The organism is Microbacterium tenebrionis (assembly GCF_020682665.1).
Classification (GTDB): Bacteria; Actinomycetota; Actinomycetes; order Actinomycetales; family Microbacteriaceae; genus Microbacterium; species Microbacterium tenebrionis.
This window is the reverse complement of the sequence record NZ_JAGTTM010000002.1, coordinates 675,226-732,896: the sequence shown is the minus strand read 5'-3', so window position 1 is coordinate 732,896 and position 57,671 is coordinate 675,226. Positions and strand designations below refer to the sequence as shown.

Genomic DNA, 57,671 nt, shown 5'->3' with positions numbered 1-57,671 from the left:
CGCGCGACAGCGCCGGCGAACAACCAGGACGTCAAGTCGCTGAACCGCACCGATGGCGTCGACACCGACGACAACTCCGCCGACTTCTCGCTCTCGGCCACGATCACGCCCGAGGGCACCGGTGACACCGAGCCGGAGGAGCCCGAAGAGCCCGAAGAGCCGACCACGGCGACCATCGCCGAGGTGCAGGGCACCGTTGATGTGTCGCCCCTGAACGGCCAGACCGTCACCGTCGAAGGCATCGTCACGGCGGACTATCGCACCGGCGGCTACAACGGCATCGTCATCCAGACCCAGGGCTCCGGCGGCGACAGCGACGCCACCCCCGGCGCCTCCGACGGCCTGTTCGTCTTCCTGAACGGCAAGACGGTCCCCGGCGCCATCGGCGACCTCGTCTCGGTCACCGGCTCCGTCTCGGAGTACTTCGGTCAGACGCAGATCGCGCCCGCCGCGGCCGGCGACGTCACCGTCGTCACCGCTGGCGTCGGCGTTCCCGCGGTGACCCCGCTCCCCGGCGACGTCGTCGGAGCAGACCGCGAGGCGTACGAGAACGTGCTCGTCGCCCCCACCGGCGACTACCTCGTGGCATCCAGCCACCAGCTCTACAACTTCGGCACCCTCTGGCTGAACCCGGGCGAGCTCAACGTCAAGAGCACCGAGACGACCCGACCCGGTGCAGACGCGAACGCGATCGCGGCATCCAACCGCGCCGACCGCATCCTGCTCGACGACGGATACAACGTCCAGATCTCGAGCAGCGCGCACCCCGGCGACCAGCCCTACTTCACGAAGGGCACGGTCGTCCGCAACGGCGACGTCGTCGACTTCGCGGATGCCGGCTATGTGCTGCAGTACGGCTTCGACGACTGGCGACTGCAGCCGGTCACGCCGATCAACAGCGACACGGCGGGCGCCGACAAGGCGGGCTTCACCACCGCCAACGCCCGCCCTGCCACGGCCCCCGAGGTCGGCGGCGACGTGCAGGTCGCGGCGTTCAACGTCTTCAACTACTTCACGACCTTCTCAGAGGATGACTCCGACGCGCGGGGTGCGAAGAACCAGGCGTTCTTCGACGTCCAGCGCTCGAAGATCATCACCGCGATCAATGGTCTGGATGCCGACGTCGTGGCGCTGATGGAGATCGAGAACTCGGTCCACTTCGGCGACGGCACCCCCGATGTCGCGCTTCAGAACCTCGTCAACGGCTTGAACGCCGACGCGGGCACGGACGTGTGGGACTACGTCGAGACCCCGGACGCGCTGCTGAACACCACCACCGACGTCATCACGAACGCGATCATCTACAAGAAGGCCGAGGTCACCCCGGTGGGCGACCCGATGGCAGGGATCGACGAGTCGGTGTGGGGCAACGCCCGCGAGCCGATCGCGCAGGCCTTCGACATGGACGGACGCACGGTCTCGGTCGTCGCCAACCACTTCAAGTCGAAGTCGGGCGACGGCGCGGAGCCCGCTGACGGCCAGGGCCACTTCAACGCGGACCGCACCGCACAGGCGCAGTCGCTGCTGGAGTTCACCGGCGAGATCGCGGACGCCTCGGGCAGCGAGGACGTGCTGCTCCTGGGCGACTTCAATGCCTACGCGAAGGAGGACCCGATCAACGTGTTCTCCGAGGCGGGCTGGAGCGACCTCGTTCCCGCGAACGCGGCAGGCCAGTACACCTACACGTTCGACGGCGAGCTCGGCTCGCTCGACCACGCCATCGCCTCGCCGTCGCTCTCCGCGTCGATCACCGGCACAGGCGTCTGGACGATCAACTCGTCCGAGTGGAGCGACCGCGGCTACGCGTTCGGCGCCACCGAGGCGGGCACCCCGTACCGCTCCAGCGACCACGACCCGGTGATCGTCGGCATCTCCAGCGAGATCCCGCCGGTGGACATCGACATCGTCACGATCAACGACTTCCACGGCCGGATCGAGGCCGACGGCGCAGCCGCCGGTGCCGCTGTGCTCGCAGGCGCCGTGAAGTCGGTGCGCGACGCGAACCCGAACACGGTGTTCGCGGCTGCGGGCGACCTCATCGGAGCATCCACGTTCACGTCGTTCATCAACGACGACAACCCGACGATCGACGCGCTCAACGCGGCCGGTCTCGAGGTGAGCGCTGCGGGCAACCACGAGTTCGACCAGGGCTGGGAGGACCTTCGCGACCGCGTGCAGGACCGCGCGGACTGGGAGTACATCTCCTCGAACGTGTTCCTCACCGAGACCGGTGAGACAGCTCTTGCGCCCGCGTGGGTCAAGGAGATGGACGGCGTACGCGTCGGCTTCATCGGCGCCGTGACCGAGGAGCTCGACTCGCTCGTCTCGCCCGAGGGCATCGCCGATCTCGAGGTGCGCAGCATCGTCGACTCCGTCAACGACGTCGCCGATGACCTGACCGACGGCGACACCGCCAACGGAGAGGCCGACGTTCTGATCCTGCTCGTGCATGAGGGGGCGACGTCCACCGATGTCGCCAGCATTACGCCCGAGTCGGCTCTCGGTCAGATCGTCGACGGCGTCGACGACAGCGTGAGCGCGATCGTCTCGGCGCACACCCACCTCGCGTACAACCACGTCATCGACGGCCGCCCGGTCGTCTCGGCGGGGCAGTACGGCGAGAACTTCGGTCTGATGAACCTGCAGGTCGACCCGGAGTCGAAGGAGCTGCTCTCGATCACCAACGAGATCAAGCCTCTGACCAAGGGCGGCACGCCGCTCTACGAGCCCGTCGCCGCGGTGCAGTCGATCGTCGACACGGCCAAGGCCGAGGCCGACGTGCTGGGTGCCGAGAAGGTCGGCGAGATCACCGGCGACTTCAACCGCGCACGTCAGACCAACGGGTCCGAGAACCGCGGTGGCGAGTCCACGATCGGCAACTTCGTCGCTGACGTCCACCAGTGGGCGACCGGCGCGGACCTCGCCATCATGAACCCGGGCGGCATCCGCGCGAACCTGACGTACGCGTCGGCGAACGCGAACGACCCCGACGGCAACGTGACCTTCCGTGAGGCGGCGACGGTGCAGCCGTTCGCCAACACGCTGGTCACGCTGAACCTCACGGGTGCGCAGATCAAGAGCGTGCTCGAGGAGCAGTGGCAGCCGGCCGGCTCGAGCCGGCCATTCCTCAAGCTCGGCGTCTCGGAGGGTCTGCAGTACACCTACGACCCGACGGCGGCAGCAGGGGAGCGGATCACGCGTATCACGCTGAACGGCGAGCCGATCGACCCCGAGGCGTCGTACGTCGTCGCGGCCAACTCGTTCCTCGCGGCCGGTGGAGACAACTTCTTCACCTTCGCCGAGGGCACGATCAAGGCCGACACTGGCAAGATCGACCTGCAGTCCATGGTCGACTGGTTCGACGCCAACGGCACCGCGACGCCCGACCTCGCGCAGCGCGCGGTCGGCGTGACGCTGAGCGCACCGGATGCCGACGGCTACAGCGCAGGCGACGAGGTCACGATCGACCTCTCCTCGCTCGCGTTCAGCGCCGGGGAAGCCGCTCCGGGCGAGGCGACCGTGTCGCTCGGCGACCAGGTGCTCGCCAGCGGTGCTGTGGATGCCGCGATCGTCGACACCACCGACGAGGTCGGCCGTGCGAGCCTCGCGTTCACCGTCCCCGAGGGGGCGACCGGCGAGCAGCAGCTCACCGTCGTCGCAGGCGAGACAACCGTGCAGGTTCCGATCACGTTCGCGGATGCCGGCGAGGAGGAGTTCGCAGGGACCATCGAGGTCCAGGGCAACACCGTCAGCGCAGGCAAGAAGCTCACCGTCACCGGTGCTGACTTCACGCCGGGCGAGACGGTGACCGTCACCCTCGAGTCGAAGAAGGGCAAGCTCGTCGAGCTCGGCACTGTCGTGGCCGATGAGGACGGCTCGTTCTCCGCATCGCTCACGGTTCCGAAGAAGACGGATGCCGGTCGCTACACGGTCATCGTCGCCCAGGCGGACGGCGACCAGGCGACCGACCAGGTCACCGTCAACAAGGGCGGCGGGAACGGCGGCGGCATCGTCAAGGCGATCGTCGACTGGCTGATCGATCTGATCCGCGGCTGGTTCTGAACCATCGGGTAGTCACGCGAGGGCCGTCGGGAGCGATCCCGGCGGCCTTCGCCGTCCCGTCCGCGCTAGTAGACTGGACGCCATGCCCGAACCGAAAGCCGCCTCGTTCCCGAAGATCCGCGGGGCGTTGAGGTTCTATCAGATCGCCTCGGTCATCACCGGTGTCATGCTCCTCCTGCTGCTGGCCGAGATGATCCTCAAGTACAGCCCCACGCACATCGAGCTGTTCGCGGGCGGCGACGGCGGATTCCTCTGGTTCGCGCCGGTCATCGTCGGCGACGGATGCCAGTGGTACTCCCTGTTCGTCCCGGGCGGCATGGGATGCGATCTGGAATCGACCGGGCAGACCGCGGGCGGCGCGAACATCTCGCTGCTGATCCTCGTCGCGCACGGCTGGTTCTACGTCGTGTACCTGTTCGCGGTCTTCCGTCTGTGGAGCCTGATGCGCTGGCCGTTCGGCCGTTTCATCATGCTCGCGCTCGGCGGCGTCATCCCGGCCCTCTCGTTCATCATGGAGGTCCGGGTCTCCCGCGAGGTCAAGGCGTACCTCGCATCCCGTGAGGCGGCACTCGCCGTAGAACCCCAGACCCAGGAGGCAGCGCGATGAGCGCCGACACCGCACAGCGCCCCGTTCTCGTCGTCGATTTCGGCGCCCAGTACGCGCAGCTCATCGCCCGCCGCGTCCGCGAGGCCGGCGTCTACAGCGAGATCGTGCCGCACACCGTCAGTGCTGCCGAGATCGCCGAGCGCAATCCGGTCGCCCTCGTCCTCTCGGGTGGCCCGTCGTCGGTCTACGAGGAGGGCGCGCCGTCGCTGGATGCCGCGATCTTCGACCTCGGCGTCCCGACCCTCGGCATCTGCTACGGCTTCCAGGTCATGGCCCGCGCTCTCGGCGGCGAGGTCGCCAACACGGGGCTGCGCGAGTACGGCGCGACCGACGCGGTCGTCGCGAACGACGGCGGCGTGCTGCTGGGCGGCCAGCCCGCCACGCAGAACGTCTGGATGAGCCACGGCGACCAGGTCTCGCGCGCGCCCGAGGGCTTCGAGGTCCTGGCATCCACCGCCGACACCCCTGTGGCAGCATTCGGCAGCGACGAGAAGTGCTTCTACGGCGTGCAGTGGCACCCCGAGGTCAAGCACTCCGACCACGGCCAGGAGGTCCTCGAGAACTTCCTGCACAAGGCGGCGGGCCTCGCCGCAGACTGGAACAGCGGCAACGTCATCGAGGAGCAGGTCGCGCGCATCCGCGAGCAGGTCGGCTCGGCCCGCGTCATCTCGGCCCTCTCCGGCGGCGTCGACTCGGCTGTCTCGACCGCGCTCGTCCACAAGGCCATCGGCGACCAGCTCACGGCCGTCTTCGTCGACCACGGGCTCCTCCGCAAGGGCGAGCGCGAGCAGGTCGAGCAGGACTACGTCGCCTCCACGGGCGTACGCCTGATCACCGTGGATGCCGCGGACACGTTCCTCGGGCACCTGCAGGGCGTCAGCGACCCCGAGGAGAAGCGCAAGATCATCGGCCGCGAGTTCATCCGCGCGTTCGAGAAGGTGCAGCGCGAGCTCGTCGACGAGGCGAAGGCCGAAGGCGAGCCCATCAAGTTCCTCGTGCAGGGAACCCTGTACCCCGACGTCGTCGAGTCCGGCGGCGGCACGGGGACGGCGAACATCAAGTCGCACCACAACGTCGGCGGCCTCCCCGACGACCTCGACTTCGAACTCATCGAGCCGCTGCGGACCCTCTTCAAGGACGAGGTCCGCGCGATCGGCCGTGAGCTGGGGCTGCCCGAGGCCATCGTCGGCCGGCAGCCGTTTCCGGGCCCCGGCCTCGGCATCCGCATCGTGGGCGAGGTCACTGCTGACCGTCTCGAGATTCTGCGCGAGGCCGACGCCATCGCCCGCGAGGAGCTGACGAAGGCCGGCCTCGACAGTGAGATCTGGCAGTGCCCCGTCGTTCTGCTCGCCGACGTGCGCTCGGTGGGCGTTCAGGGCGACGGCCGCACGTACGGCCACCCGATCGTGCTGCGCCCTGTCTCGAGCGAGGACGCCATGACCGCCGACTGGACGCGTCTGCCTTACGATGTGCTCTCGAAGATCTCGAACCGCATCACCAACGGCGTCCGCGACGTCAACCGCGTGGTGCTGGATGTGACCTCGAAGCCCCCGGGGACCATCGAGTGGGAGTGACGCAGTCACGAGCACTCGACGATGAGTGCTGTGTGGTACTCGGCCGCGCCAGCGGTCGAGTGGGAGTGAGATTCGGGGTCGTCTGAGATTTTTCTCCGACGATGTCCCGCTCGCGTCGACGCGGACGGCGATAGGATGCTGCGCGCCGACCAGGACCGCGGGCGCATCTCACGTGGTCGCGCGGCCCTGGAACGAACGGATGCCGTCGGCACCGGCCGCGGCGCGTACGGACTCCAGGCCGCGATCGCAGAGTGCCACGCCGTCGACGAGACTGACGCACGAGGTCCCCGGGTGAATCCACCCGGGGACCTCGTGGCGCATCAGCGCGGGAGCAGCTAGTTGTTGGCCTTGCTGCCACGGCCGACGATGAGGCCGTAGATCAGCAGCACGATAATCGAGCCGCCGATGGCGAGGAGCCAGGACGTGATGTCGAAGAATCCATCGATCTTCGCACCGAACAGGAGTCCGCCGAGCCATCCCCCGAGGATTGCGCCTACGACGCCCAGGAGCAGAGTGACGAACCATCCGCCGCCCTGCTTGCCGGGAAGGATGAGCTTGGCGATCGCGCCGGCGATCAGTCCGAGAAGAAGAAATGCAAGGAAACCCATTATGTAATCCCCTTTCTGTTAGCGGTCATCTCACTATGCCGGTATTTGTGTGCGACGCGCCAGATCTTCGCGGCGTGGCGAAAACTGAAGGAAGCCCCTTCTCAGGAGACGGGGCTTCCTTCAGAGGCTGTCGGTCAGTTGTTGCCGCGGGCGATCGCGATGATGCGCAGGATCTCGACGTACAGCCAGACGACCGTGACCATGATGCCGAAGGCGCCCATCCAGCCGTACTTGCGGGGAGCGCCGTTGCGCACGCCCTGCTGGATCTGGTCGAAGTCGAGCACCAGCGAGTACGCGGCCATGATGACGACGAGCACACCGATGATCAGACCCAGCGGAATGCCAGCGATCTCGGCGCTGAACAGGCCGAAGGCGTTCTGGTTGATGCCGGTCCACATGAGGACGAGGTTCAGGAGCGAGAAGACCAGGTAGCCGACCATCGCGATCATGAAGATCTTGGTTGCCTTCTTGGAAGCGCGGATCTTGCCGCTCGCGAAGAGCGCGAGGGTGACGCCGACGACGGAGACCGTCGCGAGCGTCGCCTGGGTCACGATGCCGGGGTAGATCACCTCGAAGAACGCCGAGATGCCGCCGACGAACAGGCCCTCGAACACCGCGTACGCGAAGATCAGCGCCGGGCGCACCTTCTTGCGGGCAGTGAAGGTGATGACCATCGCCAGGACGAAGCCGCCGAGTGCGCCGACGATCCACGGCAGCATGTTCGGCGAGAAGTCGGAGTACGGGTTGTACTCGGGGGCGGCGAGCCCGCCGAGCGTCCACACCCAGCCGATCGCCGCGGTGACGAGGAGGATGCCGAAGAGCCCTGCGGTCTTCCATACGGTGTCCTCGACCGACATGCGGTCGGTCTCGATGGCACCGGCGGAGGGAGAGGCGTACATGCCCTCGAGCTGCGCATTGGCCGCGGCATCCATGCTCGCGTGCTGGAAGGACGCAGTCTGCGCTCCCTGCATGCCGGGCTGAGCACCCGGAGCACCCGGATACGTTGCCACGTTGCGCGGATCCTGCTTCTGGAACGCCGGGTTGTTGAAGGCGAAATTGCTCATGGTGGGCCTCACTCCGAAAGTGGTTGAAGGTCGCTTTCCTCCACGATACCGGCGGATTCCTATGCATGGGGTGTTCTACCCTGAATCCATGCCCAGGAAGTCGCCCCTCGTGATCGGACACCGGGGCGCACCCGGATACCGGCCGGAGCACAGCCGGTCGTCGTACGAGCTCGCGCTCGCGATGGGGGTGGATGCCGTCGAACCGGACGTCGTGGCCAGCAAGGACGGCGTGCTCGTCATCCGGCACGAGAACGAGATCTCCGGCACCACGGACGTCGCCGACCGTCCGGAGTTCGCCGGACGCAGGACGACCAAGCGGATCGACGGGCAGCCGCTGACCGGCTGGTTCACCGAGGACTTCACCTGGCAGGAGCTCTCCACGCTCCGTGTGCGCGAACGCCTGCCCGAGGTGCGCGCGACGAGCGCCTCCTTCGACGATGCTCAGCCGATCCTGCGTCTGACCGACCTGCTCGATCTCGTGCGTGCGGGCTCCGTCGAACACGGCAGGGAGATCGGGATCGTGCTCGAGGTCAAGCACGCCACGTACTTCGCGGGCATCGGGCTCGACCTCGCGCCGCTCATCGCGCGGGATCTGCGCGCGGCCGGGTGGGCGGACGGCGAGCTGCCCCTCGTTATCGAGGCGTTCGAGTCCACGGTGCTCGGGCAACTGCGTGCCGAGGGGATCGCGGCGTCGTACATCTACCTGATCGAGGCATCCGGCCAGCCGTACGACCAGGTCGCAGCCCTCGGCGCGCACGCGAAGTCGTACAAGTCGGTCGTGCGGCCCAAAGGGCTGGACGCTCTGGTCGGGTCCGTGGACGGCATCAGCGTCAACAAGCGGATGCTTCTCGCGCCGGGCAACACGATCGTCGACGACGCGCACGCGCGCGGGCTGAAGGTCTTCACCTGGACGGCGCGACCGGAGAACGCCTTCCTCGCGGCCGAGTTCCGCGGCGACGGCCCCCGCAGCGCGTTCGGGGACTACGAGGGCGAATGGTCCGTGATCGCCGGGACCGGAGTCGACGGCGTGTTCGTGGATCATCCGGATCTCGGCGTGGCGTTCTTCCGGAACTGATTCCCTGCCAGACTGACCGCATGACCGGAATCGTCGCCGAGGGCGTCAGCAGATCGTTCGGGACGGTTCATGCCGTCCGTGGTGCGAGTTTTCGCGCCGAGCCTGGCCGGGTGACAGGCTTGGTCGGGCCCAACGGCGCGGGCAAGACGACCCTGCTGCTCATGCTGGCATCCCTGCTCGCGCCCGACGCCGGATCGATCCGCATCGGCGAGATCGACCCGATGGAGGACCCGCTCAGCGCCCGGCGGCTCCTCGGTTGGATGCCCGACGCCCTCGGCGCCTGGCCCTCGCTCACCGCTCGCGAGACGATCGTCACGACCGCGCGGCTCTACGACATCGACCGTGACGCGGCCCACAGGCGGGCCGGCGAGCTGCTCGCCCTGGTCGGCCTCGACGACCTGGCGGATGCTCCGGCGAAGGTGCTCTCGCGCGGGCAGAAGCAGAAGCTCGGGCTCGCCAGGGCTCTCGTGCACGACCCGCAGGTGCTGCTGCTCGACGAGCCGGCATCCGGCCTGGATCCGGCCGCGCGCGTCCAGCTGCGCGTCCTGCTGCGCCGGCTCGCCGCCGAAGGGCGCACGATCCTCATCTCCAGTCACATCCTCTCCGAGCTCGAAGAGGTCATCGACGACGCGGTGTTCCTCGTCGCGGGAACCGTCGTCGACGCGGCGCCGACGCTGGGGACGACCCGCGGGTGGCGCATCCGTCTCGCCGGAGCGGACCCGGCGCAGGCCGGTGCCGACGCGCAGCGGATCGCCGGTGCCCTGGGCATCGACATCGGGGCGCTCGGACTCGACCGGGGCGCGGCGATCGCGGGCTTCGAGACCGAGGATGCCGCGGCCGCAGGGCTCCGGCGGATCGTCGAGGCCGGTCTCGCCGTCGCCGAGTTCTCTCCGGCGCAGAGCGCGCTCGAACACGCCTTCCTCAACCTGCCGGGATCGGAGCCGAACGCATGAACCTCACGCACATCGGCATCATCGCCCGGCTCGAGCTGACCCAGCGGTTGCGCAGCGTCGGCTGGTACATCCTGCTCGGGGTCTACGCGCTGATCCTGCTCGGCGTCACCGGGCTCTCATTCGCGGTCTACTCGTTCACCGGCATGGCCGGCGCCGGCGTCTACTCGATCGTCGTCAACATCGTGCTGCTGCTCGTGATGCTCGTCTCGCCGACGCTCAGCGGCAACGCCATCAACGGCGACCGCGACTCCGCGACGCTCGCAGCCGTGCAGGTGACCGCCGCTTCCACCGGTGACATCATGCTCGGCAAGCTCCTCGCAGCCGTCGCCACCGGCGGGGTGTTCCTGCTCGTCGCCGTGCCGTTCCTCGCGATCTCGCTCATCGGCGGGGGAGCGCACCCGGCGACCCTCGCCGTCTCGCTGCTGGTCCTCGCCGCCGAGATCGTGATCATCGCGGCCATCGGCGTCGGCTTCAGCGGACTCGTCGCGCGCCCGCTCTTCTCTGTCGCCGCGACCTATCTCGTCGTCGCGGCGCTCGCCGTCGGAACCCTGATCGCGTTCGGACTCGGCGGCACGGCTCTGCGCACCGAGACGGTGAGTTACAGCCGGCCCTACGACAGCATGGGCAATGTCGACTGCGAGCGCTGGGAGACCTACACGTACGAGGAGCCGCGCTTCGACCGGGTGTGGTGGGTGCTGACGGCGAACCCGTTCGTCGTGCTCGCCGACGCCACGCCCACCGTCTATACCGCCGATGGCTGGCCCGCCGACATGTTCGGGCAGATCAAGTACGGGGTGCGCATCTCGCAGCTGCCGCCGCAGGAATCGCGGTGGGACGAATGCGACCCTGATCAGTCGCAGGCGGACCAGCGCACGCCTGAGCAGATCATGAGCAGCACGGTGCCGAGCTGGTTCATCGGCCTCGGCATCCAGATCGTGATCGCCGGCGGGCTCTTCGCGGGCGCATGGGCGCGGACCGGGACGCCGGCACGGATGCTGCCGCCGGGCACCCGCATCGCCTGAACCCGTCACGACACGGTCCGTTCACCTCCCGGACGGATGCCGGACCCCTCGCGGATAGCGGATATCGGTCGACTGGGCGAGACCGCCTCCCACCCGACCACCTGGAGTCCCATGTCACGCCTGTCCCGAGGGCTGGCCGCATCGATGGTGTGCGCGCTCGGCGCCGCCGCCCTGCTCGCCGCGCCGACCGCAGCCCTCGCCGACGCGGAGCCGCTCGGCGTCCGCATCAACGAAGTCGTCTCCAGCGGCGGAAGCCCCGACGACTGGGTCGAGTTCTACAACTACTCCGAGGCATCCGTCGACCTCAGCGGATACGTCCTGCAGGACGACAGCAGCAATAACCCGTACACGATCCCGGAGGGGACCGTCGTGGAGGCGGGCGGCTTCTTCGTCTTCGATACCCTGAAGGACGGCGAGGGCGACTTCGACTTCGGGCTGGGCAAGGGCGACAGCGTGCGCCTCTTCGCCCCGGGCGATGCGAACGGCGAGAGTCCGCTGCTGCAGGCGACGTGGCCGGCCGACACTCGCGCCGCGCCCAGCTGGGGCGCGAACGGCGACGGAGCCGCGGTCGCGTACGAGATGACCGCCGAGGCCACGAAGGGCGCGGCGAACGTCTTCCCGGTCGCCGGCGAACCCGGTGAGGGCGAGCCCGGCGAAGGGGAGCCCGGCGAAGGGGAGACCGGTGCCGGCGAGCCCGGTTCCGTCGTGCTGAACGAGGTCGACTCGGGCCCTGCGGACTGGGTCGAGCTGTACAACCCCGGCGACGAGTCGTTCGACCTGTCGGGATACGAGATCCGCGACAACTCCGACGACCACCGGTGGGCGTTCCTGCCCGGCACCTCGATGGCGGGCGGCGAGTTCCTCGTCGTCGAGGCCACCACGATCGGTCTCGTCGGCGTCGCGGAGGCCCGCTTCGACGCGCCGATCGGCATCGGCAGTGCCGACGAGATCCGCCTGTTCGATGCGAACGGCTCACTGGTCGACCGCACCGGAGCCTGGGAAGGCCACGCGAACATCGACGGCGACGAGATCGCTGCCACCCTCGCGCGCTGCCCCGACGGCACGGGCGACTTCGTGCTCGCCTACGCGACGCCGGGCGCAGCCAACGAGTGCGTACCTCCGACGATCGCGATCAACGAGATCGACTCGAACGGCGCACCCGACTGGGCCGAGATCGTCAACACCGGCACCGAGCCGGTCGACATCTCGGGCTGGACGCTGATGGACAACGACCCGACCGGTCACGCAGCCGACGTGATGCCGCTGGCGGAGGGCACGATCCTCGAGCCCGGCGCCTACTTCGTGTTCAACGGCACCGATCACTTCACGTTCGGTTTGGGAGGCGGCGACACCGTCACGATCCGCGACGCGAACGGGCGCACCGTCGCCGAGCACGCGTACGCGGCGCACGCAGAGGGCTTCTGGGCCCGCTGCGCGGACGGAACCGGCGACTTCGTCGACGTCGCGGTGAGCACCCCGGGCAGCCGCAACGCATGCGGCAACCCGGTGCGCATCAACGAGGTGGAATCGGACGACGAGCCCGACTGGGTCGAGCTCGTGAACCCCACCGCCGAGGTGCTCGACGTCGCCGGCATCGTCGTGAAGGACGATGACGACGCCCACGCGTACACGATCGCCGCCGGCACGAGCATCCCCGCGAACGGCTACCTCGTCATCGACGATCTCGACTTCGGGATCGGCAAGGACGACACGGTCCGCGTGTTCGACGGCGAACAGCTCGTCGACTCCACCTCGTGGGGCGCCGCGCACGCGACACCCACCTGGGGCCGCTGCCCCGACACGACCGGCACGTTCGCGGCGACCGCCGAGTCCACCCCCGGCGCCGCCAATGTCTGCGCCGGTGAGATCGCGGTCTCGTCGTGGCCGGGTTCGCAGGACGTCCGCGTGGTCGACACCGCACCGACGTTGCTCGAGGACAGCTCGGGACTCGACGTCCAGGTGACAGACGAGGGCGCGTTCCTCTGGGCGGTCGACAACGGCACCGGCACGATCTGGAAGCTGGCCGCATCCGCTGACGGGTCCGTCGAGTTCGCCGAGGGCTGGACCGAGGGCAAGCGCGTCCGATTCCAGAAGGACGCGGACAATCCGTCGGCCGCGGGTCCCGACACCGAGGGCATCACGGTCGACGGCGCAGGGCTGGTCTACGTGGCATCCGAGCGCGACAACAGCGCCAAGGGCGTCAACCAGAACACGATCCTGCAGGTCGACCCGAACGCCGCCGGCCCCGACCTCGTCGCGCTGACCGAGTGGGACCTCACCGCGCAGCTGCCCGCTGTCGGCGCGAACCTCGGCATCGAGGCCGTCGAGTGGATTCCGGATGCCGCACTCGCCGGCAAGCTGTACGACGACAACACCAAGGCGCCCTACGAGGCGGCGAGCTACGCCGGTGACGGACTGTTCTTCGTCGCGGTCGAGGACGGCGGCGGCGTGTACGCGTTCGCGCTCGCGGCCGGTGGCTTCGCGACGCTCGTGTCGACCATCGACCCCGGCCTCGCCGGCGTCATGAGCCTCGACTACGACAGCGTGCTCGGCGTGCTGTGGGCGGTGTGCGACGACGGATGCGGCGGGAAGTCCGCTCAGCTCTCCTTCAACGGCACCGACAAGCCCGGCGTCGCGCACTTCGCGCGTCCGGCCGGCATGCCCGACATCAACAACGAGGGCTTCGCCACGGCGCCGGCCTCGCTGTCGCAGGACGGTCAGCGTCCGGTCTGGTGGTTCGCCGACGGGTACACCTCCGAGGCGCTGCGCACGGGCACTCTGCCCGGTGGCGACGCGGGCGGGGAGAACCCTGGTGGGAACCCGGGTGAGAGCGCCGGTGAGACTCCTGGCACGCCGGCGGACGGCGGCAGCCAGCCGGGACCGTCGGTCGAGCCGCTCCCCGGCACCGCGCTCGTCGACGGCAACCGCGGTGGGGCGACCGTCTCGCAGAGCGTCGTCGCACCCGGTGACGACGTCACGATCACAGTCGGGGCGCAGCACGCGGGTGTCGAAGCAGAGGTCTTCATGTACTCCGACCCGGTGTTCCTCGCCGCCGGCGCGCTGAACGCCGCCGGTGCTATCACGGTGACGATCCCGGCAGATGCCCCGGCCGGGAAGCACCGTCTGGCGGTCTACTCAGCGGACGGCGAGCTGCTCGGCTGGGCCGACATCGAGGTGCGCTCCGGCGCCGCGCTCGCGACGACCGGGGCCGAGATCTCGATCGGGAGCCTCGTACTGGGCCTTGGGCTCGTGCTCGCCGGCGCGCTGGCGCTGACGCTGCGCCGCCGCGCGCAGCAGGCGTAACCGGACCGCGCACGAAGACGCGTGGGGCTCTGCGCCCCACGCGTCTTCGGCGTTCCCGGCCAGCCGTGGCGGGCTCGCTGGCGCTGACCTACTTCGGATCGAACGGACCTCGCCGCGTGGAGACGATGTCCTTGGCGAGAGGCATCAGCGAGATCGGCACCATCTTGAAGTCGGCGATCGCCATCGGAATACCGATGATGGTTATGCACAGTGCGAGACCGGACAGGATGTGGCCGATCGCCAGCCACCAGCCCGCGAGCACGACCCAGATGATGTTGCCGAGGAGGGCGCCGACGCCCGAGGTGGGCTTGTCGACCACGCGCCGCCCGAACGGCCAGAAGGCGTATCCGGCCAGACGGAACGAGGCGATCGCCCATGGAATGGTCACGATCGGGATGCACAGCAGGATGCCGGCGACGACGTAGCCGAGGAACAGGACCCACCCGGCGAAGATGACCCAGATGATATTGAGGATGGTGCGCATCGATGCTTCCTTCGATCAGTGCCGCTCGCGGCGGACTCGGCGACCGGTGATGCTGTCGATCGTGAACCGCAACGGGGTCTCGCGATCGGGGCCGGCCCAGGGGGACGGAGGGGTCTGCGTCTCGGGAGGCTCCTCCTCCGAGACGATCCGGAGCGTTCCGTGCATCAGCACGCTCCATCCGGTTCCGCCGAGGTCGTCGTGGAAGTCCACCTCGAACGAGACCGCGGAGTCGTCACCCGCGAGTCGGCGCAGGACGCCGCTCGAGGAGGTGCGCAGGAGAAGTCCTCGATCTGTCATCCGATAGTTCATGGGCAGGATGTGGACCTGTCCGTCCCGGACGAAGCCGATTCTTCCCACCGTTGTGCTGCTCAGGAGTTCGTAGCACTCGTGCTCCTGCAGATCGCTGATCATCTCGTCCTCCTCGATGCTGATCGCAACCGGGTGTCTGTCGTCCAGCCTAGACTCGTAGGGCCATGACCGAAGCCCCTCTCATCGTTCCCTCATCCGTCGGTCCCGGGTCCTCGGGATCGCGCGGCGAGGACGAGCTTCTCGCCGGACTCAACCCGCAGCAGCTCGCCGCAGTCACCTACCGCGGCCCCGCGCTGCTCATCGTCGCGGGTGCCGGATCCGGCAAGACCAGCGTGCTCACCCGCCGTATCGCCTCGCTGCTGCGAGGACGCGAGGCGTGGCCCAGTCAGATCCTCGCGATCACGTTCACCAACAAGGCCGCCGGCGAGATGCGCGAGCGCGTGGAGCAACTGGTCGGCGAGGCATCCCGCGGCATGTGGATCTCGACCTTCCACTCCGCGTGCGTGCGGATCCTGCGCCGCGAGGCCGAGCAGTTCGGATTCACGAAGTCGTTCACGATCTACGACTCCGGCGACTCGCGGGCGCTCATCAAGCGGCTCGTCAAGGAGCACGAGGCGGACGCGTACGGTCTGACCCCGGCGTCCGTGCAGAGCCGCATCTCCAAGCTCAAGAACGAGCTGCAGGATTCGGACTCGTACGCGCGGGACGCGAACATGAGCGACCCCGCCGAGCAGAAGTTCGTCGAGATCTTCGCCGACTATCAGCGGCAGCTGCGCAAGGCCAACGCGTTCGACTTCGACGACCTCATCGGTCAGACCGTGTACCTCTTCCGGGCGTTCCCGAAGGTCGCAGACACGTATCGCCGCCGGTTCCGACACATCCTCGTCGACGAGTACCAGGACACGAACCACGCGCAGTACGCCCTCATCCACGAGCTCACCAGGCCCGTTTCGGCCGACGACCCTTCGACAGGTTCAGGGAGCGGATTCGAAGCGTCGAACGGCATGATGATCTTCGAACCCGAGACGACTCCCGAACTCGAGGGCGCATCGCTCACCGTCGTCGGCGACTCCGACCAGTCGATCTACGCGTTCCGCGGTGCTGATATCCGCAACATCAGCGAGTTCGAGCGCGACTTCCCGGGGGCTAAGGTCGTGCTCCTCGAGCAGAACTACCGGTCGACCCAGAACATCCTCTCGGCCGCGAACGCCGTGATCGGCAACAACTTCGACCGCAAGGACAAGAAGCTCTGGAGCGACAAGGGCGACGGCGACAAGATCGTCGGGTTCACGGGCTACTCGCAGCACGACGAGGCGCAGTTCGTCGCCGACGAGGTCGAGGCGCTGCGGCGGGCCGGCATGCCGTACTCCGAGATGGCCGTCTTCTACCGCACGAACTCGCAGTCGCGTGCGCTGGAGGAGATCTTCATCCGCTCCGCCGTGCCGTACAAGATCATGGGCGGCACGAAGTTCTACGAGCGGGCTGAGATCAAGGACGCGCTCGCCTACCTCATCGCCGTCGCGAACCCCGCGGACGAGATGTCGGTGCGGCGCATCCTGAACAAGCCCCGCCGCGGCATCGGCGGCGTGACCGAGGCGAGCATCGCGCAGTTCGCCGAGACGCACGGCATCACGTTCCGCGACGCGCTGTCCGTGCCGGCAGAGCTCGGCGTCGGGCCCAAGATCCAGGCGGCGATCGGCCACCTGGATGCCGTGCTGAAAGAGGCGACCGCGCTCATGCTGCCGGCATCGGGCGAGGTGCCGCCGCCCACCGTCGTCGCCGACGGGCTGAGCCTGCTGCTCGCGAAGAGCGGCTACCTCGACGCGCTGCGCGCCAGCCGCGACCCGCAGGACGAGGCTCGTGTCGAGAACCTCGACGAGTTCGTCGCCGTCGCCCGCGACTTCGCCCGCAACAACCCGGAGGGCACGATCGCCGACTTCCTCACCGAGGTCGCGCTGGTCTCCGACGCCGATGACCTGGACGACGAGTCCGGTTCGGTGTCCATGATGACCATGCACACCGCCAAGGGGCTCGAGTACGACGCGGTGTTCGTCACCGGCGTCGAGGAGGACCTCATCCCGCACCGCATCTCGGCGGGGGAGCCCGGTGGCCCGCAGGAGGAGCGCCGGTTGTTCTACGTCGGCATCACGCGCGCCCGCAAGCGCCTGCACCTGTCGCTCGCCATGACGCGGGCGCAGTTCGGCGAGGTGTCCGTGGCGATGCCGAGCCGGTTCCTGCAGGAGATCCCGGCCGCCCTCGTCGACTGGCGGCAGTCGCCGGGCGACGTCAACTCCCGCGGCGGCACGCAGTCGCGTGCCCTCAATGCGCGGCGCGGCGGGTTCGGGTCCGGCGGGCGCGGTGACGACCGGTTCGGCGTCAAGAAGCTGCCGCCGAGGGACTCGCTCAAGCCTCTGGCGACCGCGATGGACAGGTTCCCCAACAAGGTCACCGGCAAGGTGCGCGACAACGGCGATCTCGAGCTCGCCGCGGGCGACCGCATCCGCCACGACGACTTCGGCGAGGGCCGGGTGGATGCCGTGACCGGCGAAGGCGCCAAGCGCATCGCCCATGTACGCTTCGACTCCGCGGGGCTCAAGAAGCTCCTGATCAAGATCGCTCCGATCGAGAAGCTGTAGCGTCAGCCGGCCGGGGGAGCACCGACCCTCGCCGCGGCATCCCGCATGGCGTCGTCGAAGCCGGCGGACTGCGAGAACCCGGCGACGCCGAGGCTGCGTCCCTGCGGGTCGCTGGCGATCACCTTCATGCCGCGCGCGCGGCACCAGGTGGCGAGGGCTGCGAGCATCCACACGGCCACCGACTGCAGCTGCGTGACCTCGGTCAGATCGAGGACGATCACAGCAGGGCTTTCGCGGTCGGCGGGGCGGGCCTCGATCCACGCGTCGAGGTCGAGCAGCAGCCGCTCGGCGCCGTCGAAGTCGATGTAGCCGCGCAGGCGCCAGACGGCCAGGTCGTCGGCGTTCTCTTGCAGGATCTGCGCTGCGGCGGCATCCTGCTCCGCCCCGAGCCCTGCGGCGAGCTCATCGCCGGCCGACATCACCTCCGAGGCCGACAGCGTCAACGGCCGGTGCAGCACGTGCAGACCGAAGCGGTTCGCGAGCTGCTGGGCGGCCGCGACGCCGCGCACGCTCGCACCGCTCGCGTCGAGCCTCGGGCTGAACAGGCCGAGTCCGAACTCGCCGGGCGAACTCGCCACGAGCCCGCCCGCGACACCCGATTTCGCCGGGAGTCCTGCACGCAGCAGCCATTCCCCGGCGTAGTCGTACATGCCGCAGGTCGCCATGATCGTCATGACGTGCTGGCAGGTCTCGGCGCTCGTCACGCGCTCGCCCGTCATCGGGTTCACGCCCCCGTTCGCGAGAGTCGCGCCCATCACCGCGATGTCGCGGGCCGTGACGAGCACCGAGCACTGGCGGAAGTAGGTGTCGAGCGTCTCCAGCACCGGCGCGGTGAGGGAGCCGGCGCCGTGCATGAGGTACGCCAGAGCCCGGTTGCGGTCGGCGGACTCCTGTTCGGAGGCGAGCACGGCCTCGTCGACGGTCAGCTCGCGTCCGGCGAACGCGCTCAGGCGCGCCAGGATGCGTGCGAAGCGATCCTCGGCGGAGCCGCCAGCCACGAGCGAGGTCGTCACGATCGCCCCCGCGTTGACCATGGGATTCGGCGGACGCCCGGTCGAGGCCTCGAGCTTGACCGAGTTGAACGCCTCACCGCTCGGTTCCGCACCGACCTGGGCGTGCACGGTGTCAAGGCCGCAGTCGTCGAGGGCGAGCGAGTACGCGAACGGCTTCGAGACCGACTGGATCGTGAACTCCGCCGCGGTGTCGCCGCTCTCGTACACGCGGCCGTTGAGACCGCACAGCGCGATCCCGAACAGCTCGGGGTCTGCTTCAGCGAGCTGCGGGATGTAGTCGGCCACGGCTCCGCGCCGGTCGCCGATGAGCCGGTCGTGCACGACGTCGAGGAACGACGTCACGATGTCAGAGAGCTTCTCCGGGGCTGCCATGGCCCCCATGCTACGGCCTGGCGGATGCGCCGGAGCGGGTGCGGGCCGGATGCCGCGCGGGTGCTCGCGCCCGGGGTCGCGGGTTAGGCTGAGCGATATGGCCTTGTTCTCCCGCCGCAAGCAGACCGACGACGCAGCTTCCGAAACCCCGACGTCGATCGAGGCGGATGCCCCGGGGGAGAGTCCCTCGGTCGACGAGGCTCGCAGCGAGCCGGTTCCGCAGATCGGTATCTCCGTCCAGGCGTTCCGCGGCGTCGGCGCCGCGGCCGGCCCGGAGGTCGCGCTGCCGGACCCGAGCACCCGGGCCCCTGGATCCCAGACGCCGAACGCCGAGGGCGCCGCTTCGCCGGTCGCGGGCGCGCAGGGCACCTCGGCATCCGCTCCGCACACGCAGGCCGCGCCTCAGAAGCGGGTTCTGCCCCTGGCCCCGGTGCTGCCGCCGGAGCCGGTCGAATCCGTCCCCGGTATGAAGGACAACACGCTGCTGCGCGCGGCTCTCGCGGAACTCGAGGAGGGTCCGAGCAACGAGCAGCTCGTCGGGGTGCTGCGCCAGATGATGCAGAACCACCTTTACCTGCGCGTTCACGGCGACGCCCGCGAACAGCTCGCCGAGGGAAAACCGCTGTCGATCGCGGTCGTGCGCGACGGCGACCGCAGCTACATGCTGGCCTTCAGCTCCGCCGAGGCCGTGCGCGAGTCCGTGCAGCGCGAGACCGACCCCACGGCGACCTCGGCGATCGCTCAGCCGGTGACCGCCGTGCTGCACCAGGTCGTCACGGGCAACTTCGCCGGACTCATCCTCGACAACGCCTCCGGAGTGCACCGCGCGGTCTTCCCCGTCGAGGTGCTCACCAAGGCGCTCGACCAGGCCGACGTGAACATGACGGTCAAGACGCTCCTGGCGGCGCCCCGCGACGCCGACTCGGCGCAGAAGGTCGGCGACGCCCTGGCGAAGACGAAGATGTGGGTCGCCGTCAACGACGGCAGCGGCAATGGGCAGGTCGGGATCGCCGAGGCGCACACCCCGGACGGCCGCCGCTTCCTGCAGCTGTTTTCGCACCCGCTCGAGATCGTCGCGCTCGGCCGCGGCGACCGGCAGATGCCGTTTGAGCCCGACCAGCTCGCCAAGGTGCTCTCCAGTCATGATTCGCTCGCCGGCGTCATCGTCGACTCGGCGGGTCCGTCGATAGTGGTCGAGCGAGCGGCACTCGGTGCCGTGCTGGTGCGCGCGGTCGACCTGGGCGACTGACCCCTACCGTCCGGTGCGCCGCGCCCCTAGGGTCGGAGCATGGCCTCTGAACGCGTGACGCTGACGGTCTCCGATCCCGAGGGGGAGCGCGAGGTAGACCTCTCCAGCCCGAACAAGATGATCTGGCCGGAGGCCGGGATCACCAAGGCCGAGCTCGCCGAATACGTCCAGACGGTATCGGCGCCGTTCCTCAACGCGAACGGACGCCGGCCGGTATCGCTGGAGCGGTTCCGCGACGGAGTGACGAAGGACTCCGAGAGCTTCTTCTCGAAGAATCCGCCGAAGGGCACCCCCGACTACGTCGACGCCGTGACCGTTACCTACAACAGCGGGCGACGGCATCCGCAGATCGTCCTGAACCGCACGAGCGCCATCGTCTGGGCGGTGCAGATGAACACGATCGTGTTCCATCCCTGGGCGTCGCTGGCATCCGACACGGACGACCCCGTCGAACTGCGAATCGATCTCGACCCCCAGCCGGGGACGGACTTCGCGGATGCCGTCACCGCCGCCCACGGGCTCCGCGAGGTCCTGCGGGAGGCAGAGCTCGATCCGTTCATCAAGACCAGCGGCAACCGCGGCCTGCACGTGTTCTGCCCGATCGAGCCGACCCACGAGTTCCTCGACGTCCGTCACGCCGTGATCGCGGCCGGGCGGGAGCTCGAGCGGCGGATGCCCGACCGGGTCACCATGAACTGGTGGAAGGAGGAGCGCGGCGAGCGCGTCTTCATCGACTTCAACCAGGCGAACCGCGATCGCACCATGGCCGGTGCCTACAGTCCGCGTGCCCTGCCGTCGGCGACCGTGTCGACACCGGTCGAGTGGGATGAGCTCGACGACGTCGATCCGAAGACGTTCACCGTGCGGAGCATCCCGCAGCGCCTGGCCGACGTCGGCGACCCCTGGGCGCGGATGCAGGAGAGCCCGGGCCGCATCGATACGCTGCTCGGCTGGTGGGAGCGCGACGTCGAGAACGGGCTGGGGGAGCTGTCGTTCCCGCCGGAGTTCCCGAAGATGCCCGGCGAGCCGCCCCGAGTGCAGCCGAGCAAGCGGGTCGCCGAGAACTGGGACGACACGGGCAACCGGGTCGGCGACTGAGCTCCCACGGCTGACGCCCGGTGGGCGGCCCGGGGCGCCTTCCGATCTCGAACAACTCGCGAGTCAACGATTGACAACGCTGTCATATCTCTGGCAGGCTCGGCGTGCGGCACACGGAAGTGCCCGTCTCGCCGTCATGACGCCAAGGAAGTCCATGTCGCAGCTCACGTTCGAACACCGCTCCAGCACCCGCCGGCGCGGCATCCTGAAGACTTCGCTGGCCGCTCTCGCAGCCGTCGCCATCGGCATTCCGGCTGCGGCGGCGACGCCCGCAGCTGCAGCCGATGACCCCGCGGCGGAGCCGCTCACGTCGTTCGTGAATCCGTTCATCGGAACGCAGGACGACGGGAACACCTACCCCGGAGCGAGCGTGCCCTTCGGCATGGTGCAGTTCTCGCCGGACAACGGTCACAACGTCGGCTACGACTACGGCAACACCCGTATCCGCGGCTTTTCGCTGGTGCATCTCTCCGGCGTCGGCTGCGGGCTCGGCGGTCTGCTGCCGGTCCTTCCCACCACCGGCATCCCGACCTCGACGCGGTACGAGGACTACGGGCTGGAGTACAGCCACGACGACGAAGAGGCCGCCCCCGGCTACTACCGCGTGGGCCTGCAGGCTCCGGGCGGCACGATCGAGGCGGAGCTGACGGCGACCGAGCACACCGCGATCCAGCGCTACACCTTCCCCGAGACGGCCGAGGCGACGGTCATCATCAACGCCGGGCAGGCACTGAACTCGGTCACCGCCTCGTCCGTGAACATCATCGACGCGCGCACGGTCGAGACGACGATCACCTCGCGCGGATTCTGCCAGGACACCCAGCCGTTCACCGTGCACACCCGCACGACCTTCGACCGCGATATCGTCTCGGCAGGCGTGTGGAGCGGCGACACGCTCTCCGCGGATACGGCATCCGAGGGCGAGCGCACCGGCGCTTATGTCACGTTCGACGCGACCGCCGACCGCGACGTCGAGGCCGTCACGGCCCTCAGCTACGTCGATGCTGCAGGCGCACGGGCGAACCACGGTGCCGAGGCGACGAGCTTCGACCAGGCGCGCAGCGCCGCGGACGCGCAGTGGGAGCAGCGCCTGGAATCGGTGCGGATCCCGACTTCGGACGTCGAGTCGGCGCGGGTGTTCTACTCGGCGCTCTACCGCAGCTTCCTCGCCCCCAACACCGGTACCGACGTCGACGGTCGCTACCGCGGCTGGGACCGTGCCGTGCACACGGCCGACGGGTTCACGTACTATCAGAACCTCTCGCTGTGGGACACCTACCGCACCCAGCAGCAGCTGCTGTACCTGCTGGCACCGGGGGAGTCGCGGGACATGGCGATCTCGGTGATCACGGCCGGCGAGCAACTGGGGTGGCTGCCGAGATGGGGCTACGGGCCCGTCGAGACGAACATCATGACCGGCGATCCCGGCACCGCATTCCTCGTCAGCGCCTGGAACCAGGGCCTGCTGGACGGCTACGAGGAGCGCGCCTACGCCGTGCTCGCGCACAACGCCGACAACACGCCCGATGCGTCATCGCCCGCTAACGGGCGGGCGGGGAACCCCGTCTATCTCGAAGACGGCTTCGTTCCGCACGAGCCGGGTGAGAACGGCCGCCCCGGCGACTACGACCTGCACCACGGCGGATCCGCGACCCTCGAGTATGCGCTCTCGGATGCCCTGCTCTCCACGATGGCAGCCGGCCTCGGCCACGATGACGATGCCGCACGTTACGCCGTACGCGGCGAGAACTACCGCGCGGTCTTCGACGAGACCACCGGCAGCTTCCGCGCGCGCGACCGGTCCGGCTTCTTCGTCGGCGACCCCGATCCCGCGCACACCACCGGATTCCATGAGGGAACCGCGGTGCAGTACCAGTGGCTCGTCCCGCAGGACGTGCCCGGGCTGATCGAGCTGCTCGGAGGGACCGATGCCGTCGAGCAGCGTCTCGATGACTTCTTCGCCTACGACGCGTTGCAGGACGACCCCGAGGGCACCGCCCGCGACGTCTGGGTGAACGGCACCTACTCGTACTACGGGCAGCACACCTACAACCCCAACAACGAACCCGACCTGCACGCGCCCTACCTGTACCAGTGGACCGGGCAGCCGTGGAAGACGACCGACGTGGTTCGTGCGGCGCTGACGCTGTTCACCGACGGGCCCACCGGCGTCACCGGAAACGACGATCTCGGCACGATGTCGGCCTGGTACGTGCTCTCGTCGATCGGGGCGTACCCGATCGTGCCCGGAACCGACATCTGGGGGCTGTCGACCCCGGCGTTCGAGAGCGTGGACATCGCCCTCGACCCGGAGTGGTTCGGTACCGACGCACTCGCGATCCGCGCCCCCGGCCTCACCGACGAGAACCGGTACACGCGGTCGGTCACCGCATCGAGCGACCTCGGCGCCGTGACCGCCAGTCACCTCGCCGGTGCGGAGCTCACCGGAGCCGGGACGCTGACGTTCGAGGTCGGCTCCGCGCCGTCCGACTGGGCGACCGCGCCAGGATCGGCGCCCGGTGCGCTGGTGATGGCCGGCGCGGTCGAGGACCGACTGTTCGCGCGGCTGTCGCCGGCGCACGCCGCCGTCGAAGCCGGGGGTGCGACGACGATCTCCGTCGACGTGCTCGCGCAGGCCGCAGGCTCCTCCAGCGGCAGCATCCGCATCGGCGGCACCGGCGAGATCTCGGCTTCCGTCGAGGACGTCGAATGGACGGTGGAGTCCAACGGACTGCCCGTCGGGAAGCAGGTTCCCGTGACCCTCGCGGTGCGGCCGGGGGTCATTGCCGGAACGTACCCGATCACAGTGCAGGCGACCGATGCGGCCGGCAATGAGATCGACATCGACACGACCGTCACCGTCGGGGAGACATCCTGGCTGTCGGGGCAGTTCGACAACGTCGGCATCGGCGATGCCCGCGCCGACAACGCCGACTTCGACGGCCTCGGATACTACTTCCTGCGCGACGCGCTCGCCGACCTCGGATTCGAGCAGGGCGCAGCCGGCGTCGTGCCGGGCACGGAGGCGACATTCGTCGTACCGGCCGTCGATGCCGGAGAGCCCGACAACCTGCTCGCCGCCGGGCAGCAGCTCGAGATCCCGGGTGCGTTCCGCCGGGCGACCTCGCTGCACCTGGTCGGCGCCACCAACAACGGATCGCCGCACGCCGGCGGGTCGCTGCAGCTGCACTTCACCGACGGCACCGAGGCCGGGGCGCAAGTCGAGCTCAGCGACTGGTGCACGGGTGAGCCCGCCGACGGAAACATCGTCGTCGCGAAGGCCGGGCAGCGCGGTGACAACGCCAACGACCCTCAGAACATCGACTGCGGCATCTATGCGACTGCGGCCGTCGCCGTCCCCGATGGCAAGACGCTGCAGTCGATCACCCTGCCGCAGGCGCCGAACATGCACGTGTTCGCCGTCGCATTCGATGTCCCGAATCCCGTGACACCGGTGCTCACCGCCGATGTCTCCGAGGCCGAACCGGCCATCGGCGACACCGTCACCGTGACCGTGACCTCCGACCCCGCGTCCGCCGCCGGCGAGATCGTGCTCTCGCCCGTCGCCGACGACGCGGCGGCCCGCCCATCGGCCGCCGCAGCCGACGGCGTCCGCCGGGTGCCGCTCGTCGACGGGGTCGCCGAGCTCCCCGTCGTCGCGACGGCAGACGCCGCGTCATACCGCATCGAGTTCGTACCGACCGACGCGACGCTGTTCTCTCCCACGCAGCTCGCGGATGACATCGTCATCCAGGGCGCTCCCGACCCGGACGGGTCAGATGGCGACGGCTCGGGCGGGGACGGCTCAGGGGACGGTTCCGACGACTCCGACGCAGGCGGCTCCGGCGGGGAAGGCTCCGACGCAGGCGGAGCCGGTGACGGGCTCGCCACCACCGGTGGCGCCGTCTCGTCGGCGCTCATCGCCCTCGCCCTGGCGGCGCTCGCTGCCGGAGCGCTGCTGCGCACCCGCAGCCGCGCCGCACGCACCCGTTGACCATGCCGACGTTCCGCACCAGAACAGATAGCCGAGGTATTCCGATGTCTTCCCACACCACCGGTCGCCGTGGAGCCCTGCCATCCCGTGTCGCCGCCGCAGTCGTCGCCGCCGCGCTCGCCATCTGCGGCGCCGCGGGTGCCGCAGCGCCTGCCGCGGCCGCAGACATCGACTGGGTCGACAATCCGGCCAGTCACGTCGACACGCTCAACGGCACGGGGATCGGGGGCGATGAGGTCGGGTCGATCAACAACTTCCCCGGCCCGACGGTGCCGTTCGGGATGGTGCAGTTCTCGCCCGACACGACCGACACGTACGCGGGATACCAGTACCACAACGACCGGATGACGGGGTTCAGCATGAACCACGCCTCCGCCGGATGCTATGTCTTCGGCGACATCCCGGTGCTGCCGGCGACCGGCGACATCGGCTCCGAGCCGTGGTCGGCGACCCAGCGCTACACCCACGAGGACGAGATCGGCGAGCCCGGCTACTATGCGGTCAGCTTCCCCGATTCCGGCATCAGCAGCGAACTGACCGCCACCGACCGCGTCGGCGTCACGCGCATCACGTATCCCGCCGGCGCGCCGGCGCAGTTCATGGTGCGCCCAGGCGGATCTCTCAACGGCAACAGCGCGGCCGACCTGCAGGTCGTGGATTCGAGAACCGTCGTCGGGTCGGCGACGACCGGCGACTTCTGCGGCAAGGGGAACACCTACACGATCCACTTCCAGCTCACCTTCGACCACGACTTCACCGCTCACGGCACGTGGGACGGGAAGTCGGTGCAGGCAGACGCCGACACGGTCTCCTCCTCCCGCGCCGGTGCGTACTTCACCTTCCCCGAGGGCATCACGCTGCAGGCGAAGATCGCGGTGTCGTATGTCTCGATCGAGGGCGCCGCGGCCAACATGGATGCGGAGGTGCCGGAGTGGAGCTTCGACGACGTGCGCGCCGCCGGCGCCGCACGCTGGAACGATGCGCTGTCACGGGTGCAGATCTCGCAGGGGCCGGATACCGACGTCGAGACGTTCTACACCGCGCTGTATCGTTCGCTGCTGCACCCGAACGTCTTCAACGACGCCGACGGCCGCTACATCGGATTCGACGGCGAGATCCACACGGTCGAGGACGGGCGCTCCCAGTACGCGAACTTCTCCGACTGGGACACCTATCGCACGCTCATCCCGCTGCAGACGATGCTGTTCCCCGATGTCGCATCCGACATGGCGCAGTCGCTCGTCGTCGATGCCCAGCAGTCCGGCTCGCTGCCGCGCTGGCCGGTCGCGAACTCGGCCACCGGTCAGATGACCGGCGACAGCGTCAGCGCGGTCCTCGCGCAGATCCATGCTTTCGGCGGGACGGACTTCGATGCGTCGGCGGCCCTCGAGTACATGGTCGCTGCGGCCGACGACGGCGGTGAGGGACTCGACGGCTACGTGCAGCGACGCGGTGCCGAGCTGTACGCCGAGCGCGGATACGCGCCCCAGGTCGAGGAGTTCCGCGGCGACCATCAGATCGTGGGAGCATCGATCACCCTCGAGTGGTCGATCGACGACTTCGCCATCGGGCGCATGGCTGCGGCTCTCGGAGAGGACGATGTCGCCGCCCGTTTCCAGACGCGCTCGAACTACTGGCAGAACCTCTTCGACCCCGCGCAGACGGCGATCGCCGCGCGCGCCGACGACGGCACCTTCCTGGATGCCTCCGACTTCGGCTCGGGCTTCGGTCAGCCCGGCTTCGACGAGGGCAACGCCGAACAGTATCTGTGGATGGTGCCGCAGAACATCGGTGGGCTCATCACGGCGCTCGGCGGCCGCGAGGCGGCATCCGAACGGCTCGCCGCCTTCATGACGGAACTCAACGCCGGACCGAACAAACCGTACCTGTGGGCCGGAAACGAACCGAACTTCCTCGTCCCGTGGATCTACAACTACCTCGGGGAGCCGACGAAGGCGCAGGCGGCTGTGGATCGCGTGCGCACGTCCCTGTTCACGGCGGAACCCGACGGCGCACCCGGCAACGACGACCTGGGCGCGATGTCGAGCTGGTACGTATGGGCTGCGATGGGAGCCGTCCCGGCGACGCCCGGCACCTCCGTGCTCACCGTGAACACCCCGACGTTCGACCACGTCCGCATCGATCTGGGCGAGGGTCGCTCGCTGGCGATCAACGCGCCGGGAGCGACGAGCGGCGAGCGCTTCATCCAGGCGCTCAGCGTCGATGGCGAACCGTCCGAGAGCACGGCGCTCGCAGAGTCGCTGCTGGGCACGGGCGGCGTGGTGGACTTCACGCTGCAGGCGGATGCGGGTTCGACCTGGGCGACAGGCGAGTCGGCCGCGCCGCCCTCCTTCGGCGACGCGGGCACGGGCTTCGCGTTCTCTGCGAACCCGGCGGTCGTCGATGCCGTTCCCGGTGGGAGCGCCGAGGCCGAGATCGTGGCCACCGCGTTCGATGCCGGTATCGAGAGCATCGACATCGCCGTCTCCTCGGACGAGCCGCGGATCACGGCACAGGCATCGCCGATCCGGGTCGAGGCCGACGGCGTGTCCGCGACGCCGCTGACCGTCTCGGTAGCCGGCGGCGTCGCCGACGGCTACTACCCCCTCACCGTCACGGCGACGGCGGGAGAGCGCGAGCGCACGCAGACCGTCACCGTCCGGGTGGCGAGCGAAGGCGGATTCGCCCGGGCGATGAACCTCATCGGCACGGCGACGGCTGACACTCGCGGTGGTGCGAACTTCGACGATGCGGGCAACAGCTATGCCCGTGAGGAACTCGAGAAGGTCGGGCTGGCGCCGGGGAGCGACTTCGCGGTCGGCGATCTGCACGCGACCTGGCCGGCGAGCCCCGCCGGGTTCGTCGACACCGTGCAGCCGGACGGCCAGACGATCACGATCGAGAACGCGCCGACGTCGCTGTCGTTCATCGGTGCGGCGCGCGACGGCGGCGCGCAGTCCCGGGCGACCCTGACGTTCGACGACGGGTCGACGGCCGAGGTGCCGCTCGAACTCGGCGACTGGGTGATCCCCTCATCGGACGGCGAGCCGGTGTACGGCAACTCCGTGGTCGCTCAGATGCCGATGCGGTACGCCGTCACCGAGCTCCAGGGCGCCTATGTGTACGCCACCGCGCCGTACACCGCACCGGAGGGGCGCACTATCGTGAGCGTGACGCTTCCGAGCGGCGGCGATGCCGAACGGTTGCGGCTGTTCGCGATCGCTGACGACGCCGTCGCACCGACGCCGGTACCGACGCAGCTCGAGGTGGAGCTGTCGGCCGACAGCATCGTTGACGGCGAATCGGTCATCGCCACGGTGAGCGTCAGCCCCGCCGTCGAGGGATGGATCGTCATCGACGAGCAGGGGAGCGGAGCCCCTCGTGCGGCAGCGCTTGCCGACCGGGTCGCCGTCGTCGACGGCTCGGCCGAGATCGAGCTCACGCCGACCGGGGAGGGGACGCACACCTATCGCGCGACATTCGTGCCGGCCTCTGCCGATGAGGCGGAGGGATCAGAGATCGCGTTCGAGGTCGAGGTCACGGCGGATGCGGGCGACGACTCGGGCACGGGAACCGACCCGGGCACGGGCGGCGACACGGGCGCGGATCCCGACCAGGGAAGCGGCTCCGAGGGTGCCGGCCCCGGCGCGGGCGGGATGCTCAGCGAGACCGGCGGGTCGGGCACGGTATGGGCGCTCACGGCGCTTGCCGCGCTGGCCGCGATCGCAGCATCCATCCATCTCATCCGCCGCCGATCGCACAGCTGATGCGCGCTTCGGCGACTGCACAGATCAGAAGGATGATCCGATGACGCACAGGAGATCTCGAACATGCCGCATCGCGGCCGCAGCCATCGCCTGGGGGCTCGTCGGCGGCGGCGTGACGGTCGCGCCCGCGGCGGGGGCGGATGCTGTGCCCGTGGTGGGCACGGATCTCCTCGCCGACGCGACCAGCGGCCAGCAGCGCTGGCTGTCCGTGCCCGATTCGCGCATCGTCCTGAACCCGTTCGACTTCGACGGCTCCGGCAGCGAACTCGATCAGGCCGCGGGGTCTGCGCTCCCGCTGCACCTCGGCTACTACGCGAACGACAAGGCGCCGGAAAGACGTCCCTGTGGATGAACGGCACTCCCGGTACGAGGAACGTCGCCAGCTGGGACTCGCTGCTGGGCATGCAGCAGCTCGCCTACGTCGATCCCGAGAACGCCTGGGCATCGTTCCAAGGCATGATGGCGCTCGTCGAGGACGGGCCGGATGCCACCGAGCCGAGCGACGCGGAGTACGGCACCCGCGGTGAGCTGGGCGGTGAATCGCTGCCGTCGCGGAAGGCGCAGACCGCATGGGTGCTGTACTCCGTGACCGGCGACCGCGAGAAGCTCGCGAGCATCTATGACGATCTCGCGCTGCACGTGAACTGGGAGCGCTACAACATGCGCTGGGTCCTCGGTGAGAACAACCACTTCGACGAGCGCGACAGCGAGTTCGTGGCTTCGCTTGCCTACGACCTCACGTTCGCCGCCAAGATCGCCGACGAACTCGGACGCGTCGCCGATGTCGCCCGCTACGAGTCGGTGATCGCCGAGATCTCGGAGAGCTACTCGGACTGGTTCTTCCCGTCCGCGGCCGACGGGACGGGCAGGACATGGGACACCGTGCAGAAGGTCTACCTCGATGCCTCGCGCGCCGAGGTGCCGTTCGGGAATGACACCGAGGGCGAGCCGTTCCGCAACGAGAACGGCCAGTGGGTCCGTGCCGGATTCTCCTTCTACACCTCGACAGCGTTCGTCATGGACGAGCTGGACGAGGAGTCGATGGTCGCGGTCATGGATCGATTCCTCGACGACTATGACGAGAATGCGCAGCTGGCCGGCCTCGGCGACTTCGCGGTGAAGGCGCCGGACCTCCAGCTCATCGCCTACGGGCTGCTGGATATGGCGCCGATCGAAGGCTCGGATGAGGCGCAGCTGCGCGATCGCGCAACGGTGCTGATCAACACGATCATCCGAGACATGGTGCGCAGCGGCTGGTTCGCCGAGGTCTATTACGCCTCCGGCGATCCGGGCGATGCTGTGGGGGCGCGCGGCGTGCGCCCTTCGTTGTTCGGCATCTCGAACTACATCGACTTCGTACTGATGGCCAACGGTGTGCGCACTGACGAAGGCGATCCCACGTTCGTACGTCTGGAAGGCGCCACCGGCGGCGTCAGCGGTCTGACTCATCTCGGTGAGCCGCTGGACGTCGACATCGATGGCGACACGATCGCATTCGCCGGTGCTGCTGCCGCGGAGGGATGCGACGCGATCAGCACCGCGCCGGGACAGACGGTGACCTGGGCCAAGGACTGCCCGGATCCGGGGCATCCTGGCGATCCCGGCGGGCCGGGTGATTCGGGCGGATCGGGTGATTCGGGCGTCGTGACCGATCCCTCTGCCGACGGCTCCAGCGGATCCGGTGCCGGTTCACTCGCGACCACGGGTGCGGACGGTTCCGCCGTGGTGCCTCTGCTGCTCGTGTTCGTGCTCGTCGCCGTGGCGGGTTGCGTGCTCGTGGGGCGAGGCAGGAGGGGCGCCGGTCACTCCAGCACGTCGGCAAGGTCGTAGCCGGTGGCGGTCTCGAGCTGGTAGTAGGTGCACGATCGCGCCTCGCGATCGGGGCGCCAGCGCTCGAACTGCACGGTGTGGCGGAATCGCGCGCCCTCGAGCTGGTCGTAGCGCACCTCGAGCACGCGCTCGGGGCGCAGACGCACGAACGAGACGTCCTTCGCACCGATGAAGCGGCTCCGCTCGCCTTCCCCGGTGACGACCTCGCCCGCCTCGTCGCGTTCGATGAGGGGCGCGAGCTCGTCGACGAGCTCCTGGCGGCGCTTGTCGCTCCACGCTGCGACGCCGCCGACCTGGTGTAGACCTCCGTCGCCGTCGTAGAGCCCGACGAGCAGCGACCCGACGCCGGACCCCGACTTGTGAATGCGGTAGCCGAGCGCCACGACATCCGCGGTGCGGGCGTGCTTGATCTTGATCAGGGTGCGCTTGCCCGGAGCGTACGGCTGATCGAGCGGCTTGGCGATCACGCCGTCGAGCCCGGCGCCCTCGAACTCGTCGAGCCAGCGGACGGCCGTCGCATGGTCGGTCGTCGTGCGGGTGAGGTGCAGCGGATGCTCGGCGCCGGCGAGCAGCTCCTCAAGGCGTGCACGGCGCTGATGGAACGGCTCGGCCAGCAGCGACTCCTCGCCGAGGGCGAGCAGATCGAACGCGATGAACATCGCCGGGGTCTGCTCGGACAGCAAGGCGATGCGGGATGCCGCGGGGTGGATGCGCTGGCTCAGCGACTCCCAGTCCAGACGCTGCGCGCCAGGTTCGCCGCTCGCCACGACGATCTCGCCGTCGAGCAGGCAGGGCTCGGGGAGGATCCGCGGGAGGGCGTCGACGAGTTCGGGGAAGTACCGGGTGAGCGGCTTGGCGCCGCGCGAGCCGATCTCGACGCTCTCGCCGTCCCAGGCGATCAGACCCCGGAAGCCGTCCCACTTCGGCTCGAACAGCATCCCGCCCGCGGTCTCCGCCGGATCGGGGACCGCCGCTGCGGCCTTCGCGAGCATCGGTGCGGGGATCTCGTAGCGCATGCATCCATCCTCGCGCTCCCGCGGCCTGCGCGCGAGGGGGCGCATGTGGCGGCCATTCCTCGCGCGTGGCCGCCGTTCGCGACCCCGCGGGGTGCTATGCGAACAGGTCGGCGAGCGTGGTGGGCGTCCCGGCGTCCTCGAGCACGGTACGCGCGGCGTGCCAGCCGGCCATGCCGTTCACCCCCGGCCCCGGCGGCGTCGCCGCGGATGCCAGGTACACGCCGCGCACCGGCGTGCGCCACGGGTGCCGCGACACGACGGGGCGGCGCAGCGCCTGGGAGATCGTGAACGCGCCGCCGAGGACGTCGCCTCCGATCTCGGCGGGATTGATCGACTCGCGATCGGATGCCGGCACCGAGTGCGACGCCAGCACGAGGTCGCGGAAACCCGGTGCGAACCGCTCGACCTGGCGGGTGATGAGCTCGGTCGCATCCAGGCCCGAGCCCCGCGGCACGTGGATGTAGGCCCAGAGCACGGCCTTGCCGGCCGGGGCGCGCGAGTCGTCGAGCACGGACGGCTGCACGGCGAGCACGTACGGCCGATCGGCGACGCGCCCTGTCGCCACGGCATTCTCGCTCGCCCGCACCTCGGCGCGCGTGCCGCCGAGGTGGACCGTGGGGGCGAGCGCGATCTCGGGATTCGCCCACGGCACAGGGCCGTCCAGCGCGAAGTCGACCTTGGCCGCGGCGGGGCCGTAGCGATAGGCGCGCACGGCCCGAGCGTACGAGGACGGGATGTCGGGATGCGTGAGCGTCAGCCTCGGCGCGGTGTTCAGCAGCAGCACGTCGCCGCGCGTCGGGTCGCCCCAGTCGAGGCCTCTGAGGTCGCTGATGTGCGCACTGGTCTCGATGACGCCGCCGTGCGCGGTCAGATCGGCGATGAGCGCGTCGGCGATGCGCTGCGCGCCACCTCGCGGGTACATCCAGCCGCCCGCGTGCGCCTCGGCGGCGATGAGGAGCCCGGCCGCGGCGCCGGACAGCGAGGGCATCGGGGCCGCCGCGTGCGCGATGACGCCGGCGAGAAGCGCGCGTGCCTCGTCGGTGCGCAGCGACGCCTCCGCGAGCGGGGTGCCGTGCTCCAGCATCCGCAGCGCGTACCGGAATGCTGTCACCGGTTCCCGAGGGATGCGCAGCAGCTGGTTCCCGGTGAAGTCGACGACGCCGTCGATGCGGCGGCTCAGCGGGCGCAGCAGCGCGAGCCACGCCCGTCCGTCCCGGCCGAGACCCGATGCGGTCCGCTCGATGTCACGCCAGGCGACGGCCCCGCGGCCGCCGTCGAGCGGATGCGCGTACGAGGCATCCGGCGTGATCCAGTCGACGCGCCGCTCGATGCCGAACGCCCGGAAGAACGGTGAGGCGATCGTCGCGGGGTGCACGGCCGAGCACATGTCGTGCACGAACCCGGTGAGCGTCGACGCGGTGGTCCGCAGACCGCCGCCGGCGGTGTCGGCGGCCTCCAGCACGCGCACCTCGTACCCGGCACGCGCCAGCGAGACGGCGGCTGCGAGTCCGTTCGGTCCGCTGCCGATGATCGTCGCCCGTGCCATGCGTCCAGTCTTCCAGCACCCGCCTGCACGAGGGGTGCGGACGTGCGATCCTGTTAAGCGATGAACGAGATCCAGGGCCCGACGCCCACCGGCACGTCCCGACCGTATCGAAATCTCCCGGAGGCGCTCCGCGCGCACCGGATCGACCCGGCCAACCATGCGTTCATCACGGCGATCGTGGATGCCATCGGCATCTCGTCGTTCATCGATCGAGGCCGGTACATCGAGGCGATCCGCCGCGGCGACGGCGGGGCGCTGCACATCGGCCGCACGTACACGAACGGGTTCACCGAGGACGAGGTGGTCGTCGTGGGTTCCGCGCCGCTGCGGCTGCAGCCGAGCGAGGGCAGGGCGCCGTACTGGTACGCGGTCCACCCGAGCGAGTTCCTTCCGGTCGGCGCGCCGAAGAAGAAGGCGGCCTCCCGCACCCCGCGCACCAGTGCCGCAGCCCCGGTGAAGCCCAAGCCGAAGCCGGTCGCCGAGCGGGATTACGGCGTGTGCGACGTGTGCTTCATGGTGCGCACGCCCTCCGGCGGCTGCGGCTGCGACTGAGCGGCTACTGCTCCAGCTGCGTCTGCAGGCGCCGCGAGACCTCGGCGATCGGCATGGCGCGGGGGAAGACGGCCACGACGACCTCGTCAGCGGCATCCTGCTCGACGTCCTGGTGGACGCCGTAGCGGCGGCGGACGTCGTCGAGCGCCGACTGCAGCACCGACGCCGCGACGCGCTTCGTGCTGCGCAGCAGCTGACGCAGCACGTGGTTGTGCACGGCCGTGACGAGAGCTGCGAAGCCGACGGCGTCCAACGGGTCGATGCCCGGCAGCGACCGGCGCAGGTAGTCGTCGAAGAGGCGTTCGTAGCGGAACACCGTCACGATCTCCCGCTCGCGCAGAGCCGGCACCTGGCGGACGACCTGATAGCGGAGCCTCGCGAGATCGGGATCGTGCGCGAAGTGGTCGAACACGTGCTGGGAGGCGCGGCAGACGGCTTCCCACGGGTCCGGATGCCCCTCGGCGAGGAAGTCGCGGAGCTCTGCCAGCAGCACCTCGTGGTCCGCGAAGACGACGTCCTCCTTGCCGCCGAACTGACGGAAGAACGTCGACCGCGAGACCCCCGCCGCCTTGGCGATCTGCTCGACCGAGGTCTGGTCGAATCCCTGCGCCTGGAACAGGTCGAGCGCGGCGGCGACGACGCCGGTGCGCATTTCTGCGGACTCATGCATAGCGAGAAGCCTAACGCCGGGTGAACCGGGTGGCCGTCGGAGGCGGCGTTCAGGCGGGAGTAGTAAGCTTTGTTCCCGGTCGTTATCTCGATATCGAGAGACTTTCCGCCCGCAGCCCAGTGAAGGAAGCACAGTGGATCTGTACGAGTACCAGGCACGAGACGTTTTCGAGAAGTACGGAGTGCCGGTCCTCGCCGGCATCGTCGCGGACACCCCCGAGGAGGTGAAAGCGGCAGCCGAGAAGCTCGGCGGCGTCGTCGTCGTCAAGGCTCAGGTCAAGACCGGCGGTCGTGGCAAGGCCGGCGGCGTCAAGGTCGCCAAGACCCCCGATGAGGCATACGAGGCGGCCAAGGCGATCTTCGGCCTCGACATCAAGGGTCACGTCGTCAAGCGCGTCATGGTCGCCGCCGGTGCCCGCATCGCCGAGGAGTTCTACTTCTCCGTGCTGCTCGACCGGTCGAACCGCTCCTACCTGTCGCTGTGCAGCGTCGAGGGCGGCATGGAGATCGAAGAGCTCGCCGTCGAGCGTCCTGAGGCGCTCGCCCGCGTCGAGGTCAACCCGCTCACCGGCATCGACAAGGCGAAGGCCCTCGAGATCGCCCGTGCGGCGAAGTTCCCCGAGGACCTCGTCGAGAAGGTCTCCGATGTCTTCGTGAAGCTGTTCGAGGTCTACAAGGGCGAGGACGCCACCCTCGTCGAGGTCAACCCGCTCGTGCGCACCGAAGAGGGCGACATCATCGCGCTCGACGGCAAGGTCACGCTCGACGACAACGCCAGCGAGATCCGCCACCCCGAGCACAAAGAGTTCGAGGACGAGGACGCCGCGGACCCGCTCGAGGCCAAGGCCAAGAAGTCGGGCCTCAACTACGTCAAGCTCGACGGTCAGGTGGGCATCATCGGCAACGGCGCGGGGCTCGTCATGTCGACCCTCGACGTCGTCGCCTACGCCGGCGAGAACCACGGTGGCGTGAAGCCCGCGAACTTCCTCGACATCGGCGGCGGAGCATCCGCAGAAGTCATGGCGAACGGCCTCGACGTCATCCTCGGCGACCCGCAGGTCAAGTCGGTCTTCGTCAACGTCTTCGGCGGCATCACGGCGTGCGACGCCGTGGCCAACGGCATCAAGGGGGCGCTGGAGACGCTCGGCGACACGGCATCCAAGCCGCTCGTCGTCCGCCTCGACGGCAACCGCGTCGACGAGGGCCGCGCGATCCTCGCCGAGTACGCCCACCCGCTCGTGACTCTCGCCGCCACCATGGACGAGGGCGCCGACAAGGCCGCCGAGCTGGCGAACGCCTGACGCCAAAAGCTCTGAGAAAAGGAACAAGAAGAAATGTCGATCTTCCTGAACAAGGATTCCAAGGTCATCGTCCAGGGCATCACCGGCGGTGAGGGCACCAAGCACACCGCCCTCATGCTCAAGGCCGGCACCCAGGTCGTCGGCGGCGTCAACGCCCGCAAGGCCGGCACCACGGTCTCGCACACCGACAAGGACGGCAACCTCGTCGAGCTGCCCGTCTTCGGCACGGTCGAAGAGGCCATGAAGGAGACCGGCGCCGACGTGTCGATCGCCTTCGTCCCCGCCGCCTTCACCAAGTCCGCCATGATCGAGGCCATCGACGCCGAGATCCCGCTGCTCGTCGTCATCACCGAGGGCGTGCCGGTCGGGGACTCCGCCGAGGCATGGGCCTACGCGAAGCGCAAGGGCAACAAGACCCGCATCATCGGCCCGAACTGCCCCGGCATCATCACGCCGGATGAGTCGCTCGTCGGCATCACCCCGGCGAACATCACCGGCAAGGGCCCGATCGGACTCGTCTCCAAGTCGGGCACGCTGACCTACCAGATGATGTTCGAGCTGCGCGACCTGGGCTTCTCGACCGCCATCGGCATCGGCGGCGACCCGGTCATCGGCACCACGCACATCGACGCCCTCGCGGCGTTCGAGGCCGACCCCGAGACCAAGGCGATCGTGATGATCGGCGAGATCGGCGGCGACGCCGAGGAGCGCGCGGCCGACTACATCAAGGCGCACGTCACCAAGCCGGTCGTCGGCTACGTCGCGGGCTTCACCGCTCCCGAGGGCAAGACCATGGGCCACGCCGGCGCCATCGTCTCCGGCTCGGCCGGCACCGCCCAGGCGAAGAAGGAGGCCCTCGAGGCCGCCGGCGTCAAGGTCGGGAAGACCCCGTCCGAGACCGCCGACCTCATGCGCGCGATTGTGGAAGGCCTCTGATCGCGAAGCGATCGCGCACTGGCTCCTGAGCAAGGAGCGCAGCGACGCGTCGAAGGACGTCGAGACGCTCTGATCTGAGCTACGCTTGACCTGAAGGCCCCGGGCTCCACCCCGGGGCCTTCACTCGTTCCTGCACCCAGTCGTGCAGGGCGTCGGGGCGGTTCGTGATGATGCCGTCCACGCCCATGGCGGTGAGTTCCTCCCACTGCGCACGGTCATCCTGCGTCCACACGAAGACCCCCGGGGTCCGGCCCGATGGGCGAGCGCGACGCCTCGTGCGGTCGCGGCGCGCGGGTTCACGGCGTGTGCACCGAGCGATGCCGCCGTAGCGATGGTGGACGCATTCAGGTCGTCGGTCGTCCGGTCGAGCGTGCGGTCGTGGCCGCCCAGGCAACGACGCCTGCGGATGCTGCGGCCCACAGGCGTCGTCGGCGACGGCTCATGCTCTGCATCCTGGCAGAGCATCACCCTGGCGTCGAAACTCTTTCGTTTTTCTGCGGGCCTGCGCGCCCGTACCGCGGTCAGGCGACGCCGAACGCAGCTTCGATGGGCCCTCGGGCGAAGAACAGGACGAAGCCGGCGGCGACGATCCACAGCAGCGGGTGGACGGCCTTGGCCTTGCCCGCGACCGCCTGCACGAGCACCCAGCTCACGAAGCCCGCGCCGATGCCGTTGGCGATCGAGTAGGTGAACGGCATGACGGTGACGGTGAGGAACACCGGCAGCAGCACACCGAAGTCGGTCAGATCGATGTGCTTGATCTGCGCCATCATCATCGCGCCCACGATCACGAGGGCCGCCGCGGCGATCTCGGTCGGGACGATCGAGGTCAGCGGCGTCAGGAACATCGCCAGGAGGAACATCACGCCGGTGACGACATTGGCCAGGCCCGTCCTCGCGCCTTCGCCGATGCCTGCGCCCGACTCGATGAACACCGTGCTCGAGGATGACGACGTCGAACCTCCGGCGATGGCACCGATGCCCTCGACGATCAGCGCCGACTTGATGCGGGGGAAGTCGCCCTTCTCGTCGGCGAGCCCGGCTTCCTTGGCGAGCCCTGTCATGGTGCCCATGGCGTCGAAGAAGTTCGAGAAGACGAGGGTGAACACGATCATGATGAGCGCGACGACGCTGACCTTGCCGAAGTCGAACCCGAAGTCCACGGCGCCGACGAGGCTCAGATCGGGCAGACTCACCGGCGTGCCGGTCAGCGCGGGGACGGTCAGGCTCCAGCCGCCGGCGTTGAACGTGCCGTCATCGGCGAACTGCGGCCCGAAGTGCCAGATCGCCTCGGCGATCACGGCCAGCACGGTGCCGGTCACGAGACCGATGAGGAGGCCGCCCTTGACCTTGCGGGCGACGAGGATGCCGGTGACGATCAGCGTCACGACGAACAGCAGGGTCGGCACGGTCGCGACGGATCCGTCCAGACCGAGGCCGACGGGCGGGGACGCGCTGCCGGTGGTCGTGACGAAGCCGGAGTTCACGAAGCCGATGAACGCGATGAACAGGCCGATGCCGACCGTGATCGCGATCTTCAGCTGGAACGGCACGGCGTCGAAGATCATCTTCCGCAGGCCGGTCGCGGCCAGCAGCACGATCACGGCGCCGTTGATCATCACGAGCGCCATCGCCTCGGCCCAGGTGACCTGGCCGACGACGGAGAAGGCGAGGAACGCGTTGATGCCCAGGCCCGCGGCGAAGGCGAACGGCAACCGGGTGATCAGGCCGAACAGGATCGTCATCACACCGGCCGTCAGCGCCGTCGCGGCTCCGACCGCGGGGAAGCTCAGGGTGTTGCCGTCGACGTCGGCAGCGCCGGTGAGGATGATCGGGTTGAGGATCACGATGTAGGCCATCGTGACGAAGGTGACGATGCCGCCACGGACTTCGGAGCCGATCGTCGAGCCGCGGCGGGTGATCTCGAAGAAGCGGTCGAGCGCGTTCTTCGGTTCGACGGTCTGATCGGGAGCGGACGAGGGGGCAGTTGTCATCGGGAACCTCCTCGGGAACGATATCGTGTCCGCGCCCTCGCGCGCGCCCACGCGGGACCGTCAGGTTCTCGTCGTAGTCTCGTTGAGACATGCAACGCCTCCTCGTCGCGATCCTCGCCGCGGTCGACGCTGCCATCGCGGCGGCCGTCGGCCTCGCCGTGCTGCTCGCACCTCTCACCCTGCTGTGGACGCTCGCGTTCGGCGCGACGACCGACTGGGGAGGCCTGTGGCCGGCCGTGGGGACCCTCTGGCAGTTCGGCCACGGGGTTCCGATCGAGATCGCTCTGCCGGACGACGTGGTCTCGGCTGTCGGCATCGCGCCGGATGCCGCGCGCTTCGCCCTCTCGGTCACACCGCTGGCGTTCCTCGTCTTCACCCTCCTGTTCGCCGGGCGCTCCGGCATCCGCGCCGCGCGATCCGGTGCCTGGGGCCTGGGCGTCGCCTTCGGCACCCTCGCGTTCGCAGTGATCGCCGCCGCCGTCGCGTTGACGGCGCGCAGCGAGATCGCGAGCGTGCCGCTGTGGTCGGCGATCCTGCTGCCGACGGCGGTGTACGGGATCGGCGCGATCGCCGGGGCGGTGAGCCACGCCTGGCGCGAGGGGGGCGGCGGTCTCATCGACCGCATCCACGACCGCGTGGACGGCTGGGGCTCGTGGAGCGTCGTCCCCGGCGAGGTGGTGCGCGGCACGGCTGTCGTGGTCGTCGCGCTCGCGGCTGTCGCCGGGCTCGCCGTGGCGCTCATGGTCGCGCTGCGCGGCGGCGAGATGGTGGCGCTGTTCGAGGCGGCGCGGGTGGATGCCACCGGTGCGGCCGTCCTGACGCTCGGGCACCTCGCCTACCTGCCGACGCTGCTGGTGTGGGCGCTCGCGTGGATCGCCGGCCCCGGCTTCGCCGTCGGCTCCGGAACGGCGGTGTCGCCGGCCGGAACCGAGCTCGGCGTCGTCCCCGGCATCCCGATCCTCGGCCTCCTGCCTGAGAACAGCTCGATCTGGATGCTGATCGTCATCCTCCTCCCCGTCGGCGCGGGCGCGTTCGCCGGATGGGTGGTCCGGTCGCGGCTCGTCTGGCAGGGCTCTGCGACCGAGCCGGCTGTGCGCGCCGGGATCGCGGGCGGCATCGCCCTCGCGAGCGCCGGGGTCATCGCTCTGGCCGCGGTGCTGGCCTCCGGGTCGATCGGCCCCGGGCGCATGGCGCACCTCGGACCGCATCCCGGCTGGACCGCGCTCGCCGTCGGCGCCGAAGTCCTCGTGGGCGGGGCGATCATGCTGCTCGCCCCGCGGCACCGCGACGAGCTCGCCGAGGAGCGCACGGACCGCTGGGTCGCCGAGATGGGATCCTCGCCGACGGTGGATCCGGCCCCGCGCCCCACGGCGGTCGAGGAGCTGTCGGAGGGCGACACCCAGCCCCTCGACGACCACGGCTTCTTCGGGCACGGGAGCACTCCGGCGCCCCGCTAGACTGGCCGGGTGCTCACGGTCGCCGTCCTCATCTCCGGCACCGGCTCCAACCTCCGTGCCCTCCTCGAAGCCGCTCGTCACCCCGACTTCCCCGCGCGGATCGTCGCGGTCGGTGCCGATCGCGACGCCGAGGGGCTCGCGCACGCCGCGGACTTCGGCATCCCGAGCTTCACGGTGCCGTACCGGTCGTTCGAGAGCCGCGACGCGTGGGGCGAGGCGCTCGGCGATCGCCTGGACGAGCACCGGCCCGACCTCGTCGTGCTCAGCGGACTGATGCGCCTGCTACCCGCCTCGCTCGTCGCCCGCTATGCGCCGCGCATCATCAACACGCACCCCGCGTACCTTCCGGAGTTCCCCGGTGCGCACGGTGTGCGCGACGCGCTCGCCGCTGGCGTCGCGCAGACCGGGGCGAGCGTCATCGTGGTCGACGACGGCGTCGATTCCGGTCCTATCCTCGCCCAGGAGCGTATCCCCGTGCAGCAGGGAGACACCGAGGAGACCCTGCACGAGCGCATCAAGCCCGTCGAACGGCGCCTGCTCATCGACGTCGTGCGCCGGATCGCCACCGGCGACCTCGCGCTCACCCACTGACCGAACCCGTACGCCCCTGCACGAAGGAGATCATCCATGGCCGGCCCGAGCCGCGACAAGTCCCTGTACCGCGACCGCGACATCGTCCCGATCAAGCGGGCGCTCGTCTCGGTCAGCGACAAGACCGATCTGCTCGTGCTCGCGGCGGCCCTCGCCGACGCCGGCGTCGAGATCGTCTCCACCGGTTCGACGGCCGCGACCATCCGCGAGGCCGGATACGACGTCACCGACGTGGCCGCGGTGACCGGTGTCGCCGAGATGCTCGACGGCCGCGTGAAGACCCTGCACCCCAGCATCCACGGCGGCCTGCTCGCCGACCTGCGCCTCGAGGACCACGAGCGCCAGCTTGCCGAACTCGGCATCTCGCCGTTCGAGCTCGTGGTCGTGAACCTCTACCCGTTCGTCGAGACCGTGCAGTCCGGCGCGACCGGCGACGACGTCGTGGAGCAGATCGACATCGGCGGCCCTGCCATGGTGCGCGCCTCGGCGAAGAACCACGCCAACGTCGCGATCGTCGTCTCGCCCGAGTCGTACCCGGCCATCATCGAGTCGATCCAGTCCGGCGGAACGACGCTCACGCAGCGCCGCGAGCTCGCGGCCCGCGCCTTCGCGCACACCTCCTCGTACGACACGGCGGTCGCCGCATGGTTCGCGGAGGGCACCCTCAACGAGGGCGGCGAGGAGCTGCCCGAGCACCTGACGATCAAGGCCGAGCGCCTGGCGACGCTCCGCTACGGCGAGAACTCCCATCAGCGCGGGGCGATCTACACCCGCGTCGGCGGCCACGGCATCGCCCAGGCCGTGCAGCTGCAGGGCAAGGAGATGTCGTACAACAACTACGTCGACGCGGATGCCGCCCTGCGCGCCGCCTTCGACATGATCCTGCCCGCCGTCGCGATCGTGAAGCACGCCAACCCGTGCGGCATCGCGACCACGGCGCCCAACGCCCTCGACCCGATCGCCAGCGCGCACCTGCGCGCACACGAGTGCGACCCGGTATCCGCCTACGGCGGCGTCATCGCCACCAACGGCACGGTGACTCTGAAGATGGCCGAGAACCTCAAGGACATCTTCACCGAGGTCATCGTCGCCCCGTCCTTCGAACCGGCGGCCCTCGAGGTCTTCAAGGCGAAGAAGAACCTGCGGCTGCTGCAGCTGCCCGACGACTGGCAGCAGGAGCGCATGGACGTGCGCCTGGTCTCCGGTGGCCTGCTGCTGCAGGACGCCGATCGCTTCCCCGACGACATCCAGTCGGTCGCCAAGGACTGGCAGCTCGTCACGGGCGAGCAGCCGGACGAGGCCGAGATGGAGAACATGATCTTCGCGTGGAAGGCGTGCCGCGCCGTGAAGTCCAACGCGATCGTGCTCGCCAAGGGCAACGCCACGGTCGGTATCGGCATGGGCCAGGTCAACCGCGTCGACTCCTGCCGCCTCGCGGTGGAGCGGGCGGGGGACCGTGCCGCGGGGTCGGTCGCGGCATCCGATGCCTTCTTCCCGTTCGCCGACGGCCCGCAGGTGCTGCTGGACGCCGGCATCTCGACGATCATCCAGCCCGGCGGCTCGGTGCGCGACGACGAGGTCATCGCGGCTGCGAAGGCTGCCGGAGCGACGATGTTCTTCACCGGGGAGCGTCACTTCTTCCACTGATCCCCGTCTGCCTCCCGCCCCCGACAGGCCCCGTCTTACCCCCGACAGACCCCGTCCTGTCTACGAGACCCCGTCGTATCCACGTCGATACGGCGGGGTCTCGTCGCTGGGGAGAGGTCTGTGCGGGGATGGCGCAACTGCCGTGTCCGATTTCCGCGCGCCTGCGGGTTTCGGACGTGTCAGAGTGGAGGCATGAGCTTCCCGATCATGTCGTTCGACGAGCGGTACCGCGCGATCGACGCGCGCGACACCCGCTTCGACGGGCAGTTCGTGACGGCCGTGCACTCCACGGGGATCTACTGTCGGCCCTCGTGCCCCGCCCGCACGCCCAAGCGCGAGAACGTCAGCTTCTATCCGACGAGCGCTGCGGCGCACGAGGCGGGGTTCCGCGCGTGCAAGCGGTGCCTGCCCGAGGCGGCACCCGGGTCTCCTGCCTGGGACGTGCGGGGGGATGCCGCCGCTCGCGCCATGCGGCTCATCGCCGATGGCGTGGTCGAGCGGGAGGGCGTATCGGGCCTTGCCGCACGCCTCGGGTATTCCAGCCGTCACCTCACGCGGCTGCTGACCGCCGAGCTCGGCGCCGGCCCCCTGGCGCTCGCCCGCGCGCACCGCGCCCACAACGCGCGGATGCTGCTCGTGGGCACCGACCTGCCGATCGCGGACATCGCGTTCTCGGCGGGCTTCGCGAGCATCCGCCAGGCGGGCGACACGATCCGCGAGGTGTTCGGCTTGACACCCACCGAGTTGCGGGCCAAGCGGCGCCAGCCTCTCGGCGCAGGCGCCGCCGCCGCGCTGGTCTCGGGCGAGATCGATCTGCTGCTTCCGCATCGCGAGCCGATGGACGCCGCCGGCATCTTCGCGTGGATGGCGGTCCGCGCGGTTCCGGGCGTCGAGGTCGCCACCGCTGACTCCTTCTCCCGCCACCTGCGGATGCCCGGCGGGCCGGCGTGGTTCGAGGTCCGCCAGGATGCCACCGGCACGCTCCGCCTCCGCGCCCGCGTGACCCACCTCGGCGATCTCGCCCCTCTCGTGGCCACGGCGCGCCGCATCTTCGACTTGGACGCCGACCCCGTCGCGGTCGACGCCGCCCTCTCGGAGCATCCGCTTCTCGCGCCCCTCGTCGGCCGGATCCCCGGCATCCGCGTCCCCGGCGCCGCAGACCCGCACGAGATGCTCATCCGCGCCATGATCGGCCAGCAGATCACGGTCGCGGCCGCCCGTACCGCTCTGACCGCGCTCACCGTCGCGCTGGGTGAGGAGGCTCCGGACGGCGGCCTGCTGTTCCCGGCGATGACGGCCATCGCCGAACGCGGCGCCGAGGTGCTGCGCGGACCCGCCGCACGGATCAGAGCCGTCACCGGGGCTGCGGCCGCGCTCGCCGACGGCACGCTGGCGCTCACGGTCGGCGACGACAGCGGGGCCCAGCGCGCGGCTCTGCTGGCGATGCCGGGAATCGGGCCGTGGACGGCCGACTACGTGCGGATGCGGGTTCTCGGCGACCCCGACATCATCCTCCCCGGCGACGTCGCGATCCGGTCGGGGGCCGCGGCCGCCGGCATCCCCTCGGAACCGGCAGCGCTCACCGCATGGGCCGAGCGCACGGCGCCGTGGCGCAGCTACCTGAGCGCCCACCTCTGGGCGGCCATGCCACCCCGCACGACGAAACGAAGCACGACGAAACGAAGCACGGCGAAACGCACCACGAAGACCGCACACAAGGAGCTCTCATGACCGCTCTCATCCAGACCATCGACACCGCTGACGGCCCGTTCACGATCCTCGCCGACGTCTCGCCCGACACCGGCGAACAGCGCGTGCTCTCCTCGGGCTGGACGGCCGACCGCGACGAGATCGTCGCCCGCCTGGCCGAGAAGAACCGCCCGGCCGAGATCCGGGACGGCGAGGCGGATGCCGCCGTCGCCGTCCGCGCGTACTACGACGGCGACATCGCCGCGATCGACACCGTCGCCGTGCACCAGTTCGGCACCGACATGCAGCGCACCGGCTGGGCTGCGCTGCGACGGATCGCGCCGGGGGAGCCTCTGACCTACACGGAGTTCGCCGTGGAACTCGGCAATCCGGGCGCGGTGCGGGCCGCGGCATCCGTCTGCGCCCGCAACGCACCGGCCCTGTTCGTCCCCTGCCACCGGGTGCTGCGCGGCGACGGCTCCATGGGCGGATTCGCCTGGGGCGTCGATGTGAAGGAGTCGCTGCTCGCGCGCGAGCGCGCGCTCGCCTCGGCCTGAACCGAGACGCTCGATTTCGAGCGGGGTGCGAACAAATCCGGGAACAACGCTTGCCTCCAGCCGGTTCACAGGAATAGGCTGGAGGGCTGTCGCGCCGACCGGTGCGGAGCTTCGAGCCTGAGGGAGACATCATGATTTCGATCGCTGTCGCGCAGATCGCCACTCCCGGCTCGATCACTCGTGGTCGCACGATGCGGCTTCCGCGCGGCTGATCAGCCGCCCGCTCACCGCATCCCGGGCGCAGTGCTCCCGCCGCCCGTCACACGCTCCCGTTCCGTTCCGCACCTCGTCTGAGAGTCATGTCTTCCTCGTCGTCATCGTCTGCACGTTCGTCCTCGCTGTCCACCCCCCGAGCGCTCTGGCGCCTCGCACCGTTCGTCAAGCCCGTCGTCTGGCGATTCGTCGGAGGTGCTGCGAGTGCTCTCGCCGCCGCCGTCATCGCCCTGATGGTCCCCATCGTCCTCGAGCAGATCGTCCGCGGTCTCGACACGTCCGCGAGCATCGCGATCATCGTCGGCGGTGCCGCCATCGTGCTCGCGCTCGGCATCGGCGAGGCGGCCATGGTGTGGCTGCGGCGCTGGTTCATCCTCAAGCCCTCGACCGAGGTCGAGTACCGGATGCGCACGCAGCTGTACGCACGTCTGCAGACGCTGCCGGTCGCGTTCCACGACCGCTGGCAGTCCGGGCAGCTGCTGAGCCGCATGATGCAGGACATCGGCCTCATCCGCCGGTGGCTGGCCTTCGGCCTCATCCTGCTCGTCGTCAACGTCTTGACGATCATCATCGGCTCGGTGCTGCTGTTCCGCTGGCACTGGCTGCTCGGCACGATCTTCATCGTCACCGCCATCCCGCTGTGGATCCAGGGCTACCTGTTCGAGAAGCGCTACGGCATCCTCGCCCGGCAGAGCCAGGATCAGGCGGGCGACCTCGCGACCAGCGTCGAGGAGAGCGTGCACGGCATCCGCGTGCTCAAGGCCTTCGGCCGCGGCAAGCACGCGCTGACCCGCTTCAGCAAGCAGGCCGAGTCGTTGCGCTCGACGGAGCTGAGCAAGGCGCGCGCGATCGGGTCGATCTGGTTCTGGCTCGATCTCATGCCGCAGATCGCGTTCGGTCTGAGCCTGCTCTCGGGCATCTGGCTCATCGCGCAGGGCGCGATCGAGCTGCCGGAGCTGTTCGCCTTCTTCGCGATGGCGACGGTGCTGCGCTGGCCGATCGAGTCGATCGGGTTCCTGTTCTCGTTCATGCTGGATGCCCGCACCGCGACCGACCGCGTGTTCGAGATCTTCTCCGAGACGAACACGATCACCGACCCGGAGCACCCGGTCACGATCGCGGAGCCGCGCGGCGAGCTCGCCTTCGAGGGCGCGCACTTCCGGTATCAGGATGCCGGTGCCGCCGAGCGCGACCTGCTCGACGGCATCGATCTCGTGCTGCGCCCCGGTGAGACCATGGCACTGGTCGGGCTCACCGGCAGCGGCAAGACGACGCTCACCACCCTGCCCACGCGCCTCTACGACGTCACCGGTGGACGTGTGACGCTCGACGGCGTCGATGTGCGAGACCTCTCGCTCGTCGAGCTGCGCCGGCACATCGCGATGGCGTTCGAGGACGCGACGCTCTTCTCGGCATCCGTCCGCGAGAACGTGCTCCTCGGGCGTGCGGAGCTCGACATCCACAGCGAGGAGGGCGAGCGCGTCCTGCGCGAGGCGCTCGACGTCGCCCAGGCCGGGTTCGTCGACCAACTGCCCGACGGCGTGGAGACCGTGATCGGGGAAGAGGGGTTGAGCCTGTCCGGTGGGCAGCGCCAGCGCCTCGCCCTCGCCCGCGCGGTCGCCGCGCAGCCGAAGGTGCTCGTGCTCGACGACCCGCTCTCGGCCCTCGACGTCGACACCGAGGCCCTGGTCGAAGAGGCCCTGCGGCACGTGCTCGCCGACACCACGGCGATGATCGTGGCGCACCGCCCGTCGACCGTGGCACTCGCCGACCGGGTCGCGCTGCTCGAGAGCGGACGGATCACCGCGGTCGGCACCCACTCCGAGCTGCTGCGGACGAGCACCCACTACCGGCACGTCATCTCCAGCCTCGAGGCGGAGGAGGCGGCCCGCACCGGGGCGATCCCGGTCATCACCGACCAGGATCTCGAGGATACGCACACCGAGGAAGAGGAGGTGCAGGCATGAGCGCGGCACTCACCGGAACGAAGGGCGAAGACCGCTCGAACTACACCCTCGAGGAGAGCAGGGCGATCCGCCAGCGCTCGCTGCGCCTGCTCGGCTCACTCGTCTCGCCGCTGAAGGCGCAGATCGTGCTCGCCGCGATCGTACTCGTCGTCTCGACGGCGCTGCAGGTCGCAGGTCCCATCCTCATCAGCATCGGACTCGACAAGGCACTGCCGCAGGTTCTCGACCACGCGAACTGGATGCCGGCGTTCCTCGTCGGCTTCACCTACCTGTTCGCCGGCGCTGCGGCCGCCGCCCTCATCGGCTGGTACGTCGTGGTCGCCGCGCGCATCACCCAGGCGGTGCTGATCGATCTGCGCAAGCGGATCTTCCTGCACACGCAGCGGCTGAGCCTCGAGTTCCACGAGACGTACACGTCGGGCCGCATCATCTCGCGCCAGACGAGCGACCTCGACTCGATCCGAGAGCTCCTGGACGGAGGCTTGAACAACCTCGTCTCGGGTGTGCTGTTCGGGGCGTTCACGTTCATCGCGCTGATCGTGTGGGACTGGCAGTCGGGCGTGATCCTGCTTCTCGCCGGCATCCCGCTGTTCCTGCTCATGCGCTGGTTCTACTCGCGCTCGCAGGTGATCTTCCGCGAGTCTCGAGTCATCAGCGCCAAGGTCATCGTGCAGTTCGTCGAGACCATGACCGGCATCCGTGCCGTGAAAGCGTTCCGCAAGGAGCCGCGCAACGACGTCGCCTTCCAGAAGGTCGCCGGCGAGTACCGCGACGTCAACCGCCGATCGATGCTCCTGTTCGGCACGTTCGAGCCGGGTCTCATGGCGGTCGCCGCCCTCACGCTCGGCCTGGTCGTGCTGTGGGGCGGCATCCGCGTCGCCGACGGCGCGCTCACGGTCGGCGTGCTGCTGTCGGCCGTCCTGTACGTGCGCAACTTCTTCGCGCCCATGCAGGAGATCGCGATGTTCCTGAACTCGTACCAGTCGGCCACGGCCGCGCTTGAGAAGGTGTCGGGAGTGCTCGAGGAGCAGCCGACGGTTCCGGACCCCGACGAGCCGGTCGATCTGTGGGAATCGCGCGGTCACGTGCGGTTCGAGGAGGTCACGTTCGGGTATTCGGGGGAGAAGACGATCCTGCCGAACTTCTCGCTCGACATCGCGGCGGGGCAGACGATCGCACTGGTGGGCACGACGGGCGCCGGCAAGTCGACGCTCGCGAAGCTCATCTCGCGGTTCTACGACCCGACGCTGGGACGCGTCACGCTCGACGGTGTCGACCTGCGGTCGCTGCATCCGAAGGATCTGCGCCGTGCGATCGTCATGGTCACGCAGGAGGCGTACCTCTTCAGCGGAACGGTCGCCGACAACATCGCGCTCGGGAAGCCCGATGCCACGCTCGACGAGATCCGGGACGCTGCTCGCGCGGTCGGGGCGGACGAGTTCATCTCGGCGCTGCCGGACGGTTACAACTCCGACGTGAACAAGCGCGGCGGCCGCGTCTCGGCGGGCCAGCGTCAGCTGATCTCGTTCGCACGCGCGTTCCTCGCAGACCCTGCGGTGCTCATCCTCGACGAGGCGACCGCGTCGCTCGACATCCCGTCGGAGCGGCTCATCCAGGACGCGCTGCAGACTCTGCTCAAGGACCGCACGGCGATCATCATCGCCCACCGCCTGTCCACGGTCGCGATCGCCGACCGGGTGCTGGTGATGGAGCACGGCGAGATCATCGAGGACGACGCCCCTGCCGCGCTCATCGGCGGTACGGGCAAGTTCGCGCAGCTGCACGCGGCCTGGCAGGAGACGCTGGTCTGACGACGGTCGCTCGGGGGACGCAGGGATGCCCTCCCCGAGCGACCGTTACGATCGAAGCGTGGATCCGTTATGGATGCTGGCCGCTGAATGGTGGTGGATCGCCCCGACCGCGGTCGGCGCAGGCGCCGTCACCGCCGTCGGCGTGCGGCGCGGCCAGAAGCGCAGCGGACGCCGGCTGGCTCTGGATGCTGCACGCCGCGACCTCCGCGACGCGCAGCGCGAGATCGGCGAGCGACGTCGCGGCGTGAAGGTCGCGCGGGCAGAGCACGCCCGGCTGGTCGCCGAGCGCACGGCATCCCGGGCGTCGACCGCTGATGTGGCAAGCGCACGGCGCGCCCTGAGGCAGGCGGAGCACGACGCGAAGGCGGCGCACGCCGACGTGCGCGCCCGCCGGATCCGCGTCGGTGTGGAGCAGGCGCAGGTGCCGTCGGCATCCCGGACCGACCGGTATCCGCTCGCGCGCCTGAACGGCGCGCATGACGCGGTGATCGCGCGCTGGATGGACTACGAGACGGATGCCGCGAAGCTGATCGCGTACCCTGCGATGAGTGACGGCAAGGAACCGGCGATGGCGGCCTTCCTCGCCGCCGCATCCCGTGCCCGAGACCTGCGACCGTCATCGCCGTCGGGAGTGACGCCCGCCGAGTTCTCCGCCTACCGGGATGCGGTCGCGGATCTCGAGCGGACCTTCGACGTCGCCGAGCACACCGCGAAGGCCCGCGCGGCCGGCCGCGACCCGGATGCGGCGACGGCATGGCCCGGCAGCGCTCACGAGATGCTCAGCCGATCGGCCGAGGCGCTCGACAAAGCGGCAGGAGCCGCAGCCGCTGCGCTCGCGGCGTGGACCTCGCGCCGCAGGCCCAAGCGCGACGAGTGACCAGGACGGACGCTCCCCGCCGGGGCGCCCTGAGGGCGACGAGGCCTCGGTGGGGGAGGGGATCCGAGACCCCGCCGCCGCTGTCAGGACGAGATCTGCACGGAGGCGATGACCTCGCCGTACTCCGTCTCGCCCACCTGGGTGAAGCCGACGCGCTCGAAGAACGCGGCAGGACCGGCATCGCCTGCCTCGTAGATCACGTCGACATGGTTCATGCCGCGTGCCCGCGCCTCGTCGATCAGGGCCTCGACGGCGAAGCGGCCGATGCCGCGGCCCTGGTCGTCGGCGTCGACGTTGATGCGCCACAACACGGAGCGGAAGTGCTCCTCCGGGGCCTCCGGATCGAAGTTGGCGCTGACGAAGCCGACCACCTCATTGCGGTCGAGGACGACGCGCTGCCATGAGGTCTGCGGGTTGATGACGGTGGCGGCGATCCCGTAGGAGACCGGGGCGAGGTACTGCTCCTGCCCGGGCTTGAGCGACAGGTTGTTCACGGCGACGATCGTCGCAGCGGAGAGTTCGACCACGCGCAGTTCAGTCATAGCCCCAGGGTAACCTCTCCGGGTGAGTGCGCGCAGAAGAAGTCCGCAAACGCGGGCAGAGGCACTCAGGTATCTTGGTATCGAGACAAATTCGACCCGCGAACGGAGAATCTTCCGGTGACCGACGACGCCATCATCTACACCTACACGGACGAGGCACCGGCTCTCGCCACCGCATCGCTCCTCCCCATCGTCCAGGCCTACGCCGGCAAGGCGGGCATCGAGCTCGAGACGCGTGACATCTCGCTCGCCGGCCGCATCCTCGCCGCCTTCCCGCAGCGCCTCACCACGGACCAGCAGGTGTCCGACGCTCTCGCTGAGCTCGGGGGCCTCGCCACGCTTCCCGAGGCCAACATCATCAAGCTGCCGAACATCTCGGCATCCATCCCGCAGCTGAAGGCCGCCATCGCGGAGCTGCAGGCGCAGGGCTACGACATCCCCGACTTCCCGGACGAGCCCGGATCCCTCGACGAGAAGGACGTCCGCGCTCGCTACGACCGCATCAAGGGCTCCGCCGTGAACCCCGTGCTGCGCCAGGGCAACAGCGACCGCCGCGCGCCGCTCGCCGTGAAGAACTACGCCAAGAAGCACCCGCACACGAACAAGCCGTTCGCCGAGGGATCGAAGACCCGCGTGGCCACCATGGGCCATGACGACTTCAAGCACAACGAGAAGAGCTGGATCGCAGCCCACGACGACGTCCTCACGATCCGTCACACGGCCGAGGACGGCACGGTCACCGTGCTCAAGGACAACCTCAAGGTGCTGCCGCGCGAGATCGTCGACGCGACGTTCCTGTCGGCATCCGCTCTCGACGCCTTCCTCGCCGAGACGCTCGAGACGGCCAAGAGCGACGATGTGCTGTACTCGGTGCACCTCAAGGCCACGATGATGAAGGTCTCCGACCCGATCATCTTCGGGCACGTCGTCAAGGCGTTCTTCGCCGACGTGTTCTCGCGCTTCGGCGACCAGCTCGCCGCCGCCGGCCTCAGCGCCAACGACGGCCTCGGGTCGATCCTCACGGGCCTGGCGAAGATCGACGGCGGTGCCGAGATCATCGCCGACTTCGAGAAGACCATCGCGACCGGCCCCCGCCTGTCCTACGTCAACTCCGACAAGGGCATCACGAACCTGCACGTGCCCTCCGACGTCATCGTGGATGCCTCGATGCCGGCGCTCGTCCGCAACGGCGGCAAGCTGTGGGGCGTCGACGGGGGAGAGGACGACACGCTCGCCGTCATCCCCGACTCCTCGTACGCCGGGGTCTACCAGGCCGTGATCGATGACGTCATCGCGAACGGCCCGCTCAACCCCGCCACGATCGGCACCGTCCCCAACGTGGGCCTCATGGCGCAGGCCGCCGAGGAGTACGGCAGCCACGACAAGACCTTCGAGATCGCCTCGGCGGGCGTTGTCGAGATCGTCGACGGCGACGGAACGGTCGTCATCGAGCACCACGTCGGGGCCGGCGACATCTGGCGCGCGACCCAGACCAAGCACATCCCCGTCATGGACTGGGTGAAGCTCGCGGTCACCCGCGCCCAGGCCACCGGCGCTCCCGCCGTGTTCTGGCTCGACCTGAACCGCGCGCACGACGCCCAGCTGATCGCCAAGGTGCACCAGGCTCTCGCGACCCTCGACACCACGGGCGCTCAGATCTCGATCCTCGCCCCCGAGGAGGCCACGCGCTACACGCTGGCTCGCATGCGCCACGGCCTGGACACCATCTCGGTCACCGGCAACGTGCTGCGCGACTACCTCACCGACCTGTTCCCGATCCTCGAGGTCGGCACGTCGGCGAAGATGCTCTCGATCGTGCCGCTGCTCGCCGGCGGCGGACTGTTCGAGACGGGCGCCGGTGGCTCTGCTCCGAAGCACGTGCAGCAGCTCGTCGAGGAGAACTACCTGCGCTGGGACTCGCTCGGGGAGTTCTTCGCCCTCGCCGCGTCGCTCGAGCACTTCGCCGACCGCACCGGCAACGAGAAGGCCCGCGTGCTCGCCGAGACGCTGGATGCCGCAACCGGTACCTTCCTCGAGGAGGACCGCTCGCCGGGACGCAAGCTCGGCACGATCGATAACCGCGGCAGCCACTTCTACCTGGGCCTGTACTGGGCGCAGGAGCTGGCGAAGCAGACCAAGGACGCCGAGCTCGCTGCAGCGTTCGCCCCGATCGCCGAGAGCCTGACCGCCAAGGAGCAGGAGATCGTCGCGGAGCTCAACGGTGCGCAGGGTCACCCGGTGGACATCGGCGGCTACTACCGCCCCGATGCGGCCAAGGTCGCCGAGGTCATGCGTCCGTCGCAGACGCTCAACGGGATCATCGACGCGCTCTGATCCGCAGACATCAAGAAGGCCGGATGCTCGAAGCATCCGGCCTTCTTGATGTGTGCGGGCCGCGGGGCAGCCGTAGCGGGTGTCAGTAGTGGACGTTGACGCCGACGCCCTGCGGCGTCCAGTTGTAGAGCCACTGGGCGCGCCACTCGGGCATGCCGACGCAGCCGTGGCTCATCGGGGTGCCCCAGTTGGCGTGCCAGTACACGCCGTGCAGTGCCTGGTCGCCGTTGAAGTACATGACCCACTTGACGTCGGGCTGGAAGTAGTAGGGGGCCTTGGTGAGGTCCCGGTTGCCCATGTTCTGGCTCGAGGTCTTCCACCCGACCGAGTACGAGCCGGTGTGCGTGCTGTATCCAGTCGTCCCCGAGGAGACGCTCCAGGAATCCACGACCACGCCGTTCTCGATCGCGCTCACGCGCTGCGTCGAGAGATTCACGTCGATCTGACGGAGCAGCGTCTGCTCCTTGAAGGCGACCTCGTCGACCTCGATCGGCTGGACGGCTTCGCCCGCCTCAAGCCGGGTGGCGAAGTCGGCCGCGAGCGTGCTCGTGTCGCCGAGCGTGCGCCCGGTGACGCCGGCCGTGAGCTCCTGCAGCACGGTGCCGCTGCCGTTGACGATGGCCTTGGCATCGACCGGTGCGCGGTCGACCTGCTCGGCCAGCGTCGCGACCGTCTTCTGGATCTCGGTGGCGTCGGCGGTGATCTCGAGCTGCCCGTCGGCGTCGACGACATCGATCCACGTCGCCGCGACCGCGGGGTCGACCGGTACCGTGCGCTCGTCGCCGACGTAGAAGCCGATCGTCTTCAGCATGCCGTTCAGCTGATCGGCGACCGCTGTCGCATCCGCGTCGCTGATCGCGGCCGGAGCCTCGGCGGGGGCGGAGGAGTAGCTCACGGCCTCGGCGCCGTCGGCGAGAGCGCCGCTGATCGCTCCCGTGAGCGCGTCGAGGTCGATGCCGGTTCCCGCGACGGCCGGGGTCGTCGCATAGGTGTTGCTTGCCGCGTCGAACGAGACGCCCGCGTCGATGGCATCCTCGTAGGCGCTCGGCACGAGACCGCGCAGCGTGTCATGGGCGACCTCGGGGTCGAGGACGATTTCGCCGGCGATGGGCTCGGGCAGCCACGCCCCCAGGTTCCACATCGGATGCTCCGCGAACGCGGTGTCTGCGAGCGACTTCGCATCGATGGATGCGCCGAGTTCCGATGCACTGACGACGACGTCGGCGCCCCCATCGGTGAGGGAGATCTGCGTGGCTGCGAGGTGGTTCTCGACGGCCTCCGCGGCGGCGGCCGGTGTGAGCCCGCCGACGGCCACACCCGCGATCGTCGTGCCCGGTGCGATGAGGATCAGCGACGCGGCGGCGGCGGCGGAGACCAGCAGCGCTCCGACACCGAGTCCGACCCACAGGCCGGTGCGGTGCTTCTTGGGCGCGGGCTCATGCGGCGCCCACTCGACGGGTCGCTCGCCGTCGATCGGTGGCAGGACCTCGGTGCTCGCCGTGGAATCGGCGGCACCGGGTGCGGCAGCGAGGTCGGTCACGATTCACCCCCCGAGAGTCAGCGCGACAGTTTCTCTATCATACGCGGCCGCAGGTAACGGGCAGGCAACGGTTCGAACGACGATGCCCCCGGGATCGCGGGGATCCCGGGGGCATCGATGCGCGACTGGACGTCAGCTGCAGAGCTCCTGGAGCGCGGTGGCCGACTCGGTCACATCGCCGGTGATGGTGCTCAGGTCGCCAGCGGCGTCGAGGTCCTGCTCGACGACGACCTTGGTGAGGACGTCTCCCATGGCGACGAAGTCCTCGTGGACGGCGGCAGTAGCCGCCTTGACCTCGCTGTTCGAGACGCTGTCGACGGTCTCGCCGAGCTTGGCGATGTACTCGTTGAACTGGTCGACGGTGGCCTGCGGGTCGGCCGAGGCCGGATCGATGTCGCTCATCGCCTGGCTGGCCTCGGTCAGCTGGGGCATGACGATGCCGCACGCGTCCTCGACGGACTGGTCGGTGCCGGTCTCCTCGACGGGTGCCGAGTCGCCGGCGTCCGCGTTGTCGTTCGACGACTCGTCAGCGGCACCGGCGCAGCCGGTCAGGCCGAGGACGGCGACGGCGGCGATGGTGAATGCTGCAATACGACGGTTCATGTGACTATCCCCTCAGTGGTGGCGCCGCTCACGCGGCGCGTCTCTCCGGTCGGAGGCCCAGTCAAGCACACTCGGTTGGAAGGCCACGATGGGGAGTTCGACCCGCGGCGAGGGCGATCAGGCGTCGGCGACGGCGATCCCGTCGATCTCGACGAGCATCTCCTCGCGGGGGAGTCCGGTGAACACGGTGGTGCGCGACGGGAGCACGCCGCTGGGTGTGTGCGCGGCGACGAAGGCGCCGTAGGCGTCGTTCATCGCCGCGAAATCGGAGCGCTGGGTGAGGTAGACGCGGAGCATCACGACGTCGTCGAACGTCGCACCCGACGCCTCGACGATGGCCTTGACGTTCTCGAGTGTCCGCGTGGTCTGGGCGGCGACGTCGCCCTCGAAGTCGTACTCGTTCGTGGCCGGGTCGACCGGGCCCTGGCCGGAAACCTGGACGAACGGTCCCTTGCGCACGCCCTGCGAGAACGTGTGAGCGGGGGCGGGGGCGGCATCGGTGGTGATCCGGGTCTTCTGGCTCATGCTCTCAGCCTAGTAGTCTTGTTAGATGCCTCTACTAATTCCGGATCCTGTGCTCGGAACCTGGGCGAAGGCGTTCCCGGCGGGCTCTCACGGCCTCCGCCTCAGCGAGCTGCTGACGGCCGGTCTGAGGCTGTCGGCTTTCAGCACGGCGCCGGGACTGCGTCTGGCCGGCGCCGGCGGCTACGAGGGGCCGTTCGGTCCCGATCGCAGCCCGGAGTCCGTCCGCGCGGTCGACGACTTGCTCGGCACGATCGTCGAACTGCACAGCCGCCTGCACTACGAGGACGGCACGCGCCCGATCCTCACCGCCGGCGGCAGCGTTTTCCCGGATCGCGCAGCAGCCGTGCTCGCACCGCTGCGCGATGAGGCGGAGATCGTCCTGCGCTCCGGCGCGTTCCAGATCCACGACGACGGGTTCTACGCGCTGCCGAGCAGGGATCGCGTCGACTACGCGATGTTCCCCCGGCTCAGCGCGATCGCCGAGCGGCTGTGGGCCGGGGGAGAACCTGGCGATCTCACTGGATTCCTCCGGCGACTGCCCGTGCACCTGCGGCGTCTGGCGGCCTCCGGCGTGCAGTATCGTCGGCTTCAGGGCCCGACACCCGATCAGCGACGCGACGGCATCCCCGGGAAGCCGATGGGCTTCGCAGATCGAGAGCGGATCGTCGCCGAGCTGGTCGACGGCGTCCTGCATGCGCAGACCACTGTCCCCGAAGCGAGCGACGACGAATGACCGACACAGGTGAATCGCGACAGACGGCACCGGCCGTGCGGACCGGCTCGGCGACGCATGCCTTCGGGTCCGCCCAGAACCTGCGTTCGCGCACCAAGGTGCTCCCCGAGCATGCGAGGGGCCACAACCGGGCACTCGTCCTCCAGACCCTCTATCACTCGGGGTCGATGAGCAGGGCCGACCTGTCGAGGGAGACCGGGCTCACCCGCGTCACCATCTCCGACCTGGTGGCGGAGTTCATCTCGGACGGCATCGTCGTCGAGCTCGGCATCCGCGAGACGGTCGGACCGGGCAAGCCCCCGATCCTCATCGATATCGACCGGCTCGGCCATCAGATCATCGGCCTTGACCTCTCCGACGCGGAGGCGTACCGCGGCGCCGTGCTCACACTCGACGGCGACGTGATCGAGCGCCGCGAGATCCCCCGTCCGGCGCAATCCGACGGCGAAGCGGCCTACGCCGCCGTCCGAGGGCTGGCGCAGGAGCTCGTCGCCGCATCCACCGCGACCCTCCTCGGGGTCGGCATCGGCACCCCGGGCATCGTGCGTCCGGACGGTGTCGTGCTCAGCTCGCCGAACCTCGGATGGACGGACTTCGCGCTGGAGGCCGAACTCGGCCGCGACCTCGGCATGCCCGTGATCGCCCGCAACGACGCCAATGCCGCGGTGCTCGCGGAGTACACCTTCGGTGGGGCGCGTTCGGACTTCATCCTCATCAAGATCGGTTTCGGGGTCGGCGCCGGGCTCATCTCGGGCAGTCAGCCGCTGCTGGGCAGCCGCTACGCCGCCGGCGAGATCGGCCACGTCGTCGTCGGCACGGACGGCGGCCCGCACTGCGTCTGCGGGCGCGACGGATGCCTGGAGGCCTGGCTCAGCGTCAGCAGGCTCCGCGACGAGATCGCAGCCGATCCCTCGTCGCGCGATACCGTGCTGCGCGATGCCGGCACGCGCATGGCGATCGCCATCGCCCCGATCGTGACCGCGCTGGATCTGTCGGAGATCGTGCTGGCAGGCCCCGTCGACCTGCTCGACGGGGTGTTCATCGATGCGGCGACGAAGACCTTGCGCTCGCGCACGCTCGAGGGCGTCTTCGACGACGTCGTGATCCGGCCGACGCAGCAGCCGGACATCGTGCTGCGCGGTGCGGCCGTGATGGTGCTCGCGAGCCAGCTCGGCGTCTCCTAGGGCGCTCCCGCTCTGGGACAATCGAATCACCCGCTTTCGAACAGGAGATCGCCGCACATGGCTGAAGTCGTCATCGTCGAGAACGCCCCCGCCGCCGGAGCGCTGGTCGCCGACGAGATCGTCCGCCTGATCACCGCCAAGCCGGATGCCGTGCTGGGGCTCGCCACCGGATCGACGCCGCTGCCCGTGTACGAGGCCCTCGCGCACCGCGTCGCGGGGATCGACGTCTCGCGCGTGCGCGGATTCGCACTCGACGAGTACGTCGGCATCGACCCGGCGCACCCCGAGAGCTACCGCTCCGTGATCAACCGCGAGGTCGTCGAGCCGCTCGGGCTCGACCCCGCGCTGATCCGTACGCCGAACGGGC

Annotated in this window: 43 protein-coding genes (2 of these 43 only partly in view); 29 read left to right on the top strand and 14 right to left on the bottom strand. The window is 69.4% G+C overall.

Going from position 1 to position 57,671, the window contains the following annotated elements:
- From KEC56_RS08785 to guaA, 3 genes are all read left to right on the top strand, one after another.
- Window positions 1-4,062, top strand: the 3' portion of a protein-coding gene (locus KEC56_RS08785; RefSeq protein ID WP_227530640.1) for an ExeM/NucH family extracellular endonuclease. It extends 558 nt beyond the left edge of the window; only the last 4,062 of its 4,620 coding nucleotides appear in the window; its start codon lies off the left edge, out of view; it ends in the stop codon at window positions 4,060-4,062.
- Window positions 4,063-4,144: 82 nt separating this feature from the next.
- Complete coding sequence (locus KEC56_RS08780; protein WP_227530639.1) at window positions 4,145-4,669, top strand: DUF3817 domain-containing protein; 525 nt, start codon at window positions 4,145-4,147, stop codon at window positions 4,667-4,669.
- Window positions 4,666-6,243, top strand: a complete 1,578-nt coding sequence (gene guaA / locus KEC56_RS08775) for a glutamine-hydrolyzing GMP synthase (protein ID WP_175985710.1) — start codon at window positions 4,666-4,668, stop codon at window positions 6,241-6,243. The genes KEC56_RS08780 and guaA overlap by 4 nt, the downstream gene beginning before the upstream one ends.
- Before the next feature lie 335 nt (window positions 6,244-6,578).
- Here the strand turns inward: guaA and KEC56_RS08765 are convergent, their stop codons facing one another.
- Both KEC56_RS08765 and KEC56_RS08760 read right to left on the bottom strand, forming a co-directional pair.
- On the bottom strand, window positions 6,579-6,851 hold the full coding sequence (locus KEC56_RS08765; protein WP_175985711.1) for a GlsB/YeaQ/YmgE family stress response membrane protein: 273 nt from the start codon (window positions 6,849-6,851) through the stop codon (window positions 6,579-6,581).
- Window positions 6,852-6,985: 134 nt separating this feature from the next.
- On the bottom strand, window positions 6,986-7,915 hold the full coding sequence (locus KEC56_RS08760; RefSeq protein ID WP_227530638.1) for a Bax inhibitor-1/YccA family protein: 930 nt from the start codon (window positions 7,913-7,915) through the stop codon (window positions 6,986-6,988).
- An 88-nt stretch (window positions 7,916-8,003) separates the two neighbouring features.
- On the opposite strand from KEC56_RS08760, the gene KEC56_RS08755 reads away from it, so the two are divergent.
- The 4 genes from KEC56_RS08755 (at window position 8,004) to KEC56_RS08740 (ending at window position 14,268) form a co-directional block, all read left to right on the top strand.
- Window positions 8,004-8,990, top strand: a complete 987-nt coding sequence (locus KEC56_RS08755; protein ID WP_227530637.1) for a glycerophosphodiester phosphodiesterase family protein — start codon at window positions 8,004-8,006, stop codon at window positions 8,988-8,990.
- Window positions 8,991-9,010: 20 nt separating this feature from the next.
- Window positions 9,011-9,943 carry an ABC transporter ATP-binding protein gene (locus tag KEC56_RS08750; RefSeq protein ID WP_227530636.1) on the top strand — a complete coding sequence of 311 codons (933 nt, stop codon included), beginning with the start codon at window positions 9,011-9,013 and terminating at the stop codon, window positions 9,941-9,943.
- The gene (locus KEC56_RS08745; RefSeq protein ID WP_227530635.1) at window positions 9,940-10,965 is read left to right on the top strand and encodes an ABC transporter permease; all 1,026 of its coding nucleotides are present in this window, start codon (window positions 9,940-9,942) and stop codon (window positions 10,963-10,965) included. The genes KEC56_RS08750 and KEC56_RS08745 overlap by 4 nt, the downstream gene beginning before the upstream one ends.
- Window positions 10,966-11,076: 111 nt before the next feature.
- Window positions 11,077-14,268: a lamin tail domain-containing protein gene (locus KEC56_RS08740; protein ID WP_227530634.1), complete on the top strand. Its 3,192-nt coding sequence runs from the start codon at window positions 11,077-11,079 to the stop codon at window positions 14,266-14,268.
- Window positions 14,269-14,356: 88 nt separating this feature from the next.
- On the opposite strand, the gene KEC56_RS08735 is transcribed toward KEC56_RS08740, so the two are convergent.
- Window positions 14,357-14,752: a YccF domain-containing protein gene (locus KEC56_RS08735; protein WP_227530633.1), complete on the bottom strand. Its 396-nt coding sequence runs from the start codon at window positions 14,750-14,752 to the stop codon at window positions 14,357-14,359.
- 15 nt (window positions 14,753-14,767) lie between these two features.
- Entirely contained in the window at window positions 14,768-15,163 is a 396-nt protein-coding gene (locus tag KEC56_RS08730; RefSeq protein ID WP_175985718.1) for a pyridoxamine 5'-phosphate oxidase family protein, read from the bottom strand.
- A 62-nt stretch (window positions 15,164-15,225) separates the two neighbouring features.
- On the opposite strand from KEC56_RS08730, the gene KEC56_RS08725 reads away from it, so the two are divergent.
- Window positions 15,226-17,697, top strand: a complete 2,472-nt coding sequence (locus KEC56_RS08725) for an ATP-dependent helicase (protein ID WP_227530632.1) — start codon at window positions 15,226-15,228, stop codon at window positions 17,695-17,697.
- A 2-nt stretch (window positions 17,698-17,699) separates the two neighbouring features.
- Here KEC56_RS08725 and glsA read toward each other — a convergent pair whose 3' ends face one another.
- Window positions 17,700-19,082 carry a glutaminase A gene (gene glsA / locus KEC56_RS08720; protein ID WP_227530631.1) on the bottom strand — a complete coding sequence of 461 codons (1,383 nt, stop codon included), beginning with the start codon at window positions 19,080-19,082 and terminating at the stop codon, window positions 17,700-17,702.
- Window positions 19,083-19,179: 97 nt separating this feature from the next.
- Between glsA and KEC56_RS08715 the strand changes: the two genes are divergently transcribed.
- From KEC56_RS08715 to KEC56_RS08690, 6 genes are all read left to right on the top strand, one after another.
- Window positions 19,180-20,331, top strand: a complete 1,152-nt coding sequence (locus KEC56_RS08715; protein ID WP_227530630.1) for an SseB family protein — start codon at window positions 19,180-19,182, stop codon at window positions 20,329-20,331.
- 39 nt (window positions 20,332-20,370) lie between these two features.
- Window positions 20,371-21,429 (top strand): non-homologous end-joining DNA ligase, encoded by a 1,059-nt coding sequence (gene ligD, locus KEC56_RS08710; protein WP_227530629.1) that lies wholly within the window; start codon window positions 20,371-20,373, stop codon window positions 21,427-21,429.
- A gap of 154 nt (window positions 21,430-21,583) precedes the next feature.
- A complete protein-coding gene (locus KEC56_RS08705) occupies window positions 21,584-25,423 on the top strand; it encodes a GH92 family glycosyl hydrolase (RefSeq protein WP_227530628.1) in 3,840 nt (1,279 codons plus the stop codon).
- Window positions 25,424-25,467: 44 nt separating this feature from the next.
- On the top strand, window positions 25,468-29,190 hold the full coding sequence (locus KEC56_RS08700; RefSeq protein WP_227530627.1) for a GH92 family glycosyl hydrolase: 3,723 nt from the start codon (window positions 25,468-25,470) through the stop codon (window positions 29,188-29,190).
- 40 nt (window positions 29,191-29,230) lie between these two features.
- The gene (locus KEC56_RS08695) at window positions 29,231-29,542 is read left to right on the top strand and encodes a hypothetical protein (protein ID WP_227530626.1); all 312 of its coding nucleotides are present in this window, start codon (window positions 29,231-29,233) and stop codon (window positions 29,540-29,542) included.
- On the top strand, window positions 29,539-31,020 hold the full coding sequence (locus KEC56_RS08690) for a glycoside hydrolase family protein (RefSeq protein ID WP_227530625.1): 1,482 nt from the start codon (window positions 29,539-29,541) through the stop codon (window positions 31,018-31,020). The genes KEC56_RS08695 and KEC56_RS08690 overlap by 4 nt, the downstream gene beginning before the upstream one ends.
- Here the strand turns inward: KEC56_RS08690 and KEC56_RS08685 are convergent.
- Complete coding sequence (locus tag KEC56_RS08685; RefSeq protein ID WP_227530624.1) at window positions 30,993-32,036, bottom strand: ATP-dependent DNA ligase; 1,044 nt, start codon at window positions 32,034-32,036, stop codon at window positions 30,993-30,995. The two genes, KEC56_RS08690 and KEC56_RS08685, sit on opposite strands and share 28 nt — an antisense overlap.
- Window positions 32,037-32,130: 94 nt before the next feature.
- Complete coding sequence (locus tag KEC56_RS08680) at window positions 32,131-33,582, bottom strand: phytoene desaturase family protein (protein WP_227530623.1); 1,452 nt, start codon at window positions 33,580-33,582, stop codon at window positions 32,131-32,133.
- 60 nt (window positions 33,583-33,642) lie between these two features.
- Here KEC56_RS08680 and KEC56_RS08675 point away from each other — a divergent pair, with 60 nt between their 5' ends.
- A complete protein-coding gene (locus KEC56_RS08675) occupies window positions 33,643-34,134 on the top strand; it encodes an SLC41A family transporter (RefSeq protein ID WP_227530622.1) in 492 nt (163 codons plus the stop codon).
- A gap of 4 nt (window positions 34,135-34,138) precedes the next feature.
- Here the strand turns inward: KEC56_RS08675 and KEC56_RS08670 are convergent, their stop codons facing one another.
- Window positions 34,139-34,804, bottom strand: a complete 666-nt coding sequence (locus tag KEC56_RS08670; RefSeq protein ID WP_227530621.1) for a TetR/AcrR family transcriptional regulator — start codon at window positions 34,802-34,804, stop codon at window positions 34,139-34,141.
- 133 nt (window positions 34,805-34,937) lie between these two features.
- Here KEC56_RS08670 and sucC point away from each other — a divergent pair, with 133 nt between their 5' ends.
- On the top strand, window positions 34,938-36,104 hold the full coding sequence (sucC, locus tag KEC56_RS08665) for an ADP-forming succinate--CoA ligase subunit beta (RefSeq protein WP_227530620.1): 1,167 nt from the start codon (window positions 34,938-34,940) through the stop codon (window positions 36,102-36,104).
- A 33-nt stretch (window positions 36,105-36,137) separates the two neighbouring features.
- Window positions 36,138-37,040, top strand: a complete 903-nt coding sequence (sucD, locus tag KEC56_RS08660) for a succinate--CoA ligase subunit alpha (RefSeq protein WP_227530619.1) — start codon at window positions 36,138-36,140, stop codon at window positions 37,038-37,040.
- Between the two features lie 79 nt (window positions 37,041-37,119).
- Here sucD and KEC56_RS08655 read toward each other — a convergent pair whose 3' ends face one another.
- The gene (locus tag KEC56_RS08655) at window positions 37,120-37,272 is read right to left on the bottom strand and encodes a hypothetical protein (protein WP_227530618.1); all 153 of its coding nucleotides are present in this window, start codon (window positions 37,270-37,272) and stop codon (window positions 37,120-37,122) included.
- A 289-nt stretch (window positions 37,273-37,561) separates the two neighbouring features.
- Window positions 37,562-39,034 carry an NCS2 family permease gene (locus KEC56_RS08650; RefSeq protein WP_227530617.1) on the bottom strand — a complete coding sequence of 491 codons (1,473 nt, stop codon included), beginning with the start codon at window positions 39,032-39,034 and terminating at the stop codon, window positions 37,562-37,564.
- 89 nt (window positions 39,035-39,123) lie between these two features.
- Here KEC56_RS08650 and KEC56_RS08645 point away from each other — a divergent pair, with 89 nt between their 5' ends.
- The 8 genes from KEC56_RS08645 to KEC56_RS08610 all read left to right on the top strand — a co-directional run bounded on the left by KEC56_RS08645 (window position 39,124) and on the right by KEC56_RS08610 (window position 49,843).
- On the top strand, window positions 39,124-40,491 hold the full coding sequence (locus KEC56_RS08645; RefSeq protein WP_227530616.1) for a cell division protein PerM: 1,368 nt from the start codon (window positions 39,124-39,126) through the stop codon (window positions 40,489-40,491).
- A 9-nt stretch (window positions 40,492-40,500) separates the two neighbouring features.
- Window positions 40,501-41,082 (top strand): phosphoribosylglycinamide formyltransferase, encoded by a 582-nt coding sequence (gene purN, locus KEC56_RS08640; protein WP_227530615.1) that lies wholly within the window; start codon window positions 40,501-40,503, stop codon window positions 41,080-41,082.
- 36 nt (window positions 41,083-41,118) lie between these two features.
- Complete coding sequence (gene purH / locus KEC56_RS08635; protein ID WP_227530614.1) at window positions 41,119-42,729, top strand: bifunctional phosphoribosylaminoimidazolecarboxamide formyltransferase/IMP cyclohydrolase; 1,611 nt, start codon at window positions 41,119-41,121, stop codon at window positions 42,727-42,729.
- 192 nt (window positions 42,730-42,921) lie between these two features.
- On the top strand, window positions 42,922-44,460 hold the full coding sequence (locus KEC56_RS08630) for a DNA-3-methyladenine glycosylase 2 family protein (protein ID WP_227530613.1): 1,539 nt from the start codon (window positions 42,922-42,924) through the stop codon (window positions 44,458-44,460).
- Window positions 44,457-44,975 carry a methylated-DNA--[protein]-cysteine S-methyltransferase gene (locus KEC56_RS08625; protein WP_227530612.1) on the top strand — a complete coding sequence of 173 codons (519 nt, stop codon included), beginning with the start codon at window positions 44,457-44,459 and terminating at the stop codon, window positions 44,973-44,975. The genes KEC56_RS08630 and KEC56_RS08625 overlap by 4 nt, the downstream gene beginning before the upstream one ends.
- Before the next feature lie 299 nt (window positions 44,976-45,274).
- Window positions 45,275-47,155 (top strand): ABC transporter ATP-binding protein, encoded by a 1,881-nt coding sequence (locus tag KEC56_RS08620; protein ID WP_227530611.1) that lies wholly within the window; start codon window positions 45,275-45,277, stop codon window positions 47,153-47,155.
- Complete coding sequence (locus tag KEC56_RS08615) at window positions 47,152-48,966, top strand: ABC transporter ATP-binding protein (RefSeq protein ID WP_227530610.1); 1,815 nt, start codon at window positions 47,152-47,154, stop codon at window positions 48,964-48,966. The genes KEC56_RS08620 and KEC56_RS08615 overlap by 4 nt, the downstream gene beginning before the upstream one ends.
- Window positions 48,967-49,024: 58 nt before the next feature.
- Entirely contained in the window at window positions 49,025-49,843 is an 819-nt protein-coding gene (locus KEC56_RS08610) for an efflux RND transporter periplasmic adaptor subunit (RefSeq protein ID WP_227530609.1), read from the top strand.
- Between the two features lie 83 nt (window positions 49,844-49,926).
- Here KEC56_RS08610 and KEC56_RS08605 read toward each other — a convergent pair whose 3' ends face one another.
- Window positions 49,927-50,385: a GNAT family N-acetyltransferase gene (locus KEC56_RS08605; protein WP_227530608.1), complete on the bottom strand. Its 459-nt coding sequence runs from the start codon at window positions 50,383-50,385 to the stop codon at window positions 49,927-49,929.
- A gap of 117 nt (window positions 50,386-50,502) precedes the next feature.
- On the opposite strand from KEC56_RS08605, the gene KEC56_RS08600 reads away from it, so the two are divergent.
- Window positions 50,503-52,719 carry an NADP-dependent isocitrate dehydrogenase gene (locus tag KEC56_RS08600; RefSeq protein ID WP_227530607.1) on the top strand — a complete coding sequence of 739 codons (2,217 nt, stop codon included), beginning with the start codon at window positions 50,503-50,505 and terminating at the stop codon, window positions 52,717-52,719.
- An 82-nt stretch (window positions 52,720-52,801) separates the two neighbouring features.
- Here KEC56_RS08600 and KEC56_RS14030 read toward each other — a convergent pair whose 3' ends face one another.
- From KEC56_RS14030 to KEC56_RS08585, 3 genes are all read right to left on the bottom strand, one after another.
- A complete protein-coding gene (locus KEC56_RS14030; protein WP_227530606.1) occupies window positions 52,802-54,259 on the bottom strand; it encodes a L,D-transpeptidase family protein in 1,458 nt (485 codons plus the stop codon).
- Window positions 54,260-54,391: 132 nt separating this feature from the next.
- The gene (locus KEC56_RS08590) at window positions 54,392-54,862 is read right to left on the bottom strand and encodes a hypothetical protein (protein WP_227530605.1); all 471 of its coding nucleotides are present in this window, start codon (window positions 54,860-54,862) and stop codon (window positions 54,392-54,394) included.
- A gap of 117 nt (window positions 54,863-54,979) precedes the next feature.
- Window positions 54,980-55,387, bottom strand: coding sequence for a RidA family protein (locus tag KEC56_RS08585; protein ID WP_227530604.1), 408 nt, complete (start codon window positions 55,385-55,387; stop codon window positions 54,980-54,982).
- A gap of 25 nt (window positions 55,388-55,412) precedes the next feature.
- Here KEC56_RS08585 and KEC56_RS08580 point away from each other — a divergent pair, with 25 nt between their 5' ends.
- The 3 genes in view from KEC56_RS08580 to nagB are tightly spaced (at most 57 nt apart) and all read left to right on the top strand, a layout consistent with a single transcriptional unit that may run on beyond the window.
- Window positions 55,413-56,120 carry a type III PLP-dependent enzyme domain-containing protein gene (locus KEC56_RS08580; protein WP_227530603.1) on the top strand — a complete coding sequence of 236 codons (708 nt, stop codon included), beginning with the start codon at window positions 55,413-55,415 and terminating at the stop codon, window positions 56,118-56,120.
- Window positions 56,117-57,304, top strand: coding sequence for an ROK family transcriptional regulator (locus KEC56_RS08575; protein ID WP_227530602.1), 1,188 nt, complete (start codon window positions 56,117-56,119; stop codon window positions 57,302-57,304). The genes KEC56_RS08580 and KEC56_RS08575 overlap by 4 nt, the downstream gene beginning before the upstream one ends.
- Before the next feature lie 57 nt (window positions 57,305-57,361).
- Window positions 57,362-57,671 carry the beginning of a glucosamine-6-phosphate deaminase gene (gene nagB, locus KEC56_RS08570; RefSeq protein WP_227530601.1) on the top strand. The gene runs 470 nt beyond the window's last position, so only the first 310 of its 780 coding nucleotides appear in the window; it begins with the start codon at window positions 57,362-57,364; its stop codon lies beyond the right edge, outside the window.

What these genes read in the sequence shown, in the direction of transcription:
- KEC56_RS08780 (WP_227530639.1), top strand. Translation starts at nt 4,145, where the DNA reads ATGCCCGAACCGAAAGCCGCCTCGTTCCCGAAGATCCGCGGGGCGTTG.
- guaA (WP_175985710.1), top strand. Translation starts at nt 4,666, where the DNA reads ATGAGCGCCGACACCGCACAGCGCCCCGTTCTCGTCGTCGATTTCGGC.
- KEC56_RS08765 (WP_175985711.1), bottom strand. Translation starts at nt 6,851, where the DNA reads ATGGGTTTCCTTGCATTTCTTCTTCTCGGACTGATCGCCGGCGCGATC.
- KEC56_RS08760 (WP_227530638.1), bottom strand. Translation starts at nt 7,915, where the DNA reads ATGAGCAATTTCGCCTTCAACAACCCGGCGTTCCAGAAGCAGGATCCG.
- KEC56_RS08755 (WP_227530637.1), top strand. Translation starts at nt 8,004, where the DNA reads ATGCCCAGGAAGTCGCCCCTCGTGATCGGACACCGGGGCGCACCCGGA.
- KEC56_RS08750 (WP_227530636.1), top strand. Translation starts at nt 9,011, where the DNA reads ATGACCGGAATCGTCGCCGAGGGCGTCAGCAGATCGTTCGGGACGGTT.
- KEC56_RS08745 (WP_227530635.1), top strand. Translation starts at nt 9,940, where the DNA reads ATGAACCTCACGCACATCGGCATCATCGCCCGGCTCGAGCTGACCCAG.
- KEC56_RS08740 (WP_227530634.1), top strand. Translation starts at nt 11,077, where the DNA reads ATGTCACGCCTGTCCCGAGGGCTGGCCGCATCGATGGTGTGCGCGCTC.
- KEC56_RS08735 (WP_227530633.1), bottom strand. Translation starts at nt 14,752, where the DNA reads ATGCGCACCATCCTCAATATCATCTGGGTCATCTTCGCCGGGTGGGTC.
- KEC56_RS08730 (WP_175985718.1), bottom strand. Translation starts at nt 15,163, where the DNA reads ATGATCAGCGATCTGCAGGAGCACGAGTGCTACGAACTCCTGAGCAGC.
- KEC56_RS08725 (WP_227530632.1), top strand. Translation starts at nt 15,226, where the DNA reads ATGACCGAAGCCCCTCTCATCGTTCCCTCATCCGTCGGTCCCGGGTCC.
- glsA (WP_227530631.1), bottom strand. Translation starts at nt 19,082, where the DNA reads ATGGCAGCCCCGGAGAAGCTCTCTGACATCGTGACGTCGTTCCTCGAC.
- KEC56_RS08715 (WP_227530630.1), top strand. Translation starts at nt 19,180, where the DNA reads ATGGCCTTGTTCTCCCGCCGCAAGCAGACCGACGACGCAGCTTCCGAA.
- ligD (WP_227530629.1), top strand. Translation starts at nt 20,371, where the DNA reads ATGGCCTCTGAACGCGTGACGCTGACGGTCTCCGATCCCGAGGGGGAG.
- KEC56_RS08705 (WP_227530628.1), top strand. Translation starts at nt 21,584, where the DNA reads ATGTCGCAGCTCACGTTCGAACACCGCTCCAGCACCCGCCGGCGCGGC.
- KEC56_RS08700 (WP_227530627.1), top strand. Translation starts at nt 25,468, where the DNA reads ATGTCTTCCCACACCACCGGTCGCCGTGGAGCCCTGCCATCCCGTGTC.
- KEC56_RS08695 (WP_227530626.1), top strand. Translation starts at nt 29,231, where the DNA reads ATGACGCACAGGAGATCTCGAACATGCCGCATCGCGGCCGCAGCCATC.
- KEC56_RS08690 (WP_227530625.1), top strand. Translation starts at nt 29,539, where the DNA reads ATGAACGGCACTCCCGGTACGAGGAACGTCGCCAGCTGGGACTCGCTG.
- KEC56_RS08685 (WP_227530624.1), bottom strand. Translation starts at nt 32,036, where the DNA reads ATGCGCTACGAGATCCCCGCACCGATGCTCGCGAAGGCCGCAGCGGCG.
- KEC56_RS08680 (WP_227530623.1), bottom strand. Translation starts at nt 33,582, where the DNA reads ATGGCACGGGCGACGATCATCGGCAGCGGACCGAACGGACTCGCAGCC.
- KEC56_RS08675 (WP_227530622.1), top strand. Translation starts at nt 33,643, where the DNA reads ATGAACGAGATCCAGGGCCCGACGCCCACCGGCACGTCCCGACCGTAT.
- KEC56_RS08670 (WP_227530621.1), bottom strand. Translation starts at nt 34,804, where the DNA reads ATGCATGAGTCCGCAGAAATGCGCACCGGCGTCGTCGCCGCCGCGCTC.
- sucD (WP_227530619.1), top strand. Translation starts at nt 36,138, where the DNA reads ATGTCGATCTTCCTGAACAAGGATTCCAAGGTCATCGTCCAGGGCATC.
- KEC56_RS08650 (WP_227530617.1), bottom strand. Translation starts at nt 39,034, where the DNA reads ATGACAACTGCCCCCTCGTCCGCTCCCGATCAGACCGTCGAACCGAAG.
- KEC56_RS08645 (WP_227530616.1), top strand. Translation starts at nt 39,124, where the DNA reads ATGCAACGCCTCCTCGTCGCGATCCTCGCCGCGGTCGACGCTGCCATC.
- purH (WP_227530614.1), top strand. Translation starts at nt 41,119, where the DNA reads ATGGCCGGCCCGAGCCGCGACAAGTCCCTGTACCGCGACCGCGACATC.
- KEC56_RS08630 (WP_227530613.1), top strand. Translation starts at nt 42,922, where the DNA reads ATGAGCTTCCCGATCATGTCGTTCGACGAGCGGTACCGCGCGATCGAC.
- KEC56_RS08625 (WP_227530612.1), top strand. Translation starts at nt 44,457, where the DNA reads ATGACCGCTCTCATCCAGACCATCGACACCGCTGACGGCCCGTTCACG.
- KEC56_RS08620 (WP_227530611.1), top strand. Translation starts at nt 45,275, where the DNA reads ATGTCTTCCTCGTCGTCATCGTCTGCACGTTCGTCCTCGCTGTCCACC.
- KEC56_RS08615 (WP_227530610.1), top strand. Translation starts at nt 47,152, where the DNA reads ATGAGCGCGGCACTCACCGGAACGAAGGGCGAAGACCGCTCGAACTAC.
- KEC56_RS08605 (WP_227530608.1), bottom strand. Translation starts at nt 50,385, where the DNA reads ATGACTGAACTGCGCGTGGTCGAACTCTCCGCTGCGACGATCGTCGCC.
- KEC56_RS08590 (WP_227530605.1), bottom strand. Translation starts at nt 54,862, where the DNA reads ATGAACCGTCGTATTGCAGCATTCACCATCGCCGCCGTCGCCGTCCTC.
- KEC56_RS08585 (WP_227530604.1), bottom strand. Translation starts at nt 55,387, where the DNA reads ATGAGCCAGAAGACCCGGATCACCACCGATGCCGCCCCCGCCCCCGCT.
- KEC56_RS08580 (WP_227530603.1), top strand. Translation starts at nt 55,413, where the DNA reads ATGCCTCTACTAATTCCGGATCCTGTGCTCGGAACCTGGGCGAAGGCG.
- KEC56_RS08575 (WP_227530602.1), top strand. Translation starts at nt 56,117, where the DNA reads ATGACCGACACAGGTGAATCGCGACAGACGGCACCGGCCGTGCGGACC.